Origin of the sequence: Pontiella desulfatans, assembly GCF_900890425.1 — a bacterium.
Classification (GTDB): Bacteria; Verrucomicrobiota; Kiritimatiellia; order Kiritimatiellales; family Pontiellaceae; genus Pontiella; species Pontiella desulfatans.
In genome coordinates this window covers 3,402,080-3,459,416 of sequence record NZ_CAAHFG010000001.1, presented here as the reverse complement: position 1 = coordinate 3,459,416, position 57,337 = coordinate 3,402,080, and the positions used below count along the sequence as shown (strand labels likewise).

Genomic DNA, 57,337 nt, shown 5'->3' with positions numbered 1-57,337 from the left:
GAGGGAGTTAACTAAATTGGAGAGTATGATGAAGAAATTGAAGCTGTGTAGTTTGATCATGATGGCCGCCGGATTGTCGTTCGCGGTTCAGGCCTCATCCCCTGACGAGGCGAAGAATGCAACGAAGCGCCCAAATGTGCTTTTTGTGATGTGTGACGATCTCGCCAACCGGGTCGGGGTCAATGGCTATTCTCATGTTCAAACCCCGAACATCGATAAATTTGCCAGAAGCGCCCTCAACTTTCATCGGGCGGTGGTTCAGTATCCCATGTGCGGACCGAGCCGTGCATCGATGTTGACCGGACTTTATTGTGAAAAAGTCGGGCAGGACACCGGCGAGGCCCAAATGTTCCAGTACAGCCCGGGCGTTCGGATTATGCCGCAGATTTTCCGCGACAACGGCTATTGGACGGGAGGCCTCGGAAAGATTTCACATAACCCATGGCAAGACCCAGAGCTGGAGGGGTCCTGGGACGAGTTTCATCTGTTTCGCTTGAAGGAGGAGCGAAAAAAAAGCGGCCCGTCGAAATACAGCATGCGTTGTCCCGTGCAAAATGACAAAAAATGGTCCGAAAGAATTATTTATCAATCCCATCCTGCCGATGATAAATACTATCCCGATGCCCAGAGTGCGGAGCAGGCCATTTCCTGGATGAAAGAGCGAAAAGAGGATGGCCAACCCTTCTTTATTGCCTGCGGGTTTCTAAAGCCGCACAACCCGTACACTTGTCCTGAAAAATATTATGACATGTATGCCGACTCGTCTGCCGCAGTGGTTCACGAAGAGGTCTCCGATTGGGACAACCGTCCGATTCATGCGAAAAACTCTTTTTTTAACACCTATGGGTTTAAGTGGAAAGAAAATGATCCGGAACGGGCGGCGGGGATTGTTCGTGCGTACCATGCCTGTATTACCTATGTGGATGCGCAGTTCGGGAAAATTATGGATGCCCTCGATGAGCAGGGGCTGTCAGACAATACCATTGTGGTTTTCACCAGCGACCATGGATACCATCTCGGGGAGCATTTTCTATGGGCTAAGTTTTCCCTGTTTGATGAAAGCCTGCGGGTGCCGACCTTTATCCGTGTTCCCGGCGCAAACGGAAACGGAAAGACCACGAAATCTCCCGTTGGTCTGATTGATCTGCTTCCCACGCTTCAGGACTACTGCGGGCTCGATATCGCCCATAAGATGCAGGGAAAAAGCCTCCGGCCGATCGTGGATGACCCGTCGCATTCGGTGAAAGAGTACGAATATAGCATCTGGGGAAAACGGGAGCCTGAACTAAAGGGACGCTCCCTCTTGGGGGAACGCTACCATTTTATACAGTGGCTGGATAATGAGAATGAAGTCGAGCTCTATGACCTAGAAAAAGACCCGGGTGAACATGTCAATCTCGCCCGCCATCCGGAATATGGGGCGATGGTCAAAAATTTTCTGAAAATGGTTCAGGAAAAGAAAAGATCAATTTTGGATTTGTGATCACCAATCGCAACTGGAGCAAACGAAGAAGGTGCCCCTTTTGGGGTTCTACGATTCGGCAAAAATCACAACGAGTTAAAGGAAATCACGATGAGAAAAATGATAAAGAAAATGGTGCTGGCGGGGTTGGCGCTCACCCTTATGCCGGTTGGGTTGCAGGCAACCCAGCAACCGAACATTATCCTGTTTCTGGTAGATGATTGCAGTACGCATGAGCTGAGCTGTTATGGAAATACGATGGTATCGACGCCGAACATCGATGCGTTGGCCGAGGGGGGGATTAAATTCAAGACCGCCTGGGCGACGCCGTTGTGTGTGAGCAGCCGTGCGGCCATCATGAGTGGTCAGTATGGTTTGCGCAACGGCGCCTACGGCAACTCATATATTGAAACCGAAACGTACGATGCCATGCCTCGAGAAAAAATGACTCTTTTCCGGGCGATGAAGGAATCCGGATATGCAACGTTTCACGGAGGCAAATGGCATCTGCCGACCTCTCCGGCGGATCCGGACTGGGGGGTGGATGAATATTTTCTGTACGGCTCACTGATCGGCGGTGATGGACTGAAGCAGGAATGGATCAAGGAGTATACCGGTTCATGGTGGTATTGGTGGAACTCAAACAAATTTTCGCCGACCCATAAAAAACTGCACAGTCCATCAGCAACATGGAATCCGATGGTGATTGAAAATGGACGGCTGCGATCGACGGGACCCGATGATTTCGGCCCGGAAATTCTCGGGGATGCTGTCCTTGATTTTGCCCAACGGAGTAAAAAGACCGAAAAGCCGTTTTTTATCTATTATTCTGCCCATCTGACTCATTTTCCATGGACGGAGATGAAAGCGCCGGGCAACCATGAGGTCACTAAAACGGAGCCGGGCATGGTGTCCAATGTACAATATCTTGATACGGCAGTGGGTCGGCTGGTGAACGAGCTCAAAGCGATGGGTGAATACGAAAATACGGTCATCTTTTTCCTGGCGGATAATCCAACCTATGGAATCGGGAAAGGCGCCGCTTCGGAGATCGGTGCGCACGTACCTTTTATTGTAGCCGGGGGATCAAACTGGGTTAAATGGAATGGCGAGACCGGAAGTTTGACCGATTGCGTAGATCTATATCCGACCTTGCTGGAGTTGGCCGGCCATCGGGCCTTGCCATCGCAAGTGCTGGATGGACAAAGTCTGGTTCCGTTGCTGGAGGGCGATCGTGCGCATAGCCGTGAGTGGATCTTCAGTTATGTATTGGGTTTTCATCGGATGATTCGTAATCGGGACTATTCGCTGGATGCCCAGGGACAGCTTTGGCGCTGCAATCCATCGGGGAACCCTTTCACGTTTGAAAAAATTGAGACGGCCGATGAGGCCAGCCGAAACGCCCGGATGATATTGGAATCCCAGTTGGAGCATCTGCCGATTCCCGATGAAGACCGGCTGAAAAAGAAGCCGAACGTGTATAAGCAGTATGTCGAAGCCATGGATGGTCAGTTAACCTGGCGCCAGAAACAGGCGGATGAACTTTACCAAACCGGAGTTCAACACCTCTTAAATCGGCCGGGACGACGGAAGTATGACCTTAAATAAAATGACGAAGAATCCGGAATATGCTACGCAGCTCAAAAAATGCAGAAAAAACTGAGGAAGTATTCGGCTGACCTGCCGCACGCCTTCGGGGAATTCAAGCAGAAAAAATAACGCAACTTTAAGGGAGAATAAGATGAGTAGAACCACAAAAGGAATACGGGTTGTAATCGCCGCGGGTGCACTGGCTGCGGTGGCAGCGGGCGCCGCACAAAAGAAACCCAACATCGTCATTTTTCTGGCAGACGACTATGGCTATGGCAGTTCCAATTGCTATGGAACCCCCGAGTCGGTGCTTAAAACGCCCCATATTAATACGTTGGCGGAAAAGGGCATGCGGTTCACGCAGGCGTATGCACCGGCTGCGGTGTGCTCGCCAACCCGCTACGCTCTGCTTACCGGCCAGTATTGCTGGCGCACCGTGCTGAAAAGAGGGGTCATAAATATATTCGACCCGCTGTATATCGATGAAGGCCGCTTTACGCTTCCGCAGATGCTGAAGGATGATGGATACAACACTGCTGTCATCGGGAAGTGGCATCTGGGCTTTGGTGAAAAAAAGGGGAAATGGAACGATCCGGAAAGGTATTTTAAGCCGATTACGAGGGGGCCGCTTTCCATCGGCTTTGATTACTTTTTCGGCCTTCCGCACAACCATGGAGATTTGTCCGGAATCTATATGGAGAACCATGATGTGTACGGGCGCAGATCCTACGACAAGATGAAAATTGAAGGGAAGACGCCATACGGAAAAGAGTGGATGGGCGTGGATGCCCCGCAACGGGTCGATGAGGAGGTCATGGATGTCCTGACGGAAAAAGCGGTCGCCTGGCTCAATCAACAGCCGGAAGACAAGCCCGTGTTTTTGTATTTTGCAGCTCCTGCGGTGCATGCGCCCATTACCCCTTCCAAGCGCTTTAAGGGCACGTTGGCGGCCGGGCCGTTTGCAGAGTTTATTCAGGATCTGGACTGGAGTCTCGGCGAGGTTTACAAGGCCTTTGAAAAGAGCGGTCGTCTCAAGGACACCTTGTTCATCTTTACGAGTGATAACGGGGGTGTTTATGCAGATGAAATCAAGACCTGGGATTATGAGGTTCCAGAGTGTTGGCAGTTGAAAGGCCAAGTCACCAGAATGCGTCAGCAAGGAATGGAAGTGAACGGCATCTATCGAGGCGGAAAGCAGGATCCGCTCGAGGGCGGAACCCGCGTTCCTTTCATCGTTTCCTGGCCGGATCATATCAAGGCGGGCGCGGTGAACGACGACAAAATAAGCCTGGTGGATATGACCGCCACATTGGCCGACCTGCTGAATATTGAAATCCCCGCTAAAGAGCTTGGCGCTGAGGACAGTGTGAGCGTTTTGGATACCTTTTACGGCAAGCCTGTTGATCGCGATGAGCTCGCAACCTGCATCACGCACAGCGGAGCCGGAACCTTTGCTCTTACGCTCGGGAATTGGAAATACATCGAAGGAGTAGAGGTTCCGATAAAACACAAAAAAATGGATCCTCCCGGTACAACCAGCCAGAACACGAGAGCTCTGTATGATTTGGAAAAAGATCCGCACGAGGACAACAACCTGGTTGAAGCAAATCCCGAAGTCGCAGAGAAAATGCAGAAGCTTTTGGATCAAACCAGAATCCGCACCTATTCACGCAGGCACTAAAAGCGAAATAAACATATCAACACCCGCATTCAACATAACGTTCCTGTTTTCGGCTCCGTTTCATTGTTACCTTGAACGCTCGGATGATAGGCGCAGCGCCATCGGAGCGTGCTGACATAACAGTAAACAAAAGGAGATAGAGATGAGATCGTTATTCATAAAGACAGCCTTGTTCGGGCTGGTTGTATGTGCGGCAGGGCAGTTGAGTGCGGGTACGGTGGGATTCTGGCGTTTTGAGCCTGGAGCCACTTGGGCGGATTCCAGCGGGAACGGGCTTACTCTTACGAGAACCTCGACCAATCTTAAGGTGGTAGACCGTCCTTCCTCCGGCTCCGGTTCTTATTTGTCGATTATTCCGCAGACCGGAGCGGAGAATGATGGTGTTGCTCACCTGGATGGACAGGCGTACCGTTTTTACGTTGCTGATACGAACCTGTTTGATTTCGGAAGCAATGCCTTCACATTCGAAACGTTTGTGACGCCAACAACTAATGGCTACCAAACGGTTGTTGAAAAGGTGGATGAGTGGCGCATGGGTATTAATCAAGCCAATGGAAAATTAACGCTGTCGCTATATGATGGTGTTTCAGAGTGGAAGACCGCGCAGAAAATATTTGATGGAGCGACCTCCTTTACGGCGGGGAACGATTATTATGTTGCCGCTGTTGTGGCACCGGGTGTGAGCAATACCGTCGTGTCGTTCTATTATCAGAACCTGACCGCTGGCGGAGATTTGCTGAGCGATGTGAAAACGATAGCCGGAATAAATTCTATTACCAATTCGGCGGAACGTTTAGAGCTGAATGGAAATGCCGTGAGTAGGTCGCTGGACTATATGGATGAGGTTCGTTTGAGCTCCGGGGCGCTGAGCCGGTTCGAGTTGCTTGCGACATTTCCCGAACTCGGCTATTGGCGTTTTGAGCCGGGTGCCGTCACGAATGATTCCAGCGGAAACGGGTTGGATCTGACGCAACTGATTGCAGGGGCCTCCGGAGGAGGCGGCATCGACTTTCCAAAGGGAGTGGATCGTAATGAATCCGGAGAAGGCTCTTATTTGCCGACCATTCCCCAGAGCGGGGTGACGAACGCCGGGGTTTCCTATTTCAATGCCAAGGGGAACCATTGGGCCGTTGCTGACACGAACCTGTTCGATTTTGGAACCAGCGCCTTTTCGTTCGAAACGTTCGTAACGCCAACGACTGGGATTGGGTATCAAACGGTTGCCGAAAAGGATGAAGAGTGGCGCGTGAGTATTAATGAAAGCAAAGGGGAGCTTACGCTGGCGGTATGGGACGCTTCGCTTGCATCGAACAACTGGGTGATCGCGCAGGCCAAGCTGGATGGGACGAACTCCTTTACGGGATCGGTTGATTATTACATTGGAGTCGTCGCGACACCGGGTGCGAGCAATACAGCCGTGACGCTCTATTACCAGAACCTGACCGATGGCGGGGATCTGTTGAGCGCGAAGAGAACCATTGCCGGGGTGACTTCCATTCATAACACAACGAATTCTTTCTTGCTGAATGGCGATACAAACCAGAGGGCTGTCCGCTACACGGATGAGGTGCGCATAGTCACCCGGGCCCTGGGTGAGTCCGAGCTGCTGGTTGCAGCCGCGGCCGATCCGAGCGGGTTTGATGCGTTTGTCGATAAGTATGACCTTTCCGGCGACCCATCCGCCAATGCGGACAACGATGAACTCACGGATTGGGGCGAATATGTCTTTGGCGGAAATCCGACCAATTCGGGCGATATCGGAACGCAGCCTTCGTTTGATTCCGGGGACTACCTGTTCTCGATTGTCGGCGACAACACCCTGCAGTATTATGTGCTGACAAACACCAACCTGGTCGAGGGCAGTTGGGGAACCAATACCGGCCCCGTTGCGATCACCGACGAGAGCGGAGAGCTGGGCAGCTACACCAATGCGGTCGGAACCGCGGACGACGAACTGTTCATTAAACTGCTGGTGGAATAAGAATCGTTGTCTCACTGGGATTGCCCCTGTTTGTGCCTGGTTGTTCGGGCACAAGCGGGGGTTTGCATATGAAGAGCATGGTCTCCCCGAAAACTAATCCGTAGCGATAATGCCTGAAAACATTGAATGAAACCGGAGGATTGGGCCTGAAAGATATCCATTAGGAGTGGGTGGTCAACCCCTTCGAACCATTCCGGATCCAATCTTTGGAACACCGTTCCAAAATAGGCTCTTGGATCAGGAATGGTGGTGGGCGTTTAAATGAGTATTTTCATATCCCCTGTGTTAACTATCGACCCTGAATCACCTGGAGATAAACTAATGCTATAAGGTTTGGGTATGTACGACCGGACGCATTGGTTCCGTTCTCTAACTCGTAGATTGGAAAGGGGAGCATGTGCGCCGAAGCATATGGGTATTGGCGGCTCCTCCGCGATATTTGGCAGACCGGGGGGAGTCGCTCTTTTTTGCCACCCGCATAACGCATAGGTAAAAAGAATCAATACCGCCCCGGCGCTATGCCAGGGCGGTTTGAATATCCTAGAAAAACATCATTCACTATTTATATCCCTTCCCGTTACAGAAGATGCAAACGACGTTAGTGCTGGCATGGAAGCCGGTGCCTTTGCAGTGGGTGCAACGCAGTTTAAACATGGTGCCGGCGCTGCAGGCGAGTGCGGCGATCAGCAACTGTCTGGTGATGGTTTTTCGATTCATGGGTATTCTCCTTATGGGGTTCAAAAATAGTTTCTATTAGCAGATCTTTTGACCGAAGCTGGGCATAGAGTTTCCCCCGAAGCGCTCCATGCCAACCCGGCACGATGGCCGGGCGTCAGGTTAGGCGGCGGGTGAGGGCGATGAGTTCGGACGCGGATTTCTCTTTCAGCTGGCTTTCGATACGCTTGCGTAAGATGACCTCAACAGTTGCCTTTCCAGCAATCCCGACACCACCAGCCACTCCGGCAATGCCGAGAGTGCCCAGTAGATAGGCGGCAATAACAAGCAGTAGTGCTCCGCAGAGTATCAATAAACCGAGGGCTATTCCCTTTTCTGCATCACTCCGCCGCTCTTCATATCCAGCCAACAGAAAACTGCAAGAGGTTATCAGTGTTCCTATCCATGCCAGTCCGGTTGCTATCGAAATAAGGACCGGCGCCACCGCGATGCATCCAACGCCTATTCCGACGGCACTTACGCCACTGATTACCGGGTGGGTTTTCATCAGTTGTTCAAGCTCGCTTAAGAATTCGTTCAACGTATGCGTCTTTTCGATCACCTCATTGACAACGGCTATGCCGTTTGAGTGCGAGCGGTGGACCAGCGGGCAGGTGTCCAGTTCGCAGCTTCGGACTGTTGCATGGTCGGCAGGGCGTCGAGTAGGTCTTTGAGATACTCGGCGGGGTTAAGGCCGAGTTTACGGCAGGTTTCCACCAGGCTGTAGATGACGGCACTGGTCTGCCCGGAGTTCGGGCTGCCGAAGAACAGGAAGTTCTTTTTGCCCAGCGCGGTCGGACGAATGGCGTTCTCGACCAGGTTGTTGTCGATTTCGAATGTTCCGTGTTCGAGGTAAAGATTAAGCGCTTCCCAGCGATCAAGCGCATAGGTTATGGCTTTTCCAAAGTTGCTCTTTGGCAACTGGCGCGCCTGTTCTTTATCGAGGATCGTTTTAATTTTATCCAGAACCGGAGCCGCATGTTTCCGGCGGTAGGCCGCGCGTTCAAGTTCAGGATTGTTTCGAAGTTCTGTTTCAGTGCGGTAGAGTTTGGCGATCAGCTTTACGACTTTCCGGGCGTTCGAGTTGTCAGGCACTTCCACGAAGTTCCGACGGGTATGCGCCCAGCAGGCGGCGTGAATGATGGTCTCTTTTTCTTTTTGATGTTCCGGACGGTTCAGCCACGCCGGATAGGCGGCATACCCATCGGTCTGAATATATCCTTCATAATCGGTGAGCATCGGATCCAGGCATTCGGCGGCCCGGCTCGGGAACCATTCAAACAGCACGCCGGCCCCGGGACTGTGATAGGCCCATAGGTATCCATTGGGACAATGGTCCTTTTCCGTGTCCTGGTATTTTATGAATGTTTCATCGATCTGCATGTATCCGCTTTGCCGGATTTCATTGCGGAGCGCTTCATAAATCAGAGTCAGCCAATCGGCGACCAGATACATCCAGTTGCCCATGGTTTTGCGGCTGATTTCAATATCGTGGCGGTATTTCAGCGTCATCTCCTGCCGGTAAAGCGGAAGATGGTCACAGTATTTGTTCAGAATGATGCTCCGGATCAGTCCGGCGGAAGCATAGCTGTTCGGGATCAGCCGCTTCGGGGCAGGAGCAATGAGCGGTGCGACGTTGCGGTCATCTACTTTGATATATTTTTCGCGGACGATGATGCGGCGGAAGTATTGAGTCGGCGTAACGTCGAGTTCCTCAACGGTTTCCTCGCCAATCTTTTTATAGCTCTGCGGATCCGCCTGCACTTCATCCGGAACGATAACGACGCGCTCGGTCGGGAGATCTTCAGGGATACGCTCTTTAAGCGGTTTGCGCTTACCGCGCCGGGATTCCTTTTTTTCGTCGAGCTCTTCGAGTTTTTCTTCGGCTTCGTCGAGAGCATCCTGCATCTCGCGAAGCTCTTCAAACGCCAGTTCCATCTGGTCCGGGGTCAGTTTTTCACTGCTGCGCCCGAATATCTTATTCATCAGATAACGGACCTTCTCATGCAGAAGGCGTATTTCAACCTGCTGGTCGGTGTTTTGCGCAAGCAGCTTATCAAAATTTTCCCGGTTGAATTCCATGCCGTATATTATACCAAAACCGACCGGAAAATGGCGGCATCAAGAGCAGGAAAAATGCAAAAAAAAGCAGCGCTGATACCACGGCTTAAACGATCCCTGTTTCAGATCGACTCCATCGAGCAGCAGCGCCAGCGCCTCGGGCGCGAGATCAAGCTTCTCGTTCGCGGCAACGCCCTTCGGCCAGCTAAAGCATCCTTTCTCCAGCCGCTTGATGGCCACCCACATACCGGTGCCGTCCCAGTACAGCGTCTTGATCCGGTTCCGACGACGATTCGTAAACACATACAACGCCCCTGAACACGGATCTTCATTCAACCGATCCAGCACAACGCCATGAAGGCCGTTAAAACTTTTTCGCAGGTCCACCGGCTCCACCGCCAGGTACACCCGGATAGAGTTGCTTAATCCAAACATCCGGCCGCCTCCCGCAGAACAGCACCGAGTTCTTTCGGCGATGCAACCGGCACCATCACCTCAATCCGGTTCGGCAGACAGATCCGCACCTCATCCGGCTCGGCGGCATCAGGCCGCAACTCCACCTCGTAAAAAGCAGGTTCCTGCTCCTGTCGTTCAAGGCGCAACCAACGAGCCAGCGTTTTCGGATTAATATTCCATTCCCGGCAGAATGCCGCCTGAGTTAGCCCGGCACCATTGAACTCTTCGATCAACTCCCGGCGTTCCTCCTCTGTATAAGAGGCTCGCCCCATTCCATTGCTTTCATTCGTATCCATGCCCGACAAATTATCAGGCTTCCCCCGAGCTGACTACGGGGAGGAGGAAGAGGCGTATACCGTTCAACGGAATGTGTAATTTCTTTGGCGGGGCGTTCTCTGGATAGGGATCAACCTGTAATGGCTCATCCCGGCGCAGTGTCGTCTTTAGCGGCTCCCCACAGGAGCCGCAGAACGACTCTCGTTGCCACGCCTTCTGATCATATGTCCGCCCTGCACCGTCCGGAAATTAATCGCAGCGAGTTTAGCCAATGAAATTAGAATGAATGCAGCTGTTTGAAACAAAAATCGAATCGGTAAATGTGCTGAAAATAGTAAAGCCGACGAATGAAAATTTGGAAAACAGCCAAAATTGCGCAATCAGGACGTATTGAATTTTCCGTTCATTCAGAACGGGGAGGGGACTGTTTCTAATGATGACGCATGGGAAACTATGCGGCTTCTCTATAGTACCAAGAGATGATGCCGCCGAGACGTTCTTCCTGTTTGACTTCACCCGTCTCAGCCGGTCTGAAATCAGCATCAAGAACGTTGTTGCCGATGTCTGTTCCCTGATGTGGTCGCTGGGTGTGGTAATACGAAAGCCATTCTCTATTGATGTAATCAAGATGATCCATGCTGAAACAAACAAAGTGGTTGAGGCACTCGTGTTTAAGCTTCCCGATGTAATTTTCGCAATAAGAATTCGCCATAGGGGCGCGTACAGGAATCTTTTTCGGCTCAATACCCTCGCTTTTCCAAAATGCATCAAACCGATAGCTGTATTTGGTGTCCCGGTCCCGGATCAAGCCGGTTGCCCGGACTCCAATGTCCTCGAGCCACATTGCGGCGTTCCTCGCCTGTTGCAACGCCCATTCATCATGTGGATGAAATGTCGCCGGGCTCATGAAAACCCTCCGGCTTCCGAGATGGATAAACACCAGCACGTAGGCATCGACCCATCCCTTCCAGGTCAGGACGGGCTTCGCGAAAAAATCGCACGCAACCAATGTATCCATGTGCGATCCGACGAACTGTTTCCAGTTGCCGGAAGGGTGTCCGATGGTCTTGTCTGGAACGGGGTAGTGACCTTCCCGTTTAAGAATGTCCTGAATCGTTGTTCGGCCAATGCGGATGCCGAATTTTTTCAGCTCACCCAGAATCCTGGAGTAGCCCCAGCCAAGGTTTTCCCTTGCCATTCTCATGACCAGATTAATGGTGGCCTGGGCTGTTCCCGGGCGGCCGGCTCCACGCTTCTTTCGATTGGGATTACGTTGCCTCAGCCAGCCCCGGTAGGTGGCAGGCTGCACGACCAGCATCACATCCGAAATATCATGGTCAAGTTGCTCTCCCAATCGGAGCAGTTCAGCTCGTTCCTGCGGCGTAGTATAAATCTTGGATTCATCAATCCGGGATCGAAGCATTTTTACCTGATAGGTCAGGAGTTGAAGTCGGGCATCATATCGTGGACGAAACCTCTCCTGTAAAAGCAGCGTGAAGGCCTGAAAAATACTCAAATAACAGTTCATCTATCCCTACACCCCATAAATCAAATCAACCTCGCCGACAATATGTTAAGGCGTCGGATAAGTTTCCGTGCCTCTCGGGAAGTCAAAGAATTTGTAAACTTATCGAACTGGGGGATTCCGCGCGACCCGAAAGCCGGATTTGGAAGCAGAAAAATCTGGATGGAGATATTCAAATGCTGTTCGGGTAGTTGGGGTGCGCGAGGGGCTAAGAGTACTGCTATCCTGTCAGGACTACCGTCCAAGATGAATGTTAAAAAAGCGAGTCGATTTGAACGATTTGAACCAGTTTCACACTGTTTAGTTTCAATATGTTGTCATGGAGTAACATAACTTTTTGGGTTCCAAGTTTAAATCGCTATCAACATCGTAGCGACCCGAACGGAGAGTCGCTTTAGAGAAGTTTGTATCGCTATCAAACCGGGCCGACCTGAATTTGCTATGGCGAACTGGGTTCTTTACTTTTTTCGCCAAAGCTTAATAGCAAGGAGGGCGGTTAATAGTAGAACGCCTAGCGAGAGCAATCTACTTGGCACTGTACCAAGATGGGAGAAGTGGGTGAAGGGCGAGTTGGTATGTGCTTGCTCCAGAATATCGGGGCCGTAAACCAGCAGAAGGATCAGGCCGATAAGTCCGAGTACGTTTTTCCAGTCCATGGTGTTTGCTCCCTAGAATCGGTTCAGCAGCCGGATCAGTCCGGCGGTTGCGATGAAGATCATGATCCATGCGAAAAGGTTGTATTGCGGATTGTGGCGGGATGATGGCAGTATGCCACTGACGTTTTGGAACAGCTCCGGCATCCACTGGCGTAGCAGCAGTATGCCGAACACAAGGAGTCCGATCTTGAATATACGGTAGTAGTCCATTATTTGTCCTCCCAATGGTTGTAGGTGCAGGCCAGTTCGATTCTGCCGATCTTGCCGCTCAATTCTTCCGTGTCTCTAATCAGCTTCTCTAGTTTTTTTAGGATAGGTTTTTTCGGTACAAGGGTGATCACCTTTTCTACACGGTCAGATTCAAGGTCTTTTAAAATATTGTGGATCACATGGTCGGGGTTGGCTTCAAAGTTGAGTTCGATTTCGATGGCGACGGCCGTGCCATCGGAACGGTGGGTTATGACGAGGTCTGCATTCTTGCTGTCGCATAAGCCTTCTATCTCTACTTTCCATCCTTTGGCTTTCCAGAATTCCGCGATCTTCATTTGATAGAATTTATGCAAGTAACCGCCGCGCCCTTTCATTTTAGTGATCGGTACTTTAGTCAATCCAGCACCCTTTGCAGTTACTTCATAGAGATCGCGCGGCGAGCCGCGTTTGATATGAACCGGGTGGTCTTTCATCATGCCCTGTTGGATAAGCTTTTTGATTTGGTCATGGAGGGCGACGGGTTTCATTTTCAATTTATTGGCGCGATCACGGAGTAGTTGGAACGGGGTATATTGGATGTCCAGTAGAATACGGAGCAAGTCATCGGCAATCTCCTTCTTCTCCGTAGGCTTCGCGTTTGGCTTGGGCGAAGGTGGCGGCAGTAGCGGTGCGATTCTCAAATCCACTACTGTTTTTCTAATGTGCTGCTCCAATGCAGCATCATCAAGCGCAGCATTATTTGGTGGCGGATTAATTCCACACTCAAGCAGGTAGGGGTAGCGACCATCAGCACTGAAGGCTCGTCCGACATCCGGGTGGCTCATCACGTGGTGCCGTTGTTCCAATGTAATGGGTCGCTGGCGCAAGAAAAGGTCGGCGTCTTCTGAGCGACCAAGGCCACCGACGACGATTTTGGTGCCGGTATTCGCAAGTAGGGTGTGGCTAAGGTCGGTTGAACTCTGGCCAGCGGCAATCAAACCTATACCGTACCCGCGTGCCTGAGAGACCATGTAGGAGAGGTAGGAATCGTTTTCCTTGATTTCATCACTACGGCGAAACAGTGCTGATGCCTCGTCGAGTACCATCAAGTTGCGCAGGGAGGGCTGATGCCCCTCCACCATGGTTCGGTAGAAGAAAGCCTGCGCCATGATCAGGCTGAACATGAAATTTTGCATGGCCAGGTGCGGGATGTCATGAAGCAGGAACAGGGTGTGGTTTGCTAGGATGTCGCGGATATCCAGCCCGTTTCCGCTGTCGAACACGCCGGGCAGCATATTGAGCAGGGCTGAAAGACGGATGAGTACCGTTTCTTGATGCCGTGCCATGGTGGATGCAGGTTTGTATTTTTGTTTTTTGATATGGTTATGGAGATCTCTTAGTGAGGGAAAGGAGCCTTCTGAATCGGCGATAAGATCAAGTGCGAGTTCCAGTAGAAACCCACTGCTGGCGATGCGGATGTCCATGTAGTTGGTCAACATCTGTGTGAAAACGGAAAGCCACATATGCAGGGGGACGCCCGGAGGCGGTTTGAGAACATTGAATCGCAGGCGTTTTACATCGAGCACATGGAACGGTTCGGGGGATAGATTCAGTAGGTCGGTATATTCCTGTTTGCGTTCCAGTATTAGGAGTTTGATGTCGGGAATATTTTGCACCAACTGATGCAGCAGATGTCGGATCAATGTCGTTTTGCCTCCGCCCGTGCGGCCTAGCACGAGTAGGTGGTAGATCAGTTGTTGTATGGAGATTCCGTACGGGAACCCGTTTTGGGGCAGATACCCCAGGTGAAGGTCGCCGGAAACTTCCTGCTGGTTGTGGGGCATGGTCGGGCGAAACGGATCGGGATTGAGTTGCAGGATTGTTCCTTCCTCCTCCAGCGCTTCCTGCAATAGCCGGATAATGGAGGAATCGTCGGGGTCGATCTGTGCCCATTCCATCAGATCGTGGGTATGCGGAATCCGATCCAGCCCCGCTTTGCGGAGTTGCTGGAACAGAGAATCCAATTTCGGGATCGGTTGTTCAGTTTTCATGATGGTAGTTTCATTAATGGTCGTATAAAGAAAGTGACTATGCCGAGGAGCCGCCGCTTGCGCGCCTCCTTCTGGAACTCAACCAGGCAGTAGGGGCACATGTAGCCGTGACCCGGTACACGCCGGAGTTCGTGTATGGCTACTTTGTGGTTGCAGGTGCTTTCCTCGTTGCGCGTCATTGCGCGCATGCGGTTGATCTGCTTTTCGCAATCCTTGCAGACCGGCAGGCCGGTGACCTGCGAGAGGAACGCGACATCCATCGGACTGCTGCTTACACAGCCGCACCCGCCCAGGATTTGTGAGTTTTTCTGGAAGGCGCGGTATTTTCCGTTGTTGCCGTCCTTCATATGCAGCGTGCGGCGGTGGTATTCCAGGTTCTGGACGCCATCGACCGTGGCCTGCTGATCCTCGGTCAAGACCGTGTGCATGCCGGGCGGGACGTGGAATGCTCCACCTCCCGCCTGGTGCTGGTTGCCCGGCGCTGGCCGGGGCATTGCGGGCGGGGGCTGGTTCCTGTTTGGATCCAGCCGGTTGGCCACCCACCGCAAAATATCTGCAAGCCCCATGGAATGCTCCTTAGCCCATGTGCGGACGATGAGGGTCACGCACCATCCGGCGCCGCTGTTCTTCCTGCATGCGCCGCATTTGCTCCATCTGCTGCTGCTGGTTGTTGCGCATGATGTTCAGCGTATTGTTGCCGCCCAGCGGCCTGTTGTTTCCATAGGGAGTATTCATGGTTGGTTCCTTTCTTTGGTTAATGTGCTCTCAACTATGGCTAAGGCGTCCCACTTTTTTTGCCATCCGGGGATTTGCCCTAGGCCGGGCTGCGAGCAAATCCGCGATAGACGGGTTCGCCGAGGTGAAATGAAATGAAAGAATGTACGTATGAGGGACTAAGCTGCGAATTGATCGATTCCAAGCCGCAGGATTTTGATTTTTCCGAAGGCTACATGGAGCATTGGGAAGTTCCACTGGTGACAAGTGAGGAAGACGAAGACCGGTATATGCCGATGATGAACTATATGTACCCGCTGGGCGAAAGTTTCGAGGTGCCGGATGATTTCAGGGCAAAGCTGGTGAATACAACCATCATCCAGATGGACGACGAATACTATTTGGCACTAACTGGCGGCGGCATGGACATGACCTGGGAAATCTGCGAGAGCTTTATCAATTTGGGCTACTATCCACCCGTGCATTTTTGCAGGCTGCCTGCGATGTGTGGCAGGGGCTCCCGTAAGTTTGACCGGCATATCATCGCGGTCTGCAACGAAAGCATCCGGATCTTGATCAAATGGCTGGAAGGGCGGTTGAAGCAGAATGAGCAGGCGTTTCCGGCGCCTTGCCCCGACCGGGCAGGAGCAAGTCCGCAAAAGACGGGCTGCCAGGGTGAGAAGAATGACTGAAGCATGTGAACGGAATGGAGGGCATGACGCGACCGAGCAGGTGATCGATGCCATCCGTGACCACGAAACAAAAGCGAGTGGCTGGGCGTACAGCCGGATCGCGCATCGGATGAATGTGTTGTATGACCAACTCAACGGTATCTTCTTTGCGGACAAACTGCCGAAGGCGGTGATTTCGATAGGGGCGGATCTGATCGTGCGGTATGGGTATTACCGGATCGGCCGGGATGAGATTGGGGCGAAGCATCGAATCCATTTGAACTCGCGGCATTTTGGCCGGAGCGAATCCGATGTCGCCGTGACGCTGTTGCATGAAATGATCCATCTGTACCAGCACCTGTTTGGGCACGTCGGCCATCGTCAGCGGTATCACAACAGCCAGTTTGTGGGGATGGCGGCATCCGTCGGTATTCATGCGCAGGTGGGCAACGGCGCAACGTTGGCCGTGTCGCCCGATTTGCGAAGGAAGCTAGAAGCGCTTGGGTTTTCACCGCACCACCCGATGGTGGAGGGTGAAAGTGATGAACCGATCAGAAAACCGCTACGAAAAATCCTCTATAGATGCGAATGCGGACAGGAGGTTTGGGCGGATAGAAATATCGAAGTCGAAGCGGTGTGTTCGCGATGCTTTAAGCTGTTCGAGCGGGTTGGTGGCAATGGCCAGGAGCTGGCAATCGTGGCGGCTGAACACCCGCCACGCCCTGTGGCCGCATAGGACATTGGCACCCGAAAGATTTATATACATCGCTCCCTTGATCCTGTTTGCAATGGATGACTTTCAGCATATTGGATACTGCCTAGCGGAGATGCATGCAAAATTGACTCCCAGCGGCAGCCATCCTTTATGCCCGGAAGCATCCCTGTCTACTGACTGGCGAAAGCTAAGACAGCAGCAGGATTTTCTAATGAATAGAATAAAGGCGATTGAAAACCGACAGAGCGGCTTTCTTGATCCCGCTGAGCGGGCTCAGGCCGAACTGGAACTTGAATATATCCGAAAGGAATGGCGGGCAATCTCATGCCGGCTGTTGAGTCCAAACTAGATTTTCTTCTCATCGTTTAATTTTATCCGGGTAAGTTTGAATAGGAGCTTTTCCGCTTTTTGCAATTTATCGAGCATGCCGCGCAACTGGCTGTCCAGCTGAAGCGCGGAGTTGATGTCCGCAATGGTTTCAGCCTTGTTCTTGGCGAGCGCCGCCCGCCCAATGCCATCGAGTTTGCTGCGAAGATTGGAATAAAGATTCTCGCAGGATGAAATGGTTTGTTCGATCGCATGTTCTTCGAGGATTTTCTTCCGTTCCAGCAATAGCTGTTGCTTTAGCTTTTCACGATCCGCTTCGCCCAGCTCGCGGCAATAGTTCCGCATCTGCTGGAGTTCGTGCCAGTCAAAGTTTCTCAGGCGCCGATCCAGAATCCGTAGCTTATCGATTTTTTCCACGGCTGAATCCGCCCGGTGCGCGATGGTGGCAGTAGCTTGCGCTATCTGCTTGAAACTTGGGTTGGGTTTTTGGGTTTCATTTTTCAGTGCCTGCAAGGTGTGCTCAATCTGCTTTGCGTTCTTCTTTGCTTCGGGAACCGCCTTGCGGTTCGTCTTCTTAAGCAAATGAAGTTCGCTTTTTTCGCGCGGTTGGTCAAGCCGAGCCACCATGCCGGCATCCGAGGTATTGAAGACCGCACTGGCATCGTTGGGCAGGACGCGCCGTATAATGAGCCAGAATCCATAGATCACGGCAATGGCTGCGATCAGGTGCAGGAATGGAAAGTGCCGGTCGATAAACTGCATGGATGCCGGGCTAAGCGCCTTCAGCATAAAATACAGGATCAGGAACACGAGGGTGCCTGCGGTTCGCTTGTTCAGGTTGAACTGGAGCAGGAACGGCATCATCAGCATGGCAAAAATGATCATTACGATGACGGCGGCAACACCACCCGCCATTCGCAGGTTCCAGCCAAACTGCTGTTCGAGCAGGGTCAGGCCGACGCCCATGAAGATGCCGAGTGCTGCGGAAAGCGCGCGACCGGGGCGGCCAGGGAATCTACGGCCAAGGATGGCCTGCGCCAGCGCAATGAAGATTGCGCTGAAGATGATCACGTCGAAAAACGCGTTGTATTTATCATAGCTTCGCCCGATATCCCACCAGGCGAACGGGTCTAATAGTCCATTGAATGGATCGGTTGTCATGCATAGGTCACCTCGTTGTATAGATCAAAATTCTGGAGAATGGTTCGTTTCATGGCGTGCAGGATATGCGGTTCCAGCGAAACATAGATCTCCTTGCTCCGGCCATAACGACCGCGCGACACGGTTCGCGCCCGAATAAAGCCGTACATGTCCAGTTCGCTCAAAAGGTCGGTGAACGCCCGCTGGGTCAGCGGGGCGATGCCCGTTTCGTGGCAGAACCGGTCATATACGATATAGGCGTCGCCGGTATGCAAGGCCTTTCCTTTGGCCTTGCCCGTGATCGCCGCATAGAGCGCCGCCTGCAGTTGCTTTGGCGCGGTTCGGATCATTGCCAGGTATTTGTCCTTTTCAATTTCATCGTTGGCACTATCCACCAGCTCCATCGTTACGGACGTTCCCGCCTTTTCCGCAAGCTGCGCGGATCGACTGAGCAGGTTGACGGCCTTTCGTGCATCACCGTGGTTACGCGATGAACAGGCCGATATTTTTTGAAGCACGCCTTCTTCGACACTGCCTTCACGCAGTGCCTTTTGAACCCGTATGTTTAGAATGTTGAACAGGTCGCCGGCATTGTAGGGGTCGAAAATAAGCTCGCGCATTTTCAGGCAGCTCTTGATCCGGGGATCAAGGTTGTCCGCCCAGCCCAGGCGGTTTGAGGAAAAGAGCAGGATGATCTTCGCCTCCGTCTTCTGCGGAAGACGCTTGATCAGGAATTTATAGAACGAGTCGGGATCGGTTCGGATGTTGTCGGCCTCGTCGATGAAGATCACGATGTATCCCTTCCGTTCGGCGAGCTTCGCCTCTATGGAATGCATGAGGTCGTCCAGACTGATACCCCGTTTGTAATAGCGGCTGGCCTGCATCAGGCAGCCCAGGTTGTTCAGGGCGCGAAAGCACGGTGCAGGGCAGCACAGATCCAAATGGTACTTTGCGAATGGTATGCCGCGCTCCTTGCAGAGCACCGCGAATTCCTGAAGCAGATAAAGCAAAGTGATGGTCTTGCCTGTGCCGGTCTTGCCCAGCACCGAAAAATGAATGGGATGGCCGTTCTGGAAGATCGGCGCGAAATGCCGTGTGATCTCGTTGATCTCCCGGCTACGGATGTTGACGTTGAAGATATCCGTAAGTACGTGGAACTGGCCTTCACGGGACAGCTGTTCGTCATCCAGGTATTCCGGATTCAGAATAATGCTGTCGCGGCAGGCCTGTTCGATCTGTTGTTTGATTTGGGATTGTATAGAGAGTTCCATTGGAAAATCACCTTTCAGAAGAAAGGAATGGGACGATCTATTTAAACTTTATCCACCCCTTGAAAGTGGTGGCGGTCGTGATCGCCGGTGCGAGTAATTTTCCGGTGGAGGTATATATATACATATACCTATTCTAGTAATAACTACTACTATAGAAAAGTTACGCTTATAAATCTGCTGATCGAAAACGGGAGCTGCACCTGAAAGTTGATCTCCAGTGGAAATCCACTCGCACTGCGAAGCGAAGCTTGTCAGTCCTGTCCGACGACAAGCTGCGCAAAGACGCAGTTTGCGAGGTAGATAAAATGAATGGAAATAAACCATCTGAAAAGTTTAGTGCAGGCGCGATCAGCGTTGCGGTCTGGGAAAATACCAGAAAGGATGAAAGCGGCGAAGAGAGCGTGAGCTACAGCGTAAAGCTTGAAAGAAGCTACAAGGATGAGAAGGGCGACTGGCAGAGGACACAAACCCTGAGGTTGAACGATCTTCCGAAAGCGCAGTTGCTGCTTGGAAAAGCCTTCGAGTCCGTAGTGATGTCCGATAAGGACACCTCTTTATGAGGTGGTCGCCATGAAGAAAATGCCGAAAGTCGTGCATAAGGGCGAAGAGTGTTTCTTTGACAAGGAAACAAGACGGCTGAGCCCGGTGGGGCGGCCGTGGGAGTCGATCGCATTGAGCGAGTTCCAATATGCCCATTATGTGGCGTTGACCACGCCCGTGTTTTTTGCGCCGAAGCATTAGCTTCGGTTTTTGTTTTTTACAAAGGATGATCGGCGCAATGGGTTGCCGGAAAGAATGGGCTTGGGGATGGTGGAAAAGTCCCGGGCTTCACCCCTGAAAACCATAAAAGTCGTTCGCTCCTCGCGAGCGCCATTTTAAGCTTTTCCCCGATGGGTCGGTGACCCGGATTAGAAAAGGCCTGACGGCCATGAAGAAGGACAGGAATACAGAGATGATAGGGTCTCTTCATTCCGTTTTGTTCGACCACCACTCGACCCCTACCGGTTACCTGATTGGCTGCACGAATCAGATACCCGCAAAGACGGGTGTCGAGAGGTCTTTAAAATGAACAAAACGAAAGTGAATCGGATCCTTGAATACATCGGAATCCAGAGTGAATTTCCGTTCGATGTATTCGACGCGGAAGACGAAGAGTCCGTGCTCGGATACTATGGCATCCATCCCGTACTCGATGATGAAGAAAGAGTTGAGGTTAGGGCTGGCCTGCTCGAAATGGCAGGCACAGCGCAGACCGCGGAAATCGCGCGGTTGATGACGGTCGAACCGGCTCCACAGGGATTGTACCGGTGCAGGTATGCAAACCGGACAACACAATCCGTGGGGTTCGGTGAATGGGTCGAATCACTCCCCGAAAAGCTTCGGGGCGGCTTCGGTTCCCTGGGCTAGTTGCCCCGGGGCTTCCTGCTCGCGATCCTCGCAAGAAGAATGGATAAGTAGTGAAAAGTGAGGATTGGATCCTTCGGATGGAAAGTGGGGGATCCCCTATGCCGGGGAGGCTGGTTTTTTAGGCACCATGGGATGGTGGATTTGGTGGGGGTGTTTGGGAGGTTGGATCCGTCGGTGACGGGAATTGATGAGTCCCCGCTGACGCGGAAAATGAAGTGGCCGGCCACATGGGTAAACCCCTGAGGCCGGGGAGGGTGATGATGGAGGCTGGCTGCCCTGCGGGCAGGAGTCGCACTCCCTGCGGGAGGCTTCCCGGCACCTGCGGCGCCGGAGATGAAACACGCTGCGCGTGCGGGGGCTTCGCCCCCGGTGGGGGGATTGGTAATCCCCACCGTTGGTGGGATAATTTATATCCCGACCCTGCGGGTCGGGGGTGTTTGTTTAGTTTTTTAGACGAATGTTTTGTTTGGGATGTAAGTTGTTGAGGGTTGGATAGATAGATTTAGATAGAAGATAAAACAAACCCTTGAACAAAACATCCAAACAAAAGATTCCGGCACCGAAATCTTTATAAATGCCAATCCATTTACTCTCACCGGAGAGTGGTAAAATGGCATTTGAAGATAAATACGGAATACCGTTGTATGACGCCGAGGCGGAGCGCCAGAAAGACGCATACAACTATCATGTTGAAACCGGTCAGCCGGCCTTCGAGATCATCCAGGAAATCAAACCTGACAAAAGTCCTTTCAAGAATCCCGATGAGCTGACCGAACGGATTTTTAACAGCAAGAACGCCTACGAAATCGAGCCGCTGGACTTCACGTCCGACCGCCTGCATTTGCACGGCGACCACATTGATGTTTTGGTCAAGCAACTGCGGGCGCGGCATGCGATCTCATACGGCATTCTCAAGAATGTGGAATACGAACAGCTGCGGGTTCACGGCATACTTTCGGAACTCCGAAACTGGCCGAACTATAATGGAATCCACAGCCGGTTCGAGTCCGAGCTGGAAAAGCAGGTTCATTCGCTGGCCAAGGAAAAACATGCCGAAGAGGTGGCCTGCTGGCGGGATACCAACCGGCTTCTGGGCGACATATTCGACTCATGGTCAGGCTATGCGGACGAGCGTAGGAAAAAGAGGGTCTTGAACGATGACCTTTGAGGAATCACTAAAGAAACTGTCAGACTATATTGGCAAATCAAAAGCCCTGAAAATCTGGCGGCAGCACCAGCTTAGCGACAGCGCCGGCAAGCGCGACATCGAGGCCTTGGTGGAGCTTCAGCTCGAGCGTAAATTCGGCGTCAATCCACTGGTTGAAAACGGGCTCCATATTCCCCCAGAAGAAAATGCCCGTGGGCAGTATGAACTGGGTCGGATTTTGGCACATGACCAGGCCTTGTATCCCTTCGGAATCTGCGAAGATGAATTCATCCAGCACATGGCGATTTTTGGCCGGAGCGGGGCGGGGAAAACCAATACGGTAGCCCTGCTCATCAAAGAGCTGGTTCGCAACAAAAAGCCCTTCCTGATTTTCGACTGGAAACGGAATTACCGCGACCTGCTGGCACACGATGTTCCACTGGAAATCTACACCGTCGGCCGACCGGTTCATCCTTTGTATTTCAACCCGCTGATTCCACCGCCGGGAACCGATCTGAAGGTCTGGCTCAAAAAGCTGATCGAGATCATTTCCCACGCCTACTTTTTGGGAGAGGGGGTTATGTTTATTCTTATGGAGGCCATCGATGCCGTTTATAAAAAATATGGATGCTACACGAACGAACCCGAGCGGTTTCCCACCCTGAAGGATGTGCTGGCGTTTCTGGAAAAGATGCCGGTCAAAGGCCGGAAGGCCATGTGGCTCGATTCCACCATGCGTGCCGTTCAGAGTCTCTGCTTCGGACAGGTGTCCGACGTCATCAACACCGAGTCGCAATCCGGTATACAGGAACTGCTCGATAAAAACGTCTGCCTCGAACTCAATTCGCTGGCGCACAACGAAAAAATATTTCTTATCGAAACCCTGATGGTCTGGATCCACCACTGCCGGATGCTTGAACCCGATAGGGAAACCTTCAAGCACTGCGTCATCGTCGAAGAGGCGCACAACATCCTCACCAACACCGGCAAGGAAACCGTCATCGATCTCCTGCTTCGTGAAATCAGGGAGATGGGCGAGTCCATCGTACTGGTCGATCAGCATCCCAGCCAGATTTCCGTTCCGGCGCTCGGTAATACCTACTGCACCATTGCGCTCAACATGAAACACAGCAAGGACATCAACTCCCTCGCCGAAATGATGCGGATACCGCGGGAGCACCGCGAGGTGCTCGGACTCCTTCCCATCGGCCACGCCGTCGTAAAGCTCCAGTCGCGTTTCATTTTTCCCTTCGAGATTCAGATCCCCAAGGTCGATCTCGACAAGGGCTCCGTCACCGACGCGCACCTCATTGAAAAATATGGAACCGGTTCCAACGATTCCATGCAGGAATCTGTAGATAAAGCGGATTCCAACCAAACCAAGGATGTTCCCCATATTCATAGAATAGGGAAGAAAGAACCTGGAACCTCTCTTACTGAAACGGAGCAAAAGCTCATGAAGGATATATACCGAAACCCATTCGACGGAGTCGTCAAACGCTATTCACGTTTGGGCATCAGCCGGAGAAGGGGAAACCACGCCAAACAGGGGCTCATTCAAAAAGGTGTCATCCAGCCCGTGGATATTCCAACCCGAACCGGAAAAGTGGTGCTGTTGGATTTTACACCCGCCATGCGGGAAGCCATGAAGCGGAACAGCGTAGAGGTGGCCAAACGGAAAGAGGGTGGCCTCATCCACAACTATTGGAAAAACGAGATCCATCGAAAGTTTGACCGCGACGGTTGGACGGTTGAACTGGAAAAGCCCATCGGCAACAACCAATGCATAGACCTGCATGCCGAAAAAGACGGGAAACGCATTGCCGTTGAAATCGAGACCGGATCGCGGGGCGCCGACAACATTCAGAAACTGCTGGAACTGGAATTTGACGAAATCATCAGCTTCAGCACTACCGAATCCGTAAAACACAAAACCCTGCGCGATCTCAAGTCGCGGAATATTTCCGCCGACAACCTACGGTTTCTCTCCGATCCCAACGAACTCTAATTCTTAAATAATGGGACGAACCGACACCTCTATATAGGAGGTGTGATATGCAACCGATAAAAGGCTGGGAACATGTAAAGGTCAAAAATCCCAATACCATTAGTGTAGGAGTAAATTTCGGATTGGATGAGGATGGGGAGGGATTGCCACCCGCATCAGATGCTCGGAATGAGACGTTGCCTGGATACGATCCAGAAGAAATCTATCCAGACGAACCGGGTATTCCATACGCCAGTTCTCCACATGCACAGGATCAACAGAATTCGGGTGAGGTACCTGACCGCGAGACAAATGACATATCCCATCAACATCCTCAATATCCGCCGAACCATCAAAATCGGTATCCCCATCAATATTATCGGCGGCCTCGCAGGCAAATCCCGGAGGATCTTCAGGACATGATCATGTTGGGCGTGGGTCTCTTTTTCATCTGGATTGCTCTATTGATCTTTACATAGCTGCCGTCCGCTCCTGGCAGGGGCGGGGGTATAAAAACGTGAGTATTATGAAGAATGAACGAATAGAGGAAAGGCTGCTTCCCTGTAGCGGGCATCAGCCTGTAGGGCGGAGACATTCACCCCCGCCATCACCACCGGGACACCAGGTACATCAACATCATCCACCCCAATACAATGAGCCGGTTCAGCAGGAAATGACATTTCTGCAGCGATTGATTGCGACCAGTGTCATCATTGCATTCGTGATTTTTGCTAAATGGGTGTACATGCGGATGGGGAAATAATCCCTCATCCACCTGTGCAACTGAACGTGGCCTCAATAGTGAAAGCCCTCTTGCTCGGTCTCCACCGGCAGCGCCTCCGTCGCTTCCTCATTCTTGTTCACCCTCCGACTCCACCGTCGCCGGCACAATTTGCATTGCCGGATACGGGCTTCGCCGGATTTGTTCCACCGTATTCCCTTCGAAATGCTTTTGGTTGATCCGCAGTACGGACACTTGAATGGCCTTCCTCTTGCCATGTTTATCACCTCTGGTCACGGGGGAGGCGCGGGTCTTTATAAAGGTTTCGACAGAAAGTGGGACAACGGGGCGTTAATTGAAACCATCAACCCATGGAGGACAATATGAAGTCATTCAACAAAGTAATCCTGGTCGGCAACGTTGCCACCGACGTAGAACTCAAGACCCTCAAGTCTGGCACCAAGGTCGCCGATTTCCGGCTGGCGGTAAACGAGCACTATAAGGATAACGACGGCACGGAGCAGGAGCGCGTCGCGTTCGTTGCCATCGAAACCTGGTCGGGACTCGCCGAAACGTGCGACAAATACCTCAGCAAAGGTCGCGCCGTACTCGTTGAAGGCCGACTCAAAATGGACGAGTGGAAAAACGAGGAAGGCGAAAAGCGCTCCCGTCTGCTCGTCACTGCCGAAACCGTCAACTTTCTGGATAAACCGAAAGAAAAGGGCGAATAGCGATGACCGCGATCTTCGGCACAAAAGAGTGGGCATCCTCAAATGTTAACATCCAGAGCGGATGCCCGAATGACTGCAAGTATTGCTATGCAAAGGCGATGGCCATTCGCCACAAGCGCAAAACCCGTGAAAACTGGAAAAAGCCTGTAATCCAGATGGAGAAGGTAAACAAGGGTTTTGCGAAGCGAAAAGGAACGATCATGTTCCCGACTACGCATGATATCACCATGGAGAATTTGGATGAGTGTATCACGGTTCTCCGAAGCATGCTCAAAGTCGGCAACCAGATGTTGATCGTCAGCAAGTCTGATCCTGATTGCATTCTTGAGCTCTGCTGTGAGCTGGAAAAATATCGGGAACAAATTCTGTTCCGATTCACCATGGGTTCTGCCAATGATGATCTTCTCCAGTTTTGGGAACCCGGTGCGCCGATATTTGTAAAGCGCAACGAAGCTCTGAAAACGGCCTATGAACTGGGCTATGCCACCAGCGTCTCCTGCGAACCTATGCTCGATAATCGCATCGAAGGTGTCGTTGAAGCAACATTGCCGTATGTGACTGACGCGATTTGGATCGGGTTGCCCAACATGCTGAAGCAGCGCGTGTCGATCAATTGCGGTACTGCGGAGGCCATGGAACGCGCAGAAAAACTACTGGCGTGTTTTACACAGGAGCGCATCAACGAGCTGTACGAAACCTATAAGGACAACCCTCAGGTAAAGTGGAAGGAATCCATAAAGAAGGCCATCGGCCTCGACATGCCCGACGCGGTCGGGCTGGATATCTAAACCTCCAACCCTTGGAATCTCCACAGGAAAACCACTCCGCATCGGGGTGGTTTTTCTATTTTATCAAAGACTACCGTTGGGTGCGGACGTGCTGTATTGGATCAGGCTATAAACCATGTCCTTGTTCCAGTGGCTGCGCCGAAGTCCGTTTCGGTGAACCGCACAGAGACTAGTATAAAATACTAAGCCTTTCGGTGGGGGTGCCTGGTGGTTGTGGGGGAATCCACCACAAACGCATCAAATCGGCGATTTTCCTAAGCAATCGCTGGATGGAGGGGTGAAAAACGGATATTGTTTTCACGTTTATTAAACCTGTTGATTTCGGGGTGCGTGGAATGGCGATCAAGTTTGCGGATGTTGCTGAAAAGGAGAGGAGGTTGGTGCGGTAGGTACTACTGATCGGGGGATGTGATATGAACGATTTTGTTGATTGGAAATGCAACCGGTTTAGTTGGTGTTATTTTTTGTTGGTGTGTGACTTAGATGTTTTATGAATGCGGATTAAGTGTGTTTGTTTCAATTGGCTCGGAGGAGAAATATGTGGCCTGATCATGAATCAGAAAGAGATCTTTTGGGAGTTCAGCACCTGGTGTGTTCAGCTGTTGATATAGTGAATTCCGATAACCTTCTTCCTGCAACGATAGGAATCTTCGGTGACTGGGGTTCCGGTAAAAGCAGCGTTATTCAAATGATAGAACGTGATCTCAAGTCGCAGGGTGATGTCATTCTCCTATCATTCAATGGATGGCTGTTTGAAGGATACGATGATGCAAAGACGGCCTTAATGGAAACAATCATCGACGAAATTTCATCGCAAAAGACCTTGGGGAACAGGGCAAAAGTATTGGCGGTGAATCTTATCCGGAAGGTGAACTGGTTTCGGGCCGTTGGTTCCGCCGTCAAATATGGAGCTGCCACTATTGCCGGAGGCCCGGTTGGCCTGTCTGCTGTTGCCGGTATCGACGCCGTTGCTCTAGCAAAAAAAGCTGGAGAAAAAATAGAGGACTTGAAGCCAGAGGATGTTTCTGCGCTTTTGGAGGATGAGAAAAAACACACCTTGCGGAAAGGCATAAGAGAGTTTCGGGAGAATTTTGAGTCCTTTCTGAATGAGGCAAAAATCAAGAAGCTGGTCGTCGTAATCGATGATCTGGATCGGTGCCTGCCCGATACCATCATTGAAACGCTAGAAGCTATCAAACTGTTTCTCTTTGTCCCGGGCAGTGCTTTTATCATAGGAGCTGACGAACGCCTTGTAAGGTTTGCTGTTCGAAGCCGGTTCCCTGAGCTTCCTGGTGATCGGACTGATGTCGGACGGGATTATCTGGAAAAACTCATCCAGTACATGATCCGCGTTCCTTCAATGAGCAAAACCGACACAGAAAACTATATAGCCTTATTATTCTCGCTCCCCCATCTATCTGATAGTGATCTGGAAAAGGTCTGTGAATGGGCTTTAGGGCCGAAGAGCATTCAGGAAGGCCGATCATTCGGACTGTCTTCTGCTTCGGAAGTTCTAGAAGAGGTTCCAGAACCTTTGAAGGAAGAATTGGCGCTTGCAGAACGCATCAGTCCTATACTGGCGGATGTGATGAACGGCAATCCACGTCAGTGCAAACGTTTCCTTAATACGCTGATGATGCGCTTGAAGATGGCCGCATCAAGGGAAGTAGAGATACAACAACGAGTATTGGCAAAGCTGATGATTCTTGAGTACCTGCGTCCAGAAACCTTCAAGAAGCTGGCTGGTTGGCAAATATCGCAAAATGGTGTGCCACCTCAAATTGTATGCCTTGAGGACGCATTGGCTCAACCCGGCATAGGGAAAGAAGCTGAAAAAAAGGACGCTGAGCGAAACGCAGGAACTACTCCAAAAAGCAATGCTGATAAAATCAAAATGGATACTGAGCTTGGAGTCCTGTTTGCAGAGGATTGGTTTAAGGAATGGCTGACCCTGGAACCAAAACTGGCCGGAATTGATTTGCGGCCATACTTTTATTTTTCACGGGATTCGCTTAGTACCCTTTCGTATACGGCAAAAAGGTTGAGTTCAGTCGCCCGAGAAATCCTACTGAAGATTCTTAGCCCGAGTGAAGCTGTCCGCGAGGGAGCGCTGAAGCTCGGGGAGGATGTGAGCCCAGTTGATGCTTCCAGCATTTTTGAAGAATTAGCAGAGAAAGCTAAGCATTCGGAGGATCACTCAAAAGAAGAATCCCCGCTTTTGATGATTGTTGAGTGGACTGGTGTGCGCCATGAATTACTCGGGGAATTGCTTACTTTTCTCCCCAGTTTTCCGGCACAAGCATTACCTCCGCAAATCATATTAAAGCTTGAGGGGACGTGCAAAGCAGCAGGCCGGCAGGAGCTTTATGAGAGGTACATTGAACAGGTTATTGCATCAGACTCTGAGAGCAGTATTGCCAAAGTCGCGATAGCTCGAAGGAAAAGAAAGAAGGGATAGATCATGGGTACTTCTGCTTCATATGGGGGAAACAGGGATAAAAAAAGCCTGCTACCAGATTGGGCTTTTCCATCGGGAGACGGTGAATCCTCAAATAGTCCTGATTCACAACCGGAATCTCCGGAAGAATCAGGTGAGGAGAATGAAAATCCCCAAGGGGATGTTCAAAATCCTGAAATAGAGGGATCAGACACATCTAATGAGCCGCCTCCGCTTTGGCAGGCTGCCAAGGCCAGTATGACACGAGGGGTTCGGGCTGATGGTCCAGGGGGCGGTGGCGGAATGCCCCAGACCGGCCGCTCTTATGTGAAAGCCAAAGGTGGATCTAGAGTTGCAACAGTAAATGCATCCGCCGGACGTGCTGCCGCGCAAAGGATTACAGGGTTCCTGTCAAGTGTAGCATCGGACGGTGTTAATGCCGCACTTCAGAATCTGGGGTTAAGCAGACTGATCGGATCTGATGTAGATACGGTATATGCAGAATTGCTGGATTCAATCGCCCCCGAATCATCCGGTTTTGATGAAAGCCTGGCTAGACAGGCTATGGAGGACGCGCTTTCTTTGATCTACGAAAACACAGAAAAACTCGATGATTTAGATCATTTATCCTCGGGGGATGTCCTCTCAGCCCTGGAAAGGTTTATAGCAGGATATATATACCGGCAATGGTTACAGGAACTTGGGATATCGATAGAGAAAAATGCTGTATCAGAAGCTCAGGCAGTCTCGCTTGAAAGAAACGTGAAGGCTTATGTTAATGATGCGGTTAAGCTGGAGATGGAGGCGATTGATCCTCTGGCCGTGGATTGGGCTGGCTCCGAAGGCAAGGCCATCATCCAAGGGCTTTACGAAGAGGCTTATTCGATAATCGGAGGTGAAGCATGATGTGGCATACGATAGCTCGAGTAGGGCCGAATGATAATTATGTGCCGGGCATAGGCGAAGGTTCTCCAAGGATATTCTGTGATTATGACAACAGTTCCAGCCCATACTCCGTTCCACAGCATGTTGTCCGTGATATAGAAAAACTGACCCAGGTCCAGTTACCCGAAGACGCAAAGGATTTGCTCCATTTTGCAATGACTGTTTACAGTGCAGACCGTTGTATTAACAGGGATATGTATTCAGATAATTGCTGGGGACGGGAGATCAGGATCTGCGTTCCCGTTGCCGATCCTGGAAAATGGAATGCCGCAGCCCCCATTCTGCAAAGGGCACTGGACTTTCTGAGTGGTGATCGGTGGGAGTTTGAATTTAGGAAACGCGAATATAGTCTACAGGAAGAACTTTCATCGGAAGAAATTGACTGCAGTGATGTGTGTCTCCTCTCAGGCGGTTTGGATTCTTTGGCTGGAGCAATTAACTTATTGAAAGAAGGACGCACTCCTATGTTTGTCGGCCACTATGGCGGTGGGGGGGTGACATCCACAGCCCAGGCAGAAGTCGCTTCCATCCTGCAGAACCAAATGGGCATTTCTGACAAGAGGTTCTTAAGGCTGAATGTTACCCAGCCCTCGATACGTGGATGTAATTATGAACAATCAATGAGGACCCGATCCCTGTTGTTTTTAGCAATGGGATGTGCATTGGGATCACTTAATTCCGGGTCTTCAACTCTGTTCATTCCAGAGAACGGGTTAATATCCCTTAATGTTCCTCTGACAGAAACCAGAACAGGCAGTCTGAGTACTAGGACTACCCACCCCCACTTTATGATACTGATTCAGGAAGTGATATCACTACTTGGTTTTGACATCTCGCTGGAACTGCCGTTTCGGCATAAAACCAAAGGTGAAATGCTGAAGGAGTGTGCTGATGAGGCTGTGCTCTGTCTTACAACCGCAAAAACCGTCTCATGCTCCCACCCTGAGCAGAGCCGATGGGGAGGCAGGGCACCGGGAATTCAATGCGGGCATTGCCTTCCGTGTCTGGTGAGACGAGCCGCAATCCATCAGACCGATCTTGATGATGCTGAGTATTTGACCGATGTGATATTGAGTCCTCCTGATCCATCAACAGGGAAAGGACGCGACTACCGGGCGATAATGATGGCCGTCGAACGGTATAAAACTGATTCGCCGAAAAATGATATTTTCAAGGTTCTATCGACAGGATCGATTGAACCGTCAGAAGTTTCATCATTTGTTGATGTATATAGACGAGGAATGGAAGAGTTGGCAGTTTTTTTAACAGGATCTGGTCGATAGAGGTAGGTTTATATGTTTGTTGATGCACACTGCCACTTGGATTTGTTTCCTGATCCCAAATCCATACTTTCAGTTATGGGCAGAAGTCAGGTTCAGGTGCTGGCGATGACTAATGCTCCCTTTGTATTTGAGCGGTGCTGTGAACTGGTTGAAGGATACAGCTCTGTGAATGTGGCGCTTGGATTGCACCCTGAGCTTGCGTTTGAATACAAAGATCAGCTAGATCTTTTCCAAACACTGCTTCCCAAAACAAAATTTATTGGTGAGGTCGGGCTGGATTACATGACCAGCGACAAGCGGGATCGACAGCACCAAAAAAGAGTTTTCGAACGAATTGTTGAAATGTGTTCTGCCGCTGAAGACAAGGTTCTTTCTGTGCACACGAGACGATCCGCCTCGGATGCCCTCAGCATACTGAATGGTTTCAAAGGTAAATTCATTTTGCATTGGTTTTCGGGAACGGATAGTGAGCTGAAATCGGCACATAATATCGGGGCATATTTTTCAGTGAATGCGAAGATGATGCAGTCTAAGCGGGGCCGTATGTTGGTGGGGAAAATGGATTCTAGTAGAGTTGTTACGGAAACCGATGCCCCACTGGCCAAGCGGTCACCTGAAATCAAGTATCCGGATGAACTGGAGTTCACGGTTGGTGAACTGGCAAATCTTTGGGGACGTTCGATTTGGCAAACTAAACATGACATTATGAATAATTACAGCGTCTTCGTTGAGAACGTTTATCGGGAATAGCCAAATCGCTGCACCCTTCAATTAATTTCCGACAATTTAATGTTAGTTATTGGTTAGGTTGCTTGGCGCTTCCAATAGTGGAGTTATCGCAGGATTTCTGCCTTGCTCGCATAAGCAGGTTGGTAAACAGTTAATATAATCGTTAAACTAGAGTTGCAAAAAATTTATAAACTGCGACTACTTTTGAGTAGTCATGGAAGCAGATAATCAGAGTGTACCCGATACACTCGAAACAAAGCTTGCGGCGATGGAATGCCACCTGTGCGACATCCGGGCGGATGTCTCGAAAATCCTGAATATGCTCCGGGACGAACTGGAGCAGTTTAGGGAGCGGGAGTTCTGGCAGGAATACCGCGAGACCTACAACCAGGAGTAAGGGCGATTATGCCTTTACTCCTTTTTTCATTTATGGCCGAAACCGTAGATCGTGTGTCTTTGTGATTTCTGCGCATTTTCGTGGCCATCAAAAATCAAGCCGGAACCCATTCGAGGTTCTATATGAAAACTATTCAAATCATTGAAATCCGTTTGATGCCATTTGCTTGAACGGTCATCCCGCGAAGGAACTGATGCTGATTATCCGGCTGAACACAGTGGATTCGCATGAAGGTTTACGGCCTTGCCGTACCTTGTCTTGTAAACGCGTTCCCCGTCGAGGGAGGACGTTTTCATAGCGACCGCTATGCATTTCTAAAACCATTAATTTCCCCATCAGCAGAAGTGTTTTAACCGCTAAAGAACGCAGGGGACACAAGGACTGTGCGGGCTATTTTTAACCGCAGATCACGCGGATAACGCAGATCTATTTCTAGCCACACAATTGAGAGTGAACAGCGATCAATTGGACTGAAAACACGAAAGAATTCTAACCGTGACCACCGAAGGTAGAGGCAGGCGCAAAGCGACGGCAACGAACGAAGTGAGAGGCAATAAACGCGGATGGACGTGAATCCTGATCATCCAGCGAGCCACGCCATAGCCTTGGGCGACGGCGGGTTATCCGGTCAAAAGTTTTCCAAACAACAAACAGAAAGGAGATTCAGATGAATCTAATTACATTGGAAACAGTACGGCAGATGATGAAGCGCGAGTTGGGCGCGGATTCGTTTGTTGCGGGGATCGTGGCTTCGGTTGAAGTCGATCCCGGCATCCCAACGGCATGCATCGATGCCGATGGGCATATGAAATACAATCCGGAATTCGTTTCGGAGCATGTGAAGACGGAGCAGGATCTGTTCTGCCTGGTCTTCCATGAAATCCTGCATCCGGCGTTCGGGCACTTTGTCCATAAGTCGGATCAGATCAGCAACATTGCGTGCGATGCGATCATCAACGCGCTGATCAGCCAGTTCTATGCAAAGGCATCGGGCGGCGGATCGTTATTCGAGCGTTTCTATGCTGTCCAGGGATTGGAATCAATCCTTCGGCCAAACAGCAAGCATCGCAACAGTCGGTACAGCTATCTGTACCAGCACCTCTATCCCAAGTGGCAGCACCATGATGTGCTCAGCGCGGGCGAGGTGATCCAGACCCTGAAAATGCTGGTACCGCAATCGGCGAGCCGTCCAACCCTGATCGGTTCGCATAGTGGCGGTTCCAATCATTGGAAGCCGGAGCAACTGCAGGGCATTGGTAAGGAAGTGGGTAGGAAAATCCTGGGAAGCAGCGATTGCTCGGGAGGCATGTTCGACAGTCTGAAGAAAATGATTGTCGAGATCATTAAGACCAAGCGGAGCATCAGGCAGGAACTGTTGCTCAATTACAGCACCCGCAAACGATTGGATGCCTTCTTTTGTTCGGAGCGGGAAATGCGCCGTACAACGTCGCCGTTCCCGATCAATCCGTGCCGACGCGACATGGTGTTGCTGAGCGCGGATATCTGGCCAGGATTTTTTCGTAACCGCCAGCCGGAGCTGAAGAACAACCGCGAGGGCATTGCGCTATTTCTGGATGTGTCGGGTTCGGTGAACCAGTCGTTGCCGGAAATCTGCGGCCTGTTGGCGCGGTACCGACGGAATCTCCGTTCGGTCTACCAGTTCAGCAATGCCGTTGCGGAAATCACCATGGACGCGCTGATGCGCGGCTATGTGGAGACCACCTATGGCACCGACTTCAACTGCGTTGCACAGACCATCCTGACAGAGGAGTTCAAACGCGCGGTCATCATTACCGATGGCTATGCAGCGATGAGCGAACAAAACCAGACGGCCTTGCATGATGCCGGAGTCCGAATCCTGACCATTCTGTTCGGGATCCACAACAACGGAAAGGTGCTGGAGCCGTTTGGAGAAGTCATGAACCTAAATGAAATAACGGAAGGAGCAATAAAATGAAAAGCCATGTTGGAATGGAACAAAAGGTCTGTCCGGTCTGCGGTCAGACATTTGATACGGGTACGATCCTGTTGGATAAGCGCCTGCGAAACACGCTGGAGCGGAAGACGGTCACGGGTTGGGATTTGTGCCCGGAGCACGCGAAGCTGTGGGAAAAGGGATATATCGCGCTGGTTGAGTGCGATCCCGAAAAGTCCAAATTCACCGGCGGCACCATTAAGCCGGAGGATGCCTATCGTACCGGGCGCATTGCCCATATCCGCAAAGCGGTCGCAAAACGTATCTTCAATGTGGAGATGACGTCTCCGGTGGCGTTTGTCGAACCGGGTGTCGTGGATATGCTGGAGAAAATGCAGGAAGGAGAGACAAGCGGAGACTGAAAATGAAATATCAAAATCGTGAAGAGCCGATTGGGCGTAAATGCCGGGTCGGCTCTTTTTTTGTGCCTACACACCCTGCGTGCAGGGTTTTATAAGGAGTAATAAAATGAAGACTAAGTTATTGGAACAACTGGGTATCTATGGATGGAGCTTGGAAGATGAAAACCTGGCAATGGCCTCGCTGTTGACGGGTGATCCGCTGCTGATGGTTGGCGCGCATGGCGCGGCCAAGACGCATGCGGCGGGTAAGATCGCGCAGGCGCTGGACTGGAAGTTCATGGCCTACGATGCCAGCAAGGCGTTGTTTGAAGATGTCTTGGGTTTTCCGAATGTGGAAAGCCTGAAGCAGGGGCGCGTCGAATATGTGCCGAGTACGGTCACCGTATGGGACAAACAGTTTGTGTTGATCGATGAGATTAACCGCGCGGTACCGGAACTGCAGGCCAAGTGGCTGGAGATTATCCGATCCCGCAGAATCATGGGCTTTACGACCGAGGTCAAATGGGTCTGGAGCGCCATGAACCCAATGGGACGGCAATACAACGGCACCCAGCCGATGGATGCCGCATTGATCGGGCGCTATGCCATATTCCTTTATCCGCCTGAAGCATTGGATATGGATGAGGAAGACCGCATCAAGGTGCTGCGCCATATCAATGGCGATGACGCGCCGAGCATTGGCGAATGGTGCCCGCAGTCGGAAACCAAGACCGTCAGCAAGGCGGATACGGAAATCGCCGGACGGCAGATATGGGAAATTCTCCTGAAGGCGGGATCGCTTTTCCAATCATTGGAAAAGGATTTCCAGTCCTTGGGTGAATTCCTCTCCCGGTTGGCGGTGCTGGTAATGAAGGAGACGGACGGCAGCGTTAAGCTGGATGGCCGCCGCTTGGGTTTCATCTATCGCAACCTATTGTCGAACCGGGCGGTTGAGCTGGCGCGACAGTCGATCCGTGGCGACGACCTCCCTTCATTTGCGCAGAGCGCGAAGAAGGTGATCCTGTCGAGCATTCCAATGGGACTGAACGACGAAGGGATCAACCGCGAAGAAATGCTACATCAGGTGGAGGTCTGCCTTGATCTGTTGGCGGACTATTTCAGCGAAGGCGGAAACTTCCAAAGGGTGGAAACCGTCTATCGCCTGTTCACCACCACCGACCTGTTCGAGAAGGCGGAAATCCTGCTCGGCGAGAACCTGTCGGAAATGGTGAAGCTCAAGGCGTGGAACGACCTGTGCGACGCGCCGGGGCAAATCACGCCGCTGGCCTACATCGCCTTGCGGGTCGAGTCGCTCCATCCCGGCAAGATTCCATCGGAACTGCTCGAAAAGGTTGGGGGACAGATCGATCTCCAAGGATTGGAAACCGACACCATTTCCGGCCTGACGGGCGACAACATCGAGCTGATTGAACAAGTGGAAACGCTTTTCGACCAGACCGACGACCTCCGGCGCATGATCGCCTACCAGGAAGTTCGTACGTTGGCTGTGCGGTCGGAGTTGGATGAAGTGAAAATCGGAAAGGCCAAGGCGCGAGTTGAATCAACAGCGACCCGGATCGAGTCGTTGCTGGAGAAAGGATAATAAAATGAAGCTATATGGATTGAAGATATGGTTGGAGCCGGATCATAGGATTTCGGCTTTTTCGCGTATGGGATACGAACGCATCGAAGTGCCGATCGAGGATGTGCTGCTATCGGTTTATCGCCGACCGGGATTCTCTGCTGATGGAGTTTCGCGAAATGGCAAAAGCCGGCTATTTAAGAAAGGCATAAGGAGGGTTGAAATGAATATCCAGGATTTTAAAAATCATGTGCAGAAAGTTCGCGATGGCATGGCTGTGCTGTGCCACAAAGCAAAAGGTGAGACTGAATATCGCCGACTCGGTATTCTGGCGGTTGTATTGTTGGTTTCCACGACGGTCATGTCTCCTCTAATCGGTATTGCGTTGGTGCTGTTCGGGGTTTGGTATCTTACCTACTAACATTGGAGGAAGGAAATGAATGGTAGGCATATAGCATTCTGGATCGTGTTCTTCGTTGCATTCCTCATCTGCAAACGATTTATCCCTTGGTTTGGTAGCCTGCCGGGGGATATCGAGATCAGGAAAGAAAACCTCTATGTGGCACTGCCCATTGTGAGCTGTCTCTTGCTGAGCATTGTCCTCTCATTGCTGGCTTCAATCATCCGCCGGTTTTAAGGATCCTCCCTCAGCTTCCACGCAGGGCATGCTCCATCAGATAGCCGGCGGTTGACTGCGAGATCATTCCATCCATCACGGCTTGCTCCAGAAGATAGATGGCCTTTTCACGGTCTAAGGATCTCAACAATAGGTATATCTTGTGTCGGGTGTCGCCATCGTCATCAATTTGGAAGTCGATGGCCAAGTGATTGAATCGGTCGCTGATCTCGCCAAGATCATCATAGGTCATCCCAAGCCCTGCCATTTCGGTTCTGGTGCCTGCCCGTTGCTTCCTGAATCCAGTTTCCGTCAGGCGGTCATCCATTTCCTGGGCAGATATCTTGCCGGAATCGTAGAGGTCATGGATTTTACGCTCTTTGCGTTCGTAGTAATCCAGCTTTGAGCGGTACTCATTAAGGGACTCGACAATCAGTTTGATGCGGCTGACATATACATCCAGTTCCACAAAATCTCTGTACGGGTCAGAATAGGCCTGATCATACTCTTCGAGTATTTTTTCTAGTTGCAGAATTTGCTCGGACATTCTGTTTTCGCTGGAGGTGCGATATTCATTGTTTTCATCATGCCTCTTGTTTTCCGCATGCTCATTAAATACTCCGGATGAATAAAACTCGGCTACAATCTCCCGAGCTTTGTCGAGCATATCATTTGCGTTATCTTCCTTGTTGGAATTTTTATAATCATCTCGATCATCAGTCCAGTCATTTTGGCTGTCATCGTCAAACCACATGCCCACACCTCTCTAATAGGGGGATATTTGTCCCGCTTACCAGATGAGATGAGGGGCTACCCTTAGCATGGATTGTCAAATGATGGTGTAGAAATTATCGCGTCGGGCAGTTTTTATATATGCAGAAAACAGCCCGCAAGATGCTAGCCTTCGTAGTAATAATCCAATGTACCAATTGCGATTTGATCCAACTCTAGACTGAGAAAGTCATTACTCGAATTTACATGGTCTAAGCCGACTTTGTACTTGAGTTCGTGTGAGTATAGCTTGGGAAGTGGCAGGCGCTGCTTAAGGTGGGAACAGGTCATCGGTACTTGCTCTTTCAAAACAACTGCAACTATGCGAGCCCTGCCTGTATCTACATTATAGAATTTTAGTGGTGTGGGGATAACCCCCCGACTTTCGGCCTTCACGCGTGAGTTGATTTTATCAGTTAATACTTGAGGGAAATTCTGACTTACCTGCAAAGAACTAATCTCTCCTTCGCCAGGATAGATGGGTGATAAAATACGGTTCGTATCAATATGGAATAGATGCATGTATCCCTTGAGCGGTGATCTTGCCTCAAGCGTAAGAATGTCTCCTTGGCTAAAATGAGCGATATCTCCTTTGGCGTACTTATTCTTGTCGAATGTCAGATAAACTTTCCGTAGGCAATTAGAAAGCCCGTTGTGTCTAAGGATCATGTCAACGGCTTCCGTCCCTAAAACTACAAATCCCAGACCATCCTCATGCAACAAGCGAACGGAGGTTCTCAATGGACATGTAGTATTATCCATCTGTTCTTGCATTTCATCTATCAGATCCCTGCTTGGCTTTGCATTGTCCGTCTCAGAATACAGGGGGAAAGGATGAATAAATGCTTCATCATCAGAACCTCCATATTTAAGCGTTCTCAGCAATATCTGATATTTGTCCTCATCTGGATAATTTATCACGAACCATTGCTTAAGATCCGCTATCATTCGTTTTGCTATACTTTTCGTCATGTCAAACCTCCAGGGAAGTAGTATCCGCCTTCTTCTGCCTTGCTCCAAATACTTTTTGGGACAAATGAAATCGAGTTCTCGAATCTACTATCAAGTGCTGCACATCAGATGCTGTGGGATAGTTGCAGCAGATGACAGGAGATGTGTAATGGATATCAATGAACTTCACGAAGAATATAGCCACGATGATTGGACACCTGTAGAAAAACAGGCTCAGGTTTCATTGTATTGCAATAACCATGGAGTGGTTTCTGCAGGACTGGTATCACTTGATTACAATGGTAGGTGTCCTGGATATGATTTTGTAGATCCGATGCCGCTCCCATGGGAGTATATTGACGAAAAATTGTTTCATGCCAAAACAGAAAATTCAAGCAGACCTGATAATACTGCCGAATCAAGCAACGGAGGGGAGGAATCATTTGAGGATTTAGTGGCTGTTTTTGATGATATAGTTGTTGCAGGGCAAATCTCTACACGGTGGAGTCGCGTCGGCGCAAATAAATCTGTGCATTTCAAAACATATCATCACTATTGTCCAATAAGCCGAAACGGTCAACTTCTTGCCGATCTAATGAATCGAACAAGAAGTAAACCGCAAGCATATAGCGAATACTATGCCAGAAAGAAAACATCATATTCTTCAGCTCAGAGAAGTTCGTGTATGCAACATATTTTACATGAGGAATTATCGTTGGATTCAGGCAGGGATACACGCGAGGTGGTATTATGTAATCTTGCCAGTGACTTAAAAACCTTTCTGAAATCAATCGTTGCAGCCGCACCTTGGGATAGATATGAACCATTTGATATTTGCCGAGAAATTTACACCTGCAATTCCGAGTGTCCAAGACATCAACAGGCGCGTCAAATGATCCAACAAGAGGGATGCGCTTTGTCTATAGTTAATCGTGTGATCTCATTAATCAAGAGGTTCAAGGAACGGGAGGGATATTGTCTATGAAAATCCTAACGCCTAATAGATACCGAGCCCAATTTATACAAAGCGATGTCGTTCATTTACCGACCTTCAACCAACGCAGCGGGGTTCTTAGGAAGCATCGGTGCCTGAATTTCACACTTCGTGTGGAAAGAAAAACCAACGGCTTCAAGACTGAACTTTTCGGAGCTATTCCGATGGATAACATTTCTGGACCACAAGCCCCCATCAAACAGTTCTTAAGGCAAATCGGATGGTTCCGCGATCTGGATAACTTTGATGGAAAAGAACTGGAAGGCCTTGAAGTTACTGTAGACACCGGCATAATTTATGATAACAAACTTGGATTAAGACCCTACGTAATTCGCTTTTACCCTTTGCAGTGAACTCCACAACCAGACGTTTTCGTCAAACAGCTCGATTTTTTCAGGTAAAAGATTCGAACTGATTGATCCTTCAATCTGTTCGGCCTGCCTCTAACCGAAGCACTTATAAAGCCCGGTGCCTTTTAAAAAATCTGAGGTGAGAGATATGAGAACTATACTTGGTTTGCTTATGATTATGTTGGTCGTGCTGACAGGCTGTGGGAACAACGGTGCGCTTGAAAACAATGTTACCAACGTTTCTGCGCCAATGACCTTCCGCCTTGTCGTCCAATGTGGAAATACTGCGCAGCTACCCATCCGTATTACGGGCGATGCCCACGTGGCAATGCCAGACTTCATGCGAAGCAACTGCTCGCTTCATACCAATAGTGAGCTTATCACTATACGATGCCCCCCGGATTTTTCAGCCTTGCGAACTACCAGGAATGCACCCACGGTTAGAGAGCATTAACCAAAAAATGGGACAAGATTGGAATTTATGAAACAATAGGAGATCGAATATGCAGAATATTCCAATACCCCATCCCATCGCGGAAGCAGTCATCGCCATGCTGCGACCATATGCCCCCGATCTTACCCCTGCCAAACTCGAAAATGCTCTCTGCTTTAAACCGGAGCCAAATGCACCAGAGCAATTACTCACCAGAAAAGAGGCCGCCAAAACGCTTTCCATATCTCTGCCCACCCTTGATCGTATGCTGCGGGATGGAGAATTGCCACGCCGGCATATTCGAGGTGCTGTGCGAATTCCTTTGTCAGCAATTGAAATCATTACATCTGGCTCTTCACTCGGTAAAGAAAGCCTGTAATGCCTTGAGTTGTGAAGAGGTTGTTGGCTTGAAAATACTTCGCTGGCAATAAGCCGATCTCGGAGCGGAATCTTTCAGATCATATCGGGACTATTACTCAATGGTCGTATATATTACACTGAAACGCCTTGTAGGAGGTTTAGTGCCTTGTCGATCTTTGCCTGGAGATCATTTTGGCTGACATTTAGGTCTAAGGTGCGAAGAATTTCTATAGCCTGATCAATTGGTGTTTTGAGTTGACGGGTAGAACATGTCAACAGGCCGGGCATAGAATTCTGCATGGCGTTGCGCAACTGTTCTCGTTGAGGCCGGAAATAATGCTTCATCACGATGTCAGCGGTTTGGTGGCCGGTTATCTTCCTGACAATATCCAGAGGCATGCCTCGCATTAATGCAAGAGTGACAAAAGTGGTGCGGAATGAGTGGAAGTCTCTTAAGGAAGCTTTATTCAAGCCGTTTTCACGTTTAGTGCGCATCGCACCTCTGGTTGGTTTTGGAATCTTTTCCATTGGGCGCCTTTTTCCTCGGATTATGGCTTTCCCGGTTGCTGATTCCAATTCGTTTAGGTAGGACGAAACAGTACTAGGGCTGAATCCAGTAGCTTTGGCGGTAGGCTTAATGCCCATACCTGTTAAATAGACCGATACGACGGATTTTACGCGTTTTTTCTTTTGGCCGGAAAATGAAACCTCAATGGCTTGTTGTAATTCCTCCAAAGAGCATTGATCGTTCTTGAGTTCAGTATGAGATCGATTCTTTCCGGTGTCGAAGCCTGCAACTTCAAGTACCTTTTTGAAACGATATGAAATTCCGTTGGCATTTGTTTGGTACAGTTGGGCGGCTTCCGGAAAAACGTATTCAGGGTGTTTGCCCTGTTGTTTCAATATCTCATCGCGCAAAATATCGGCCAAAGGAATATCAACAACCTGACCAGTCTTGCTGGTCTTTACAGTGATGAATCCTTCGTCGAGATCAACATTGTCCCACTGTAAGAAACAGCAATCCTTTTTTCGCATAGCAGTGCAGGCTGCAGTGACAGACAAAGTGTAAATCAAGGGTTCGGTTTTCTTCGCAGCTTCAAAAATTGCCTGGAGTTCTTCGACCGTAAAGGGGTGGCGGGAGACAGTATCAGTTTCTTTTTGAAGTATTTCACGTGCAGCGGGAACACCTGCACGTTTCAATGCGGTCTTGATCGGAACCAAGTACTTGTTCCATGTTTCGGCTGTCACACCACTTTGTTCCAAGTTGTCGAGAAAAGCCTGAATGTGAATAGGGCGAAGCTGGTCAACTCGGGATATTTTGGGGTAGTGGGTGTTCAAATAACTTACCAGGCGATTAAGTCTGGAGGTAACCTGTTTGCTGTGTTGTTCGGACGGAGGCTTCTTCCTGGGTTTATCGATCCAGATTTGTGTAATATCTTTGACGGCATATCTTTTAAGCTTCTGCCCAGACCTTGCTTCGTAAATGGCCTCGGCTAACTGGGTCTCGCTTTTGCTCGAATGAACAACATCGAGAAGTTTGTCTAAGGCTGCTTGGGCTTCACCTCGCGAATTCTCGAAATGCACGCTACCTGAATCTTTTAACGATACTGGTCGAGTGCCGCGAATCTCAACGCGTAAATTCTTTACGTATTCCCGGCCATCAACTTTGTAACGTCCATACCACCATTTTGAAGTTTTCCGCATTACTAAGCCCATGATGCCAATCCCATTTTGCTGTTTGATTACAATTGGATATATAGGATGGCTGTGATTGAGAAACAAGGGTGAAATGGAAACAAAGTGGAAATAAGGGGTGTATATATTGGTTATATGTTATAAAAATTGAGGTTCGGTGCCGGATTCCCAAGCAATTCGTCGCCGGTTCGAGTCCGGTCTCCCGCTCCACTTTCCCATGGCTCTTGGCATCCCTCATAAAAGGGATGGCGCAACGGTTGAAAATAGAAGATATTTCCACCATGGAGAGTGCCATGCATCAGAAAAAAATCCCGTTCCGGGAGGGGGCGCCTTCAAGGGTTTTCCCTGCCACCGGAAAGCGATCGGTCGTTTTTTCCAACCGTTGGAAACCTTTTTGGGCCATGCTGCTGCTCGTTTGCGCCGCGCTAGGGGCGGCCCGGCCGAATGTGGTTTTAATCATGACGGACGACCAGGGCTACGGGGATATGGGATGCCACGGCAACCCGGTGCTCAAGACGCCGAATATCGACCGGCTCCATGACGAGGCGGTGCGCTTTTCCGATTTCCATGTGAGTTCGTTCTGCACGCCGACCCGCGGTGCGCTGATGACGGGGCGTGATCCGGGGCGTAACGGGGCGTACCGCACGAGCAGCGGGCGGACGATGCTGCATACGGACGAGAAAACCATTGCCGACTTTTTCTCGGACAGTGGCTATGCCACCGGCATGGTCGGCAAGTGGCACCTGGGCGACAATGCGCCGCATCGGCCGCAAGACCGCGGCTTTCAGGATGTGGTCTGGCACCGCTGCGGCGGCATCGGGCAGGCGTCGGATTACTGGGGCAACGATTATTTCGACGACACGTTCGAGCGGAACGGAACGTTCGAAGCGTTCGAGGGCTATTGCACCGATGTGTTTTTCCGGGAGGGGTTGCGGTTCATTGAAGAAAACGCTTCCGGGCCGGCGTCGAAACCCTTTTTCCTGTATTTGGCGCCCAATGCGCCGCATGGTCCCTATCGGGTCGCGAAGGAGTGGGCGGCGCCCTATCAGAACGATCCGGCATGGGCGCCGTTCGCCAACTTTTACGGTATGATCGCAAATTTCGACCATAACCTGGGATTGCTGCGTGAACGGCTGGATGCGCTGGAGCTTACGGAAAACACCATCCTGATCTTCATGACCGACAATGGAACGGCCGCCGGCGGCAAGTTCAAGGGGCTGACCTCCGAGGCCTTGTCGGGCTACAACGCGGGGATGCGCGGAAAGAAATCATCGATCTACGAAGGCGGCCACCGGGTTCCGTTTTTCATCCACTGGCCGGCGGGCGGGCTGGAGGGCGGGCGCGATATTCCGAACCTGGCCGCACATTTCGATGTGCTACCAACCCTCGCGGACTTGTGCGGGGTTGCACTCCCCGCCTCGTACCGTTCGGACGGATTGTCGCTGCGCCCCCTTTTGCGGGATGGCCATGCCCCGTGGAACCGCGACCACCTCGTGATGCAGTATCATGGGGGCGCGTTCTTTGCGCATGCTCCGGAGGCCCTGACGGATTCGTATGTCATGACGGAACGCTGGCGCCTGCTCGATGGCCGCGAGCTCTACGACATTGAGGCGGATCCGGCCCAGCGCAACGATGTCGCCGCCGGGCATCCGGAAGTGGTGGCCCGGTTGCGGGGGCTGTATGAACCCTACTGGAACTCCGTCGAACCCAGGCTGACGCCTGTTTGCATCGACCTCGGAAACCCTGCCGGGAATCCGACGGTGCTCTGTTCGCAGGATTGGTATATGCCCAAGGGGAATCCACCCTGGAATTTTTCGAGCATCAAGAAGCGGCCGCGCGTGACGGGCCCTTGGCACGTCGATGTGAAGACGTCCGGCCGCTACCGCCTGACGCTTCGCCAGCTGCCCAAGGAGGCGGGCTCCGAGGTCGAGGCGGTGCGCGCCAAGGTGCAAATCGCCGGGTTGGAAAAGGAGTGCGCGGTCGAGCCGGGCAGCAAAGGCGTCGTCTTTGAGCTCGACCTTCCCGCCGGGCCGACCGAGCTGGTCACCTTCCTCTACGATGCGAAGGGGAAGGCGGGCGGAGCCTATTTTACGGAAGTTGAAGCACTGTAGGTTGAATGATGGGCTAAATGGAGCATTGCGATGAAGGCAGATGATATGAAACGAAAAATGAACGGGTTGGCCGTTGGATGGATTCTCGGCCTGGCCGCATCGGTTCAGGCGGCGGACTTGCCGAATGTGATCGTGATCTATACCGACGACCAGGGATACGGCGACGTTGGCGCGCTTAATCCGGAGGCAAAATTCCAGACGCCGAACATGGATCGTCTGGCGAACGAAGGGATTGCGTTCACGCGCGGCCACAGCCCGGATTCGGTCTGCACCCCCTCGCGCTACGGCCTGTTGACCGGCCGCTATCCGTGGCGCACCACCCGCAAGCGCAGCGTGATGGGCGCGGAAGGGGAGTGCCTGATTGCCGATGGCCGGATGACGCTGGCCAACCTGTTCAAGGAGCGTGGCTACCACACCGCGATGGTGGGAAAGTGGCACCTGGGGATGGATTTTCCGGGGACGCCGGATGACCGCGACTGGTCGCAACCGGTTCAGGATATGCCGTTGGACAAGGGGTTCGATTATTTCTACGGCATTCCCGCATCGTTGAACTATGGCATTCTGGCCTGGTTCGAAGGGCGCTATGCCAAGGTGCCGCCCACGGTCTATTCCAACAAAAAGAAAAATCCCCGGCATATGGATTACCGCATCATGCCGCCCTACGAGACCAGCCCCGGCAAATCCAAGGATCCAACGCGCACGGTTAAAACGAATTTTGAGATCGCGCCGGACTTCATCGATAACCAGTGCCTGACGCGCTTCACCGACAAGGCCATCGAGTGGATGGGCGGCAAGGCCGCCGATGCGAAGGGCGGCAAGCCGTTCTTCCTCTATCTGCCCTACACCTCGCCGCACTATCCGGTCTGCCCGCTGCCCGAATTCCACGGCAAAGGCCAGGCGGGGGCATATGGCGAGTTTGTGATCGAAACGGATCATCATGTGGGGCGCATCCTCGCGTTCCTCGAAACGGCTGGGCTCGACGAAAACACCCTGATTGTTTTCACCAGCGACAACGGCCCCGAAAAATCGTGGAAGGGGCGGCTCGAGGAGTTTGGCCACGACAGCCGGGGCGCATTGAAGGAAGGGAAGCGGTCGGTCTACGAAGGCGGCCATCGCGTGCCGTTCCTGGTGCGCTGGCCCGCAGGGATTGCCGCGCCGGGAAGGCGGTGGAACAAGGCCGTGGGGCAGGTGGACCTGATGGCGACGTTTGCCGAGCTGATTGGTGCGGAACTTCCGGCGACTGCCGGGGAGGACAGCCAAAGCTTCGCTACGGTGCTGCTCGATCCCGGTGCGGATTACGATCGTCTGCCGCTGATTACGCACGGCAACGGGGGGGAGTATCGCTATGCCATCACCGAGGGCGACTGGAAGCTGGTTCTTTCCAATGGGAAAAAGGATGTGGAACTCTACGACCTTTCAACGGACCGGGCGGAGGCGAAAAACATCGCCGCCGCACATCCGGAAACCGTCCAGCTCTTGACTCAAAAAATCAATGGAATCATTGCCCGCGGGCGCACCACCCCCGGTGCGGCGCAGCCGAACGACACGGACTATTGGGAAGACCTGCACTGGATGACGCCGGCGCAGTTCAACCCGACCGGAAAGTAACGGACCTTTATCATTGCCGGGGAGAACCGGGGTTTGTATATAAAAACAGTGTTTTAAATATAAAATTCAAGGTCTGGCAACGACATGCCCCCCGGGGAGTTTTTTGCCCTTCCCGGAATCGCCGATCAAAAGGAATCGCCATGAGCTTATCAGCAAAAGAAATTGCCCGGATGATCGATCTGAGCTGCGTGCGTGCCGACAGCTCGCTGGATGAAATCCGCGAGATGGCCGAAACCGCCAAAAGGTATGGCTGCATTTGCGTGTTTGCGCTTCCGGCGCACACGCCGCTGCTGATCGACCTCGTGGCCGACCGCGACGACATCCTCGTTGGCGGCACCGTCGGTTTCCCGGACGGTGGCGCAACAACCGCCGGAAAGGTGGCCGAAGCCATCGAGCTGCGCGAAATGGGCTGCAACGAGTTGGACATGGTCATCAACATCCCGTGGCTCAAGGCGGGCGCGTTCGACCGCGTGGCGGCGGATATCTCCGCCGTGGTGGATGCGGCGGACGGGTTGCCGGTCAAGGTGATCATGGAATGCCACCACCTGACGGACGGGGAACTGGTGAAGGGGTGTCAGATTGCCGCGGACTGCGGCGTTCGTTTTGTGAAAACGGGCACGGGCTGGGCGGAAACCGGCGCCACGCTGGCCAACACGGCGCTGATGAAAAAGACGGTTGGCGACCGTTGCCAGGTGAAGGCCGCCGGCGGTGTGCGGGATCTCGCAACCCTCCTGGAAATGGTCGAGCTCGGCGTAACCCGTTTCGGGATCGGGGTGCGCACGGCGGTCTCGATTCTAAATGAGCTGGAAGCCGGTGTTCCCAGTGAAGGCAACAGGGGAGCGTATTGATATGAATATTTCGAAGCGTTGTGTTTTGGTGGTTGGGTTGGCAACGGGGCTAGCTACTTTCGCTGGGCAACAACCCAACATTGTTCTGATCTTTGCCGACGACCTTGGCTATGGCGATCTGGGGTGCTACGGCGCGACCAAGGTGCAGACGCCGAACATCGATCAGCTTGCCGCGCAGGGTCGCCGGTTCACCGATGCCCATTCGGCATCGGCGGTTTGCACGCCCTCGCGCTATGGGCTGCTTACGGGGGAATACCCATCCCGCAAGAAGATCTGGGGGCCGTGCAGCCCGACCAGCAAGCTGCTGATCGATGTCGAAAAGATGACGATCGCCAGTCTCCTGAAACAGAAGGGGTATGAGACCTCCTGCTTCGGCAAATGGCACCTCGGGTTCGGGCTGGGCAATGTTGACTGGAGCAAGCCGTTGCGCCCCGGTCCGCTGGATCTGGGCTTCGACTACTATTTTGGTGTTCCGGTTGTAAACAGCTGCAGTCCCTATGTGTTTGTGGAGAACGATCGTGTTGTCGGTCTGGTTCCGGACGACCCGCTCGTTTATCTGGGAAGAAAATCCAAGGAAGCCCCGACACCCATAACCCCCTTGCCGCCTGAGGCCGGCCAGAGAAGCTCCAACTTTTTTGGCGGCGGGGCGGAGGCGCATGGACGCTACAACGACTATGCCATCGGGACGACCCTGGCCCGGAAGGCGACCGGTTGGATCAGGGAACGCAAGGACAAACCGTTCTTCGTCTACCTGGCGACCACGAACATCCACCACCCGTTCACGCCGGCGCCCCGTTTCCAGGGCACCAGCCAGTGCGGGCTTTATGGCGACTTCATCCACGAGCTGGACTGGATGGTCGGCGAGGTCGTGAAGGCGTTGGAAGAGCAAGGCGTTGCGGAGAATACGCTGATTCTTTTCACCAGCGACAACGGCGGCATGTTCAACCATGGCGGCCAGGCCGCCTTCGCGGACGGCCATCGTCAAAACGGCGATCTGCTCGGGTTCAAGTTTGGTGCATGGGAAGGCGGGCACCGGGTTCCGTTCATTGCCAAATGGCCGGGCCGGATCGAGCCGGGCACCACGTCGGATCAATTGATCTGCAATGTGGATATGCTGGCGACCTTCGCCGCGCTCACGGAGCAGACGGTGGAAAAGGAACAGCTTGCGGACAGTGTGAATGTCCTGCCCGCGCTACTGGAAGAACCGGCAGCCCCGCTGCGCGATACGCTTCTGCTTTCCCCCCATAGGCCCTCCCATCTTGCTGTTCGCAAAGGGAAGTGGATGTATATCCCGACGCAAGGCGAGGGCGGGTTCCGGGGCGGTCCCGGTTCGCATGGCGCCGGAGGGGCGGTGTGTGCTTCCTTTGTCGGAAGTGTGAACAGCGATATCGAAAACGGGCGGATCAAGAAAGATGCGCCACCCGCCCAGCTCTACGATCTGGACGCGGACGTGCGCCAAACCACCAACCTCTACAACCAATATCCCGAAGTGGTGCAGCAGATGAAGGAGTTGCTTGCCGGCTACGCTCCCCCCAAGCCGGCTCCGGCCAAAAAGAAAACGGCTTCAATGGCAGGCGCCGCACCCAAAATCGCTGCATCGCCGAGTGATAAAAACGCATCGTTCGATTTTGAATCGGGCGTGTTGGAACCCTGGAACGTGGTTGAAGGCCATTTTGGGCATCCCATTGGCAACCGTGCCGAATTTTTTCGGAACGGCGAGGCATACAACAAGCAGGGCGAGTATTACCTGACCACGCTTGAACCTGCGGCAGATGCGGACAGGGGAATGGATGCGCAGACCGGCGTCGTGGTCTCGCCGTTGTTTATTCCCAAGGGCGGAAAAATGACGTTCCGGATTGGCGGCGGAAAAGGCGCTATGACCTATGCCGCCCTATGCGCCGAGGATGGAAAAGAGGTCGAACGGGCGCAAGGCGTGAATAGCCAGACCATGCAAAAGGCGAGTTGGAACCTGGAGCCTTATACCGGCAAGAAGATGTATATCAAGATCGCAGATAAATCCACGGACGGCTGGGGCCATGTTGTCGTCGATGATTTTAGGTTCGACGCCGAAGTGCTGGCGCAGTATCCGGAATACACCAAGGAATAGGAAACGTTTAGGAAAGGAATACGTTATGGGCATCAAGCTGTTTGATCTGACGGGCAAGAATGCATTCATCACAGGCGGAGCGCAGGGGATCGGCAAAGCCATTGCCTTGGCGTATGCGGATTTCGGCGCCAACGTCGCGATTGTCGACCTGGATATGGAGAAGGCGGAGCAGACCTGCTCCGAGCTCCGGGAAAAAGGCGTGAAGGCGCTGGCCGTGAAAACGGATGTCACCAATCCGGGGCAGGTCGACGACATGGTCCGGACGGTCGTCGGCGAATTCGGCGGTTTGGATATTGCGGTCAACAATGCCGGCATTGCCAACCTCAACAACGCCGAGGATATTTCCTATGAAGACTGGCTCCAGGTGATCGATGTGAATCTCAACGGGGTTTTCCTGACGGCCCGCGCGGCGGGCAAGGTGATGCTCCAGCAGAAAAGCGGCTCCATCATCAGCACCGCCTCCATGTCCTCGTCCATCATCAACGTGCCCCAGAAGATCGCCAACTACTGCGCCTCCAAGGCGGGGGTGAAGCACCTGACCAAGGCGCTGGCCGTGGAGTGGGCGCCCCACAATGTCCGCGTGAACTGCATCAGCCCCGGTTATATCGGTACGGAACTGGTGGCGTCGATGACCGACTATCTGCCGGGCTGGACGGAGAAAACCCCGATGGGCCGGATTGGAAGCCCCGAGGATTTGATCGGTGCCTATGTCTATCTGGCCAGCGATGCGTCGCAATGGACAACCGGCTCGGACCTGGTTGTGGATGGCGGCTATACCTGCTTGTAGAGCTATTTAATGGATCAGTATATCATCGCATATGATTTTGGGACGGGCGGCACGAAGGCCTCGCTCTACGATGCGGCGGGCGAATGCCTGGCCAGCGGTTTTGAATCGTATGAAACGCTATATCCGCAGGACGGCTGGCACGAGCAGCGTCCGGCGGATTGGTGGCAGTCGGTGGTGGAGAGCACACGGAAACTGTTCGAGGCCTATCCGTTGGAGAAGGCCGCGGTTGCGGCGATCGGCGTTTCCGGGCACAGTTTGGGGCTGGTGCCGCTGGATGCGGACGGAACCCTGCTGCGCGACCAGGTTCCGATCTGGTCGGATTCGCGCCCAAATTCCCAGGTGCCGGAATTTTTCGGGCATGTATCCGAGGAGGAGTGGTACATGCTCACGGGCAACGGCTTTCCGCCGGCGCTCTATACGGTTTTCAAAATCATGTGGCTACGCGACAACGAGCCGGAAACCTTCGCCAAAATCCACACGGTGATCGGCACCAAGGACTACATCAACTTCAAGATGACCGGCGTGGTGGCAACGGACTATTCGTATGCCTCCGGCAGCGGCGTCTACGACCTGAAGGGCTGGCGCTATTCCGCCAGGCTGATTGCCGCGAGCGGACTCTCGCCGGAACTGTTCCCGAAGATTGTTCCATCCACGGAGGTGCTGGGCACGCTGACCGCCGCAGCGGCGGCGGAGCTCGGCTTGCCGGAGTCGGTGAAGGTGGTGGCGGGCGGCGTCGACAACTCCTGCATGGCGCTCGGTGCCATGGCCTTCCGGGAAGGGGCCTGCTACAACGCGATGGGTTCGTCGAGCTGGATCGCGGTTTCTTCCGCCGAACCGGTGCTGGATCCGGCAACGCGCCCGTATGTTTTCACCCATGTGGTGCCGGGCATGTTTGCTTCGGCAACCGCCATTTTTTCCGCCGGTTCCTCGCTCCGCTGGCTCAAGGAAACCCTCTGCCCGGAGATGGATTACGATGCGCTGATCGCCGAGGCGCAAACCGCGCCGCCCGGCGCGAACGGCGTGGTTTTCGTGCCGCATCTGGCGGGCGGATCGTCGCTCGACGAATCGCCGGCGGTGCGCGGCGGTTTCTTGAACCTCTCGCTGGGCACGACGCGCGCGGACCTGGTTCGCGCGGTGCTCGAAGGCATCTGCTTCGGCTTGAAACGGGCGCTGGATGCGCTGGAATCGGTGACCTCCGTCGGAGAGGAAATGCTAGCGGTTGGCGGCGGGAGCCGCAACGACGACTGGATGCAGCTGTATGCCGACATCTACGGCAAAACCATGGTCCGGACCAATATCGACCAGCAGGCGGCGGCGCTGGGCGCCGCGGCGCTGGCGGCGGTCGGATCCGGGCTGTGGGCCGATTTTTCGCCGCTGGATGCCGTTCATGAGGTGACAGACCGGAAAGCCCCTTCGACAACGGGGGAATACAACGGTTGCTATGCTCGTTTTCTGGAGGCAAACCAGCTAGCGTGTGGGTTTTCGCAGGGAATTTCCGGATGAATGAACGATATCACGTGCCGGCCTTGAAAAGGGCCTTGGAGGTTGTGGAGCATCTGGCCGGATGCGGGCGCGACGGGGCTTCGCTCTCTGAGCTGACGGATCGGCTCGGCTATCCGAAAAACTCGATTTTCCGCATCACCACGACGTTGCTGGACATGGGCTACATTTCCCGTAGTGCCGAATCGCAGCGGTTCCGGCTGACCAAGAAATTCCTCTCCTACGGTCTCCGGGCCGTCACCGATGAAAACATCGTGGAGCAGTCGGTCGATGTCATGCGCGACCTGCGGGACGCCACGGAATCCTCCGTGTTCCTTGGGGTGCTGCACAATGGCGGCGGCATGGTGCTGGAGCAGATGCCGGGCGGTTTCCCGTTCAAACTGACGATCGATCCCGGGGCGCGTTTCAAGCTGTATTGCAGCGCCCCTGGCAAAGCCATCCTGGCCTTCCTCCCGGAAGAGGAGGCCGCCGTGCGCATGAAGAAAATCCAGTTCAAGCAGTTCACGCCGAACACGATCACCACGCGCAAGGCGTTCCGCGAGGAGCTGGACCGGGTGAGGGCGCAGGGCTATGCGCTCGACCATGCCGAGGAGTTCGATGGCATCCATTGCGTCGGCGCCCCCATCTTCGACTACACGAACCATCCGGTGGCGGCGATGTGGATCAGCGGGGCTAGCGTGGTGATTCCGGGCGAAAAGTTCGGGGAATGCGGGCCGCTCGTTAAAACGGCGGCCTTGCGTATTTCGGAACGGTTGGGCTATTTAAAGGAATAGGAAAGCAGGAGTGGGTTATGAATAGGAAATGGTTGGCAGGGGTTCTGGCGGCAGTTGCCGCGGCGGCGTTCGGCGGGGTGGACTGGAAAAGCGATCCGGTGCAGTCGGGCAAAGGGCATCGCTTTGCCGTGGCGGACTATTCGGGGCACAAGGTGTGCATTGTCGGAACCGACGGCAAGGTGGAGTGGGAATACCCGACCGGCACCGTCAACGATATCTGGATGCTGCCCAATGGAAACCTGCTCTTCAATACCGGCACCGGCGTCCAGGAAGTGACTCCCGAAAAAGAGGTCGTTTTTGAATACAAGTCGAAGGGCGAGGTGTATGCCTGCCAGCGCCTGCCGAACGGCAACACCTTCATCGGGGAATGTTCGGACGGCAACCTGATCGAGGTCGATCCCTCGGGAAAGATCGTCAAGAAGATCGAGCTGCTGGCCCATCTGCCGGAACCGGCCGCGGGGAAAGGCAAAAAGAAGCCCAAAGGCAAAGGTGGGCATGCGTTCATGCGCAATGCCCGCAAGCTGCCCAACGGAAACTATCTGGTGGCGCTCTATGGCGGGAAAAAGGTGGTGGAATACGACCCCGACGGCACGGTGCTGCGCGAGATCCCCGCATCGGGATGCCCGCACAGCGCGGTCCGCCTGCCCAATGGAAACACGTTGATTGCCTGCGGCGACAAGGATACGAAAAACAAGGTGATGGAGGTGGATCCGGCGGGTAAGGTTGTTTGGAAGCTCGACCAGGATGAGTTGCCCGGCATTACCCTCTATTTCGCGACCGGCCTGCAACGGCTGCCCAACGGCAACACGGTGCTGACCAACTGGCTCGGGCACGGCAAGGCGCGCAAGTCGGCGCACATCATCGAGGTGACGCCCGAAAAGCAAGTGGTCTGGACGTATCAGGATTTTGATGCGCTGGTTACGGCCTCGAGCATCCAGCTGCTGGATGTTCCCGGCGATGCAGTCCAAGGCGAAATCTGGCATTAAACGGAGAGAAATGTGAAAACACGGATGATTGCATTAGGTGTGCTGGTGGTTGCGCTGGGCGCGTCGGCCGCGAAGAAGAGGCCCGAAATCCCGGTGCCGGAAATGAAGGCGGACCGCGCGGCGGTTTGCGCGGCCATCGAGGATCTAATGGCCACCTTTGGCCAAGCCTATCCGGACGGGCGAAACTATCTCAAGCAACTGGAGCGTGCGGACGAAGCGCAGTTGGAGGCGATCCAGCGCGAGGCGCTGCTGGCCAATCCGCTGGTGCGGGAGGCGCAGCTGTTGTATGTGGTGCGCAGGCAATACAAAGCGGACCATCACAATACGGCGACCCTTTTCCAGAAGGGGGAGATCAACGAGGCCAAGTTCGACCCGCCCGGTAAAATCAAGGTGCTGAACCTGAAAACCGGAACGACGGCCACGCTGGTGGATGCCGGGGCCACCGGGATTGCCCGCGATCCGGAACTTTCCCACGACGGCCGGAAAGTCATCTTCTCCATGCGCAAAAGCAAGGACGACGACTACCACATCTACGAAACCAACATCGATGGTTCCGGCCTGAGGCAGCTGACCTCGCTGGCGGGGGTTTCGGATATCGATCCGGTCTACCTGCCCGACGGGAAGATTATCTTCAGCTCCTCCCGCGAGCCCAAGTTCTGCATGTGCAACCGGCACATCATGGCCAACCTCTACCGCATGGACGGCGACGGCGCCAATATCCACCAGATCGGAAAAAGCACCCTGTTCGAGGGGCACAGCACCGTGATGGCCGACGGCCGCATCCTCTACGACCGCTGGGAATACGTCGACCGCAACTTTGGCGATGCGCAGGGGCTGTGGGTGGTCAATCCCGACGGGACGATGCACGCGATCTTCTACGGCAACAACACGCCATCGCCGGGCGGCGTGATTGATGCACGCCAGATTCCGGGCACCCAGAATGTGATTTCCATCTTCGGTTCCTGCCACGACCGCCCGTGGGGGGCGCTGGCCATCCTCGACCGCAACAAAGGCGTGGACGGCGCGGCGGCGGTGGAGCACATCTGGCCGGCCTCCGCCCGCGAGCTGATCGGCGTAGGAAACTTCGACACCTTCAAGAAGGTGCGCCCCCGCTACGAAGACCCCTTCCCGCTGGCGGAGCCGGAGACGTTGGCCGGGGCCGGGAAATATTTCCTCTGCGCGCGCACCATCCAGGGCAACGACGAGCGAACCGGCATCTACCTGATCGACACCTTCGGCAACGAAGTGCTGGTCCATGAGGAGGCGGACGGGTTTGGTTGCTACGACCCCATGCCGATACGCCCCCGGAAAAGCGAAAATGCAAAGCCCGACCAACGCGATTTTGAAAACAGGAACGGAACCTTCTATGTGCAGGATGTCTATGAAGGCACGCATATGGAAGGGGTTGAACGCGGCGAGGTGAAATGGCTCCGGGTCGTTACGACCCCGGAAAAACGGTCGTGGACCCAGCAACGGTGGGGCGGGCAGGGCACCCAGGCCCCCGCCATGAACTGGCATAGCTTCGAGAGCAAGGGCATTCTTGGAACCGTGCCGGTGGAAGCGGATGGGTCGGCCTATTTCGAGGTGCCCTCCGACACGTTCGTCTATTTCCAATTGCTGGATAAGGATGGAAAAATGATCCAGTCGATGCGGTCGGGCACGATGATCCAATCGGGCGAAATGCAGGGGTGCGTCGGTTGCCATGAAGACCGCGTGGAAACCCCGCCCGCCTCCGCCCTCGGGTTGCAGGCGCTCAAGCGCCCGGCCTCCCCCATGGGCAAAGGCTACGCCGCCGGACGCATGTTCAATTATCTGGCCGATGCGCAGCCCGTCTTCGACAAGCATTGCGTCAAATGCCACGACTACGGCAAAAAAGGCGCCGAGGCCGTCATTCTGGCGGGCGACAAGGGGCTGGCCTTCAATGCCTCCTACACCGACCTGCATCGCAAGAAGCTGGTTGCGGTGGCGGGCGGCGGGCAGGCCGAAATTTATCCGGCCAAGGCCTGGGGGACGTATGCCAGCAAGTTGAGCAAGACCCTCAACGGGCACGGCAAGGCAAAGCTGTCCGATGCCGAAAAGCTGAGCCTCTACACCTGGATGGACCTGAATGGAATCTACTATCCCACCTACGACTGCGCCTATCCGGATCATCCGACCGGCCGCAGCCCGATCACGGTCAAGCAGCTCAACCGCCTGGCCGAGCTTTGCGGGCTGGATGTCAAGGCGCTAACGAGCCACCGCAACCATCCGGGCACCATGGTCAGCTTCGACCGGCCGGAAATCAGCCCCTGCCTATCGGCGCTCGAAAAAGGATCGGACGAATACAAGGAGGCGCTGGCGATTATCGAAGAGGGGGAAAACGCGCTCAGGCAGACCCCGCGCGCGGATATGCCCGGCTTTGTGGCCTCGGAAAACGACCGGCACCGGACGGAGCGCTATGAACAGTATCGCTCCGTCGAGGCCGCCTACCGCGAAGCCCTGCGCAAAGACCGCAAGCTTTATGACGCCGATGTGCAACGCCTGATCGAAAACTGAGCCCGGGCCGGCAACGGAACCCTTGCCGCATCCCCCAAATGCACGATGGAACGGTTTTTTCCACGTGGTTAAATATCGAGTGGTTGAAATTCATGGACGGTGGTTCCATGGAGCTGTACATTATTCGGTTTTGAAATAAGGAGCAGGATGTCGGGTTCACAAAAGAAACGTTTTTTTGCCCAGCACGCGAAATCAAGCGCGGCACTGGTCAGTTTGGGTATCCACGCCATCCTGTTGGTCGTGGCGCTCTCTTTCGTGGCGGTAACCGTCATCACGAAAGAGGAACAAAAATTTGAGACCAAGAACGTCAACCGCCCGCGGATGCCCATGAAAAAGCTGCAGGTGCCGGTTAACATTAAGAAAAAGAAGACGCAGAAACCCAAGTTGCGCAAGCGGATCGTGGTGCAGCCCAAGCTCAACCAAAACATGCCGGACATCAAGATGCCGGAAATCACGGGCGTGAAGGGCGGCATTGGCGGGGGCGTCGGCGACGGCCTCGGCGGGGGGGGCGGCGTGGGCTTTTCCATGCCCGAAATCGAGATTTTCGGGGTGAAGAGCAAAGGCGAAAAAATCTTCGTCATCCTCGATTCCACCGCCTGGATGATGTACGACGAAATCGGCGGTATCCCGGCCTATACCGTCATCAAGGAGGAGTTGGTCAATATCCTGGGCGGGCTCAGCCCGACCGTGCTGTTCAATATTGCGGTCTTCGACAATGGATCGGCCGTTTCCCGTTTTCCGAAGATGGTTCCGGCCAATTCGGTGAACGTGGGCGCGGTGGATGAATGGATCCGGTCGCTCAACGCCGTTAAAAAAGGGATGGGCGATAAGGACTATGGCAACCATACGCTGGGTTCCGGGGGCACCCGCCTGCCCAGGGAATATACCGTCGCGCCGCTTCAGCACACCCGCCATTGGTCGACCCCCGCCATGCTGGCGATGGAGCAGCAGGCGGATACGGTGTTCATCCTGACGCAGGGCTGGGGCTGGCAGTTCCACGAAACGGCGGACGCCAAGCAGTGGAGCGAGTCGAAAATGGCCAAGTGGAGGGATCTCCAGGAGCAAGCCAAGCAAAAGCTCAAGGAAGAGAACGAGGAACGCCGGAAAAAAGGGGAACCCCCCCGCGTGCTCATTGGTTGGTCGCTCGTTAGCGCCTATTTTCCCGGCGCCGAACATCCCCCGCAGCCGGAGCGGTATTGGTACACGCCGAAGGAGATGCTGGAAGGGCTGTCCAGCCATCGGGAGGCCAACAAATCCAATGTTCCGACGACCAGCGGTCTCGGAAAACGGAGCCAGAAGAAGGAAAAGTTTTCCATCAACGTGATCCATTTCGTGCGCAAGGACCACATCAGCGAGAAGGATCAGGACCGGTTCAAGAAGCTGACCGCCATTGCCAACGGAAGCTACAAGACGCTTTCCGGATTGGAGGCGATCCAAAGCTCGGCCTCCGGCCGTTAGCCCAGAAACGTACATGAACCACTGATGAACACCGAAGACACGGATTTTTTTACCACAGAGAGCTCGGAGACACAGAGCATCCTAATCCTCTGAGCCTCTGAGTTCTCTGGTAAAATTGACGTAGCTTTATACTTTTCATCGCACTAGGTGGGCAGGATGCCTAGCTTGAAGGCCTTGGCAATGGCGGCCGGGGCATTCTGCACTTCGAACTTTTCGTAGATGTGGGCCACATGGGTGGCGACCGTTGTGACGCTGATGTTGAGCCGGTCGGCGATTTCCTTCTTCACCAGACCTTCGCTCAGAAGGGTCAGGGTATCGAGTTCCCGTTCCGTGAGAACCACCTCGATCTCGTTGCGGGGCAACCAAGCCTGCAATGTATTCAGGATAAACTTGGCGACGTTCGCATCCAGCGAGGCACCGCCTTCCATCACCGTCCGGATGCCGTCGGCAATCTCTTCCATGGAACAGCTTTTGAGCAGGTAGCCGGAAGCGCCCTGCGAAATG

The 57,337-nt window shown here is 52.9% G+C and carries 55 protein-coding genes (1 of these 55 only partly in view); 38 read left to right on the top strand and 17 right to left on the bottom strand.

The annotated features are described in order from the left end of the window. Positions 1-25: 25 nt before the first annotated feature. The 4 genes from E9954_RS12215 to E9954_RS12200 all read left to right on the top strand — a co-directional run bounded on the left by E9954_RS12215 (position 26) and on the right by E9954_RS12200 (position 6,714). Complete coding sequence (locus E9954_RS12215; RefSeq protein ID WP_136079444.1) at positions 26-1,483, top strand: sulfatase; 1,458 nt, start codon at positions 26-28, stop codon at positions 1,481-1,483. Positions 1,484-1,573: 90 nt separating this feature from the next. Beyond that, entirely contained in the window at positions 1,574-3,070 is a 1,497-nt protein-coding gene (locus E9954_RS12210; RefSeq protein WP_136079443.1) for a sulfatase-like hydrolase/transferase, read from the top strand. Between the two features lie 133 nt (positions 3,071-3,203). Beyond that, positions 3,204-4,733, top strand: coding sequence for a sulfatase-like hydrolase/transferase (locus E9954_RS12205; RefSeq protein ID WP_136079442.1), 1,530 nt, complete (start codon positions 3,204-3,206; stop codon positions 4,731-4,733). 142 nt (positions 4,734-4,875) lie between these two features. Beyond that, positions 4,876-6,714 carry a LamG domain-containing protein gene (locus tag E9954_RS12200; RefSeq protein WP_136079441.1) on the top strand — a complete coding sequence of 613 codons (1,839 nt, stop codon included), beginning with the start codon at positions 4,876-4,878 and terminating at the stop codon, positions 6,712-6,714. A 558-nt stretch (positions 6,715-7,272) separates the two neighbouring features. On the opposite strand, the gene E9954_RS32460 is transcribed toward E9954_RS12200, so the two are convergent. The 11 genes from E9954_RS32460 to E9954_RS32455 all read right to left on the bottom strand — a co-directional run bounded on the left by E9954_RS32460 (position 7,273) and on the right by E9954_RS32455 (position 15,377). Next, a complete protein-coding gene (locus tag E9954_RS32460) occupies positions 7,273-7,431 on the bottom strand; it encodes a hypothetical protein (protein ID WP_168442194.1) in 159 nt (52 codons plus the stop codon). 115 nt (positions 7,432-7,546) lie between these two features. After that, on the bottom strand, positions 7,547-7,990 hold the full coding sequence (locus E9954_RS12195) for a hypothetical protein (protein WP_136079440.1): 444 nt from the start codon (positions 7,988-7,990) through the stop codon (positions 7,547-7,549). 14 nt (positions 7,991-8,004) lie between these two features. Beyond that, the gene (gene tnpC / locus E9954_RS12190) at positions 8,005-9,510 is read right to left on the bottom strand and encodes an IS66 family transposase (RefSeq protein ID WP_136077479.1); all 1,506 of its coding nucleotides are present in this window, start codon (positions 9,508-9,510) and stop codon (positions 8,005-8,007) included. A 39-nt stretch (positions 9,511-9,549) separates the two neighbouring features. Continuing rightward, positions 9,550-9,924 carry an IS66 family insertion sequence element accessory protein TnpB gene (tnpB, locus tag E9954_RS12185; protein ID WP_136079439.1) on the bottom strand — a complete coding sequence of 125 codons (375 nt, stop codon included), beginning with the start codon at positions 9,922-9,924 and terminating at the stop codon, positions 9,550-9,552. Then, on the bottom strand, positions 9,912-10,241 hold the full coding sequence (tnpA, locus tag E9954_RS12180) for an IS66 family insertion sequence element accessory protein TnpA (RefSeq protein ID WP_136077477.1): 330 nt from the start codon (positions 10,239-10,241) through the stop codon (positions 9,912-9,914). The genes tnpB and tnpA overlap by 13 nt, the downstream gene beginning before the upstream one ends. 431 nt (positions 10,242-10,672) lie before the next feature. After that, a complete protein-coding gene (locus tag E9954_RS12175; RefSeq protein WP_136079438.1) occupies positions 10,673-11,749 on the bottom strand; it encodes an integrase core domain-containing protein in 1,077 nt (358 codons plus the stop codon). Between the two features lie 455 nt (positions 11,750-12,204). Then, a complete protein-coding gene (locus tag E9954_RS12170) occupies positions 12,205-12,402 on the bottom strand; it encodes a hypothetical protein (protein WP_136079437.1) in 198 nt (65 codons plus the stop codon). A 12-nt stretch (positions 12,403-12,414) separates the two neighbouring features. After that, the gene (locus E9954_RS12165; protein WP_136079436.1) at positions 12,415-12,612 is read right to left on the bottom strand and encodes a hypothetical protein; all 198 of its coding nucleotides are present in this window, start codon (positions 12,610-12,612) and stop codon (positions 12,415-12,417) included. Then, positions 12,612-14,642: an ATP-binding protein gene (locus tag E9954_RS12160; protein ID WP_136079435.1), complete on the bottom strand. Its 2,031-nt coding sequence runs from the start codon at positions 14,640-14,642 to the stop codon at positions 12,612-12,614. Before E9954_RS12160 ends, E9954_RS12165 begins: the two co-directional genes overlap by 1 nt. Further along, positions 14,639-15,208 carry a hypothetical protein gene (locus E9954_RS12155; RefSeq protein ID WP_136079434.1) on the bottom strand — a complete coding sequence of 190 codons (570 nt, stop codon included), beginning with the start codon at positions 15,206-15,208 and terminating at the stop codon, positions 14,639-14,641. The genes E9954_RS12160 and E9954_RS12155 overlap by 4 nt, the downstream gene beginning before the upstream one ends. Positions 15,209-15,218: 10 nt before the next feature. Beyond that, positions 15,219-15,377 carry a hypothetical protein gene (locus tag E9954_RS32455; protein ID WP_168442193.1) on the bottom strand — a complete coding sequence of 53 codons (159 nt, stop codon included), beginning with the start codon at positions 15,375-15,377 and terminating at the stop codon, positions 15,219-15,221. 134 nt (positions 15,378-15,511) lie between these two features. Between E9954_RS32455 and E9954_RS12150 the strand changes: the two genes are divergently transcribed. The 3 genes from E9954_RS12150 to E9954_RS32450 all read left to right on the top strand — a co-directional run bounded on the left by E9954_RS12150 (position 15,512) and on the right by E9954_RS32450 (position 17,091). Then, positions 15,512-16,048 (top strand): hypothetical protein, encoded by a 537-nt coding sequence (locus E9954_RS12150; RefSeq protein WP_136079433.1) that lies wholly within the window; start codon positions 15,512-15,514, stop codon positions 16,046-16,048. Next, positions 16,041-16,763 (top strand): SprT-like domain-containing protein, encoded by a 723-nt coding sequence (locus E9954_RS12145; protein ID WP_168442192.1) that lies wholly within the window; start codon positions 16,041-16,043, stop codon positions 16,761-16,763. The genes E9954_RS12150 and E9954_RS12145 overlap by 8 nt, the downstream gene beginning before the upstream one ends. Before the next feature lie 190 nt (positions 16,764-16,953). Next, positions 16,954-17,091, top strand: coding sequence for a hypothetical protein (locus E9954_RS32450; protein ID WP_168442191.1), 138 nt, complete (start codon positions 16,954-16,956; stop codon positions 17,089-17,091). Here the strand turns inward: E9954_RS32450 and E9954_RS12140 are convergent. Then, positions 17,088-18,230 (bottom strand): MFS transporter, encoded by a 1,143-nt coding sequence (locus tag E9954_RS12140; RefSeq protein WP_136079431.1) that lies wholly within the window; start codon positions 18,228-18,230, stop codon positions 17,088-17,090. The genes E9954_RS32450 and E9954_RS12140 overlap by 4 nt on opposite strands. Then, positions 18,227-19,480 (bottom strand): Cdc6/Cdc18 family protein, encoded by a 1,254-nt coding sequence (locus E9954_RS12135; RefSeq protein WP_136079430.1) that lies wholly within the window; start codon positions 19,478-19,480, stop codon positions 18,227-18,229. The genes E9954_RS12140 and E9954_RS12135 overlap by 4 nt, the downstream gene beginning before the upstream one ends. A gap of 305 nt (positions 19,481-19,785) precedes the next feature. On the opposite strand from E9954_RS12135, the gene E9954_RS12130 reads away from it, so the two are divergent. The 18 genes from E9954_RS12130 (at position 19,786) to E9954_RS12050 (ending at position 36,587) form a co-directional block, all read left to right on the top strand. Continuing rightward, entirely contained in the window at positions 19,786-20,040 is a 255-nt protein-coding gene (locus E9954_RS12130; protein ID WP_136079429.1) for a hypothetical protein, read from the top strand. Between the two features lie 10 nt (positions 20,041-20,050). Beyond that, a complete protein-coding gene (locus E9954_RS32445; RefSeq protein ID WP_168442190.1) occupies positions 20,051-20,221 on the top strand; it encodes a hypothetical protein in 171 nt (56 codons plus the stop codon). 324 nt (positions 20,222-20,545) lie between these two features. Next, positions 20,546-20,887 carry a hypothetical protein gene (locus E9954_RS12125; RefSeq protein WP_136079428.1) on the top strand — a complete coding sequence of 114 codons (342 nt, stop codon included), beginning with the start codon at positions 20,546-20,548 and terminating at the stop codon, positions 20,885-20,887. Positions 20,888-21,497: 610 nt separating this feature from the next. After that, positions 21,498-22,055, top strand: a complete 558-nt coding sequence (locus tag E9954_RS12120; RefSeq protein ID WP_136079427.1) for a hypothetical protein — start codon at positions 21,498-21,500, stop codon at positions 22,053-22,055. Next, on the top strand, positions 22,045-24,042 hold the full coding sequence (locus E9954_RS12115; RefSeq protein WP_136079426.1) for an ATP-binding protein: 1,998 nt from the start codon (positions 22,045-22,047) through the stop codon (positions 24,040-24,042). The genes E9954_RS12120 and E9954_RS12115 overlap by 11 nt, the downstream gene beginning before the upstream one ends. A gap of 47 nt (positions 24,043-24,089) precedes the next feature. Beyond that, entirely contained in the window at positions 24,090-24,500 is a 411-nt protein-coding gene (locus E9954_RS12110; protein WP_136079425.1) for a hypothetical protein, read from the top strand. A 625-nt stretch (positions 24,501-25,125) separates the two neighbouring features. Then, positions 25,126-25,473, top strand: a complete 348-nt coding sequence (locus tag E9954_RS12105) for a single-stranded DNA-binding protein (RefSeq protein WP_168442189.1) — start codon at positions 25,126-25,128, stop codon at positions 25,471-25,473. Between the two features lie 2 nt (positions 25,474-25,475). Continuing rightward, positions 25,476-26,261 (top strand): radical SAM family protein, encoded by a 786-nt coding sequence (locus E9954_RS12100; RefSeq protein ID WP_136079423.1) that lies wholly within the window; start codon positions 25,476-25,478, stop codon positions 26,259-26,261. A 538-nt stretch (positions 26,262-26,799) separates the two neighbouring features. Beyond that, positions 26,800-28,719, top strand: coding sequence for a KAP family P-loop NTPase fold protein (locus E9954_RS12095; RefSeq protein WP_136079422.1), 1,920 nt, complete (start codon positions 26,800-26,802; stop codon positions 28,717-28,719). A gap of 3 nt (positions 28,720-28,722) precedes the next feature. Then, the gene (gene qatB / locus E9954_RS12090; RefSeq protein WP_136079421.1) at positions 28,723-29,604 is read left to right on the top strand and encodes a Qat anti-phage system associated protein QatB; all 882 of its coding nucleotides are present in this window, start codon (positions 28,723-28,725) and stop codon (positions 29,602-29,604) included. After that, positions 29,601-30,926 (top strand): Qat anti-phage system QueC-like protein QatC, encoded by a 1,326-nt coding sequence (gene qatC, locus E9954_RS12085; protein WP_136079420.1) that lies wholly within the window; start codon positions 29,601-29,603, stop codon positions 30,924-30,926. The genes qatB and qatC overlap by 4 nt, the downstream gene beginning before the upstream one ends. 12 nt (positions 30,927-30,938) lie before the next feature. Then, positions 30,939-31,676 carry a Qat anti-phage system TatD family nuclease QatD gene (gene qatD / locus E9954_RS12080; RefSeq protein WP_136079419.1) on the top strand — a complete coding sequence of 246 codons (738 nt, stop codon included), beginning with the start codon at positions 30,939-30,941 and terminating at the stop codon, positions 31,674-31,676. Between the two features lie 193 nt (positions 31,677-31,869). After that, positions 31,870-32,052 (top strand): hypothetical protein, encoded by a 183-nt coding sequence (locus E9954_RS12075; protein WP_136079418.1) that lies wholly within the window; start codon positions 31,870-31,872, stop codon positions 32,050-32,052. A gap of 667 nt (positions 32,053-32,719) precedes the next feature. Next, entirely contained in the window at positions 32,720-34,009 is a 1,290-nt protein-coding gene (locus E9954_RS12070) for a DUF2201 family putative metallopeptidase (protein WP_136079417.1), read from the top strand. Beyond that, on the top strand, positions 34,006-34,389 hold the full coding sequence (locus E9954_RS12065; RefSeq protein WP_136079416.1) for an ATPase: 384 nt from the start codon (positions 34,006-34,008) through the stop codon (positions 34,387-34,389). Before E9954_RS12070 ends, E9954_RS12065 begins: the two co-directional genes overlap by 4 nt. Positions 34,390-34,495: 106 nt before the next feature. Next, positions 34,496-35,971, top strand: a complete 1,476-nt coding sequence (locus tag E9954_RS12060) for an AAA family ATPase (RefSeq protein ID WP_168442188.1) — start codon at positions 34,496-34,498, stop codon at positions 35,969-35,971. 4 nt (positions 35,972-35,975) lie between these two features. Then, positions 35,976-36,371 (top strand): hypothetical protein, encoded by a 396-nt coding sequence (locus E9954_RS12055; protein WP_136079414.1) that lies wholly within the window; start codon positions 35,976-35,978, stop codon positions 36,369-36,371. A 15-nt stretch (positions 36,372-36,386) separates the two neighbouring features. Next, positions 36,387-36,587: a DUF2905 family protein gene (locus tag E9954_RS12050; protein ID WP_136079413.1), complete on the top strand. Its 201-nt coding sequence runs from the start codon at positions 36,387-36,389 to the stop codon at positions 36,585-36,587. A 10-nt stretch (positions 36,588-36,597) separates the two neighbouring features. On the opposite strand, the gene E9954_RS12045 is transcribed toward E9954_RS12050, so the two are convergent. After that, the gene (locus E9954_RS12045) at positions 36,598-37,320 is read right to left on the bottom strand and encodes a hypothetical protein (RefSeq protein WP_136079412.1); all 723 of its coding nucleotides are present in this window, start codon (positions 37,318-37,320) and stop codon (positions 36,598-36,600) included. Between the two features lie 143 nt (positions 37,321-37,463). Beyond that, positions 37,464-38,309: a hypothetical protein gene (locus E9954_RS12040; protein ID WP_136079411.1), complete on the bottom strand. Its 846-nt coding sequence runs from the start codon at positions 38,307-38,309 to the stop codon at positions 37,464-37,466. A 148-nt stretch (positions 38,310-38,457) separates the two neighbouring features. Here E9954_RS12040 and E9954_RS12035 point away from each other — a divergent pair, with 148 nt between their 5' ends. From E9954_RS12035 to E9954_RS12025, 3 genes are all read left to right on the top strand, one after another. After that, positions 38,458-39,273, top strand: a complete 816-nt coding sequence (locus E9954_RS12035) for a hypothetical protein (RefSeq protein WP_136079410.1) — start codon at positions 38,458-38,460, stop codon at positions 39,271-39,273. Further along, on the top strand, positions 39,270-39,635 hold the full coding sequence (locus E9954_RS12030; RefSeq protein WP_136079409.1) for a hypothetical protein: 366 nt from the start codon (positions 39,270-39,272) through the stop codon (positions 39,633-39,635). Before E9954_RS12035 ends, E9954_RS12030 begins: the two co-directional genes overlap by 4 nt. 500 nt (positions 39,636-40,135) lie before the next feature. Continuing rightward, positions 40,136-40,444: a helix-turn-helix domain-containing protein gene (locus E9954_RS12025; RefSeq protein ID WP_136079408.1), complete on the top strand. Its 309-nt coding sequence runs from the start codon at positions 40,136-40,138 to the stop codon at positions 40,442-40,444. Positions 40,445-40,557: 113 nt separating this feature from the next. Here E9954_RS12025 and E9954_RS12020 read toward each other — a convergent pair whose 3' ends face one another. After that, positions 40,558-42,141 (bottom strand): tyrosine-type recombinase/integrase, encoded by a 1,584-nt coding sequence (locus tag E9954_RS12020; RefSeq protein WP_136079407.1) that lies wholly within the window; start codon positions 42,139-42,141, stop codon positions 40,558-40,560. Positions 42,142-42,413: 272 nt separating this feature from the next. Here E9954_RS12020 and E9954_RS12015 point away from each other — a divergent pair, with 272 nt between their 5' ends. From E9954_RS12015 to E9954_RS11970, 10 genes are all read left to right on the top strand, one after another. After that, positions 42,414-44,231, top strand: a complete 1,818-nt coding sequence (locus tag E9954_RS12015; protein ID WP_222847163.1) for an arylsulfatase — start codon at positions 42,414-42,416, stop codon at positions 44,229-44,231. A gap of 45 nt (positions 44,232-44,276) precedes the next feature. Next, complete coding sequence (locus E9954_RS12010) at positions 44,277-45,839, top strand: sulfatase family protein (protein WP_222847162.1); 1,563 nt, start codon at positions 44,277-44,279, stop codon at positions 45,837-45,839. Positions 45,840-45,979: 140 nt separating this feature from the next. Then, on the top strand, positions 45,980-46,687 hold the full coding sequence (gene deoC, locus E9954_RS12005; RefSeq protein WP_136079405.1) for a deoxyribose-phosphate aldolase: 708 nt from the start codon (positions 45,980-45,982) through the stop codon (positions 46,685-46,687). A gap of 1 nt (position 46,688) precedes the next feature. Further along, positions 46,689-48,794, top strand: coding sequence for a sulfatase family protein (locus E9954_RS12000; protein ID WP_136079404.1), 2,106 nt, complete (start codon positions 46,689-46,691; stop codon positions 48,792-48,794). Positions 48,795-48,819: 25 nt separating this feature from the next. Further along, positions 48,820-49,581: an SDR family oxidoreductase gene (locus E9954_RS11995; protein WP_136079403.1), complete on the top strand. Its 762-nt coding sequence runs from the start codon at positions 48,820-48,822 to the stop codon at positions 49,579-49,581. A 9-nt stretch (positions 49,582-49,590) separates the two neighbouring features. Further along, positions 49,591-51,084, top strand: coding sequence for a xylulokinase (locus E9954_RS11990; RefSeq protein WP_136079402.1), 1,494 nt, complete (start codon positions 49,591-49,593; stop codon positions 51,082-51,084). Then, positions 51,081-51,854, top strand: a complete 774-nt coding sequence (locus E9954_RS11985; protein WP_136079401.1) for an IclR family transcriptional regulator — start codon at positions 51,081-51,083, stop codon at positions 51,852-51,854. Before E9954_RS11990 ends, E9954_RS11985 begins: the two co-directional genes overlap by 4 nt. Positions 51,855-51,871: 17 nt before the next feature. Then, entirely contained in the window at positions 51,872-52,840 is a 969-nt protein-coding gene (locus tag E9954_RS11980; RefSeq protein WP_136079400.1) for a beta-propeller domain-containing protein, read from the top strand. A 12-nt stretch (positions 52,841-52,852) separates the two neighbouring features. Next, positions 52,853-55,375 carry an HzsA-related protein gene (locus tag E9954_RS11975; RefSeq protein WP_136079399.1) on the top strand — a complete coding sequence of 841 codons (2,523 nt, stop codon included), beginning with the start codon at positions 52,853-52,855 and terminating at the stop codon, positions 55,373-55,375. Positions 55,376-55,522: 147 nt separating this feature from the next. Beyond that, complete coding sequence (locus tag E9954_RS11970; RefSeq protein WP_136079398.1) at positions 55,523-56,833, top strand: vWA domain-containing protein; 1,311 nt, start codon at positions 55,523-55,525, stop codon at positions 56,831-56,833. A 143-nt stretch (positions 56,834-56,976) separates the two neighbouring features. On the opposite strand, the gene E9954_RS11965 is transcribed toward E9954_RS11970, so the two are convergent. Then, positions 56,977-57,337, bottom strand: partial view of a response regulator transcription factor gene (locus tag E9954_RS11965; protein ID WP_136079397.1) — the 3' portion only. It continues 296 nt past the right edge of the window; only the last 361 of its 657 coding nucleotides appear in the window; the start codon falls outside the window, past its right edge; its stop codon occupies positions 56,977-56,979.

What these genes read in the sequence shown, in the direction of transcription:
- tnpA (WP_136077477.1), bottom strand. Translation starts at nt 10,241, where the DNA reads ATGGATACGAATGAAAGCAATGGAATGGGGCGAGCCTCTTATACAGAG.
- E9954_RS12010 (WP_222847162.1), top strand. Translation starts at nt 44,277, where the DNA reads ATGAAACGAAAAATGAACGGGTTGGCCGTTGGATGGATTCTCGGCCTG.
- qatD (WP_136079419.1), top strand. Translation starts at nt 30,939, where the DNA reads ATGTTTGTTGATGCACACTGCCACTTGGATTTGTTTCCTGATCCCAAA.
- E9954_RS11970 (WP_136079398.1), top strand. Translation starts at nt 55,523, where the DNA reads ATGTCGGGTTCACAAAAGAAACGTTTTTTTGCCCAGCACGCGAAATCA.
- E9954_RS32450 (WP_168442191.1), top strand. Translation starts at nt 16,954, where the DNA reads ATGAATAGAATAAAGGCGATTGAAAACCGACAGAGCGGCTTTCTTGAT.
- E9954_RS12160 (WP_136079435.1), bottom strand. Translation starts at nt 14,642, where the DNA reads ATGAAAACTGAACAACCGATCCCGAAATTGGATTCTCTGTTCCAGCAA.
- tnpC (WP_136077479.1), bottom strand. Translation starts at nt 9,510, where the DNA reads ATGGAATTCAACCGGGAAAATTTTGATAAGCTGCTTGCGCAAAACACC.
- E9954_RS32460 (WP_168442194.1), bottom strand. Translation starts at nt 7,431, where the DNA reads ATGAATCGAAAAACCATCACCAGACAGTTGCTGATCGCCGCACTCGCC.
- E9954_RS12055 (WP_136079414.1), top strand. Translation starts at nt 35,976, where the DNA reads ATGAAGCTATATGGATTGAAGATATGGTTGGAGCCGGATCATAGGATT.
- E9954_RS12145 (WP_168442192.1), top strand. Translation starts at nt 16,041, where the DNA reads ATGACTGAAGCATGTGAACGGAATGGAGGGCATGACGCGACCGAGCAG.
- E9954_RS12110 (WP_136079425.1), top strand. Translation starts at nt 24,090, where the DNA reads ATGCAACCGATAAAAGGCTGGGAACATGTAAAGGTCAAAAATCCCAAT.
- E9954_RS12075 (WP_136079418.1), top strand. Translation starts at nt 31,870, where the DNA reads ATGGAAGCAGATAATCAGAGTGTACCCGATACACTCGAAACAAAGCTT.
- E9954_RS12035 (WP_136079410.1), top strand. Translation starts at nt 38,458, where the DNA reads ATGGATATCAATGAACTTCACGAAGAATATAGCCACGATGATTGGACA.
- E9954_RS11990 (WP_136079402.1), top strand. Translation starts at nt 49,591, where the DNA reads ATGGATCAGTATATCATCGCATATGATTTTGGGACGGGCGGCACGAAG.
- E9954_RS12115 (WP_136079426.1), top strand. Translation starts at nt 22,045, where the DNA reads ATGACCTTTGAGGAATCACTAAAGAAACTGTCAGACTATATTGGCAAA.
- E9954_RS12020 (WP_136079407.1), bottom strand. Translation starts at nt 42,141, where the DNA reads ATGGGCTTAGTAATGCGGAAAACTTCAAAATGGTGGTATGGACGTTAC.
- E9954_RS12165 (WP_136079436.1), bottom strand. Translation starts at nt 12,612, where the DNA reads ATGGACTACTACCGTATATTCAAGATCGGACTCCTTGTGTTCGGCATA.
- deoC (WP_136079405.1), top strand. Translation starts at nt 45,980, where the DNA reads ATGAGCTTATCAGCAAAAGAAATTGCCCGGATGATCGATCTGAGCTGC.
- E9954_RS12025 (WP_136079408.1), top strand. Translation starts at nt 40,136, where the DNA reads ATGCAGAATATTCCAATACCCCATCCCATCGCGGAAGCAGTCATCGCC.
- E9954_RS12050 (WP_136079413.1), top strand. Translation starts at nt 36,387, where the DNA reads ATGAATGGTAGGCATATAGCATTCTGGATCGTGTTCTTCGTTGCATTC.
- E9954_RS12045 (WP_136079412.1), bottom strand. Translation starts at nt 37,320, where the DNA reads ATGTGGTTTGACGATGACAGCCAAAATGACTGGACTGATGATCGAGAT.
- E9954_RS12205 (WP_136079442.1), top strand. Translation starts at nt 3,204, where the DNA reads ATGAGTAGAACCACAAAAGGAATACGGGTTGTAATCGCCGCGGGTGCA.
- E9954_RS12155 (WP_136079434.1), bottom strand. Translation starts at nt 15,208, where the DNA reads ATGGGGCTTGCAGATATTTTGCGGTGGGTGGCCAACCGGCTGGATCCA.
- E9954_RS12210 (WP_136079443.1), top strand. Translation starts at nt 1,574, where the DNA reads ATGAGAAAAATGATAAAGAAAATGGTGCTGGCGGGGTTGGCGCTCACC.
- E9954_RS12070 (WP_136079417.1), top strand. Translation starts at nt 32,720, where the DNA reads ATGAATCTAATTACATTGGAAACAGTACGGCAGATGATGAAGCGCGAG.
- E9954_RS12140 (WP_136079431.1), bottom strand. Translation starts at nt 18,230, where the DNA reads ATGACAACCGATCCATTCAATGGACTATTAGACCCGTTCGCCTGGTGG.
- E9954_RS12105 (WP_168442189.1), top strand. Translation starts at nt 25,126, where the DNA reads ATGAAGTCATTCAACAAAGTAATCCTGGTCGGCAACGTTGCCACCGAC.
- E9954_RS11980 (WP_136079400.1), top strand. Translation starts at nt 51,872, where the DNA reads ATGAATAGGAAATGGTTGGCAGGGGTTCTGGCGGCAGTTGCCGCGGCG.
- E9954_RS12200 (WP_136079441.1), top strand. Translation starts at nt 4,876, where the DNA reads ATGAGATCGTTATTCATAAAGACAGCCTTGTTCGGGCTGGTTGTATGT.
- qatB (WP_136079421.1), top strand. Translation starts at nt 28,723, where the DNA reads ATGGGTACTTCTGCTTCATATGGGGGAAACAGGGATAAAAAAAGCCTG.
- E9954_RS12065 (WP_136079416.1), top strand. Translation starts at nt 34,006, where the DNA reads ATGAAAAGCCATGTTGGAATGGAACAAAAGGTCTGTCCGGTCTGCGGT.
- E9954_RS12170 (WP_136079437.1), bottom strand. Translation starts at nt 12,402, where the DNA reads ATGGACTGGAAAAACGTACTCGGACTTATCGGCCTGATCCTTCTGCTG.
- E9954_RS12040 (WP_136079411.1), bottom strand. Translation starts at nt 38,309, where the DNA reads ATGACGAAAAGTATAGCAAAACGAATGATAGCGGATCTTAAGCAATGG.
- E9954_RS12015 (WP_222847163.1), top strand. Translation starts at nt 42,414, where the DNA reads ATGCATCAGAAAAAAATCCCGTTCCGGGAGGGGGCGCCTTCAAGGGTT.
- E9954_RS12130 (WP_136079429.1), top strand. Translation starts at nt 19,786, where the DNA reads ATGAATGGAAATAAACCATCTGAAAAGTTTAGTGCAGGCGCGATCAGC.
- E9954_RS12175 (WP_136079438.1), bottom strand. Translation starts at nt 11,749, where the DNA reads ATGAACTGTTATTTGAGTATTTTTCAGGCCTTCACGCTGCTTTTACAG.
- E9954_RS32445 (WP_168442190.1), top strand. Translation starts at nt 20,051, where the DNA reads ATGAAGAAAATGCCGAAAGTCGTGCATAAGGGCGAAGAGTGTTTCTTT.
- E9954_RS12095 (WP_136079422.1), top strand. Translation starts at nt 26,800, where the DNA reads ATGTGGCCTGATCATGAATCAGAAAGAGATCTTTTGGGAGTTCAGCAC.
- E9954_RS12100 (WP_136079423.1), top strand. Translation starts at nt 25,476, where the DNA reads ATGACCGCGATCTTCGGCACAAAAGAGTGGGCATCCTCAAATGTTAAC.
- E9954_RS12125 (WP_136079428.1), top strand. Translation starts at nt 20,546, where the DNA reads ATGAACAAAACGAAAGTGAATCGGATCCTTGAATACATCGGAATCCAG.
- E9954_RS12120 (WP_136079427.1), top strand. Translation starts at nt 21,498, where the DNA reads ATGGCATTTGAAGATAAATACGGAATACCGTTGTATGACGCCGAGGCG.
- E9954_RS12135 (WP_136079430.1), bottom strand. Translation starts at nt 19,480, where the DNA reads ATGGAACTCTCTATACAATCCCAAATCAAACAACAGATCGAACAGGCC.
- E9954_RS11995 (WP_136079403.1), top strand. Translation starts at nt 48,820, where the DNA reads ATGGGCATCAAGCTGTTTGATCTGACGGGCAAGAATGCATTCATCACA.
- qatC (WP_136079420.1), top strand. Translation starts at nt 29,601, where the DNA reads ATGATGTGGCATACGATAGCTCGAGTAGGGCCGAATGATAATTATGTG.
- E9954_RS12215 (WP_136079444.1), top strand. Translation starts at nt 26, where the DNA reads ATGATGAAGAAATTGAAGCTGTGTAGTTTGATCATGATGGCCGCCGGA.
- E9954_RS12030 (WP_136079409.1), top strand. Translation starts at nt 39,270, where the DNA reads ATGAAAATCCTAACGCCTAATAGATACCGAGCCCAATTTATACAAAGC.
- E9954_RS12060 (WP_168442188.1), top strand. Translation starts at nt 34,496, where the DNA reads ATGAAGACTAAGTTATTGGAACAACTGGGTATCTATGGATGGAGCTTG.
- E9954_RS12000 (WP_136079404.1), top strand. Translation starts at nt 46,689, where the DNA reads ATGAATATTTCGAAGCGTTGTGTTTTGGTGGTTGGGTTGGCAACGGGG.
- E9954_RS11985 (WP_136079401.1), top strand. Translation starts at nt 51,081, where the DNA reads ATGAATGAACGATATCACGTGCCGGCCTTGAAAAGGGCCTTGGAGGTT.
- E9954_RS12150 (WP_136079433.1), top strand. Translation starts at nt 15,512, where the DNA reads ATGAAAGAATGTACGTATGAGGGACTAAGCTGCGAATTGATCGATTCC.
- tnpB (WP_136079439.1), bottom strand. Translation starts at nt 9,924, where the DNA reads ATGTTTGGATTAAGCAACTCTATCCGGGTGTACCTGGCGGTGGAGCCG.
- E9954_RS32455 (WP_168442193.1), bottom strand. Translation starts at nt 15,377, where the DNA reads ATGAATACTCCCTATGGAAACAACAGGCCGCTGGGCGGCAACAATACG.